The sequence below is a fragment of the Oceanicola sp. S124 genome, assembly GCF_000220565.1.
Classification (GTDB): Bacteria; Pseudomonadota; Alphaproteobacteria; order Rhodobacterales; family Rhodobacteraceae; genus Pseudooceanicola.
In genome coordinates, this window is the sequence record NZ_AFPM01000159.1 from 1 (window position 1) to 57,671 (window position 57,671).

General features: G+C 67.4%; 50 protein-coding genes (1 of these 50 running past the window's edge). 24 read left to right on the plus strand and 26 right to left on the minus strand.

Annotated elements, in window-relative coordinates:
• From OS124_RS0110885 to choX, 4 genes are all read right to left on the minus strand, one after another.
• A partial coding sequence (locus tag OS124_RS0110885; RefSeq protein ID WP_010139627.1) for a type I polyketide synthase occupies positions 1-5,667 on the minus strand: 5,667 nt, incomplete at its 3' end.
• Between the two features lie 372 nt (positions 5,668-6,039).
• Entirely contained in the window at positions 6,040-7,098 is a 1,059-nt protein-coding gene (gene choV / locus OS124_RS0110890) for a choline ABC transporter ATP-binding protein (RefSeq protein WP_010139629.1), read from the minus strand.
• Positions 7,095-7,931 carry a choline ABC transporter permease subunit gene (gene choW, locus OS124_RS0110895; RefSeq protein ID WP_010139631.1) on the minus strand — a complete coding sequence of 279 codons (837 nt, stop codon included), beginning with the start codon at positions 7,929-7,931 and terminating at the stop codon, positions 7,095-7,097. Before choW ends, choV begins: the two co-directional genes overlap by 4 nt.
• A 75-nt stretch (positions 7,932-8,006) precedes the next feature.
• Positions 8,007-8,930, minus strand: a complete 924-nt coding sequence (gene choX / locus OS124_RS0110900; protein ID WP_010139632.1) for a choline ABC transporter substrate-binding protein — start codon at positions 8,928-8,930, stop codon at positions 8,007-8,009.
• A 106-nt stretch (positions 8,931-9,036) separates the two neighbouring features.
• Between choX and betI the strand changes: the two genes are divergently transcribed.
• The 16 genes from betI (at position 9,037) to OS124_RS0110980 (ending at position 29,493) form a co-directional block, all read left to right on the plus strand.
• Positions 9,037-9,627, plus strand: a complete 591-nt coding sequence (gene betI / locus OS124_RS0110905; RefSeq protein ID WP_010139633.1) for a transcriptional regulator BetI — start codon at positions 9,037-9,039, stop codon at positions 9,625-9,627.
• Positions 9,620-11,161, plus strand: coding sequence for a choline-sulfatase (gene betC / locus OS124_RS0110910; RefSeq protein ID WP_010139635.1), 1,542 nt, complete (start codon positions 9,620-9,622; stop codon positions 11,159-11,161). The genes betI and betC overlap by 8 nt, the downstream gene beginning before the upstream one ends.
• 2 nt (positions 11,162-11,163) lie before the next feature.
• Entirely contained in the window at positions 11,164-12,618 is a 1,455-nt protein-coding gene (gene betB / locus OS124_RS0110915) for a betaine-aldehyde dehydrogenase (RefSeq protein ID WP_010139636.1), read from the plus strand.
• Between the two features lie 10 nt (positions 12,619-12,628).
• Positions 12,629-14,290 (plus strand): choline dehydrogenase, encoded by a 1,662-nt coding sequence (betA, locus tag OS124_RS0110920; protein ID WP_010139637.1) that lies wholly within the window; start codon positions 12,629-12,631, stop codon positions 14,288-14,290.
• Between the two features lie 265 nt (positions 14,291-14,555).
• A complete protein-coding gene (locus OS124_RS0110925; RefSeq protein ID WP_010139638.1) occupies positions 14,556-15,074 on the plus strand; it encodes an NUDIX hydrolase in 519 nt (172 codons plus the stop codon).
• Between the two features lie 92 nt (positions 15,075-15,166).
• Complete coding sequence (locus OS124_RS0110930; RefSeq protein WP_010139639.1) at positions 15,167-15,604, plus strand: DUF1178 family protein; 438 nt, start codon at positions 15,167-15,169, stop codon at positions 15,602-15,604.
• A 175-nt stretch (positions 15,605-15,779) separates the two neighbouring features.
• The gene (locus OS124_RS0110935; RefSeq protein WP_010139640.1) at positions 15,780-16,424 is read left to right on the plus strand and encodes an SDR family oxidoreductase; all 645 of its coding nucleotides are present in this window, start codon (positions 15,780-15,782) and stop codon (positions 16,422-16,424) included.
• Between the two features lie 104 nt (positions 16,425-16,528).
• Complete coding sequence (locus tag OS124_RS0110940; RefSeq protein WP_010139641.1) at positions 16,529-17,764, plus strand: aspartate kinase; 1,236 nt, start codon at positions 16,529-16,531, stop codon at positions 17,762-17,764.
• Positions 17,765-18,933: 1,169 nt separating this feature from the next.
• Positions 18,934-21,177: a phosphoenolpyruvate--protein phosphotransferase gene (ptsP, locus tag OS124_RS0110945; RefSeq protein ID WP_010139642.1), complete on the plus strand. Its 2,244-nt coding sequence runs from the start codon at positions 18,934-18,936 to the stop codon at positions 21,175-21,177.
• 3 nt (positions 21,178-21,180) lie between these two features.
• The gene (locus tag OS124_RS0110950) at positions 21,181-22,605 is read left to right on the plus strand and encodes an FAD-binding oxidoreductase (RefSeq protein WP_010139643.1); all 1,425 of its coding nucleotides are present in this window, start codon (positions 21,181-21,183) and stop codon (positions 22,603-22,605) included.
• 73 nt (positions 22,606-22,678) lie between these two features.
• Complete coding sequence (locus OS124_RS0110955; protein WP_010139644.1) at positions 22,679-23,626, plus strand: LysR family transcriptional regulator; 948 nt, start codon at positions 22,679-22,681, stop codon at positions 23,624-23,626.
• 120 nt (positions 23,627-23,746) lie between these two features.
• Positions 23,747-25,264, plus strand: coding sequence for an arabinosylfuranosidase ArfA (arfA, locus tag OS124_RS0110960; protein WP_010139646.1), 1,518 nt, complete (start codon positions 23,747-23,749; stop codon positions 25,262-25,264).
• Positions 25,265-25,315: 51 nt separating this feature from the next.
• A complete protein-coding gene (locus OS124_RS0110965) occupies positions 25,316-26,404 on the plus strand; it encodes an ABC transporter ATP-binding protein (protein WP_029375353.1) in 1,089 nt (362 codons plus the stop codon).
• A gap of 29 nt (positions 26,405-26,433) precedes the next feature.
• The gene (locus OS124_RS0110970) at positions 26,434-27,714 is read left to right on the plus strand and encodes an extracellular solute-binding protein (RefSeq protein WP_010139648.1); all 1,281 of its coding nucleotides are present in this window, start codon (positions 26,434-26,436) and stop codon (positions 27,712-27,714) included.
• A gap of 70 nt (positions 27,715-27,784) precedes the next feature.
• Entirely contained in the window at positions 27,785-28,669 is an 885-nt protein-coding gene (locus OS124_RS0110975) for a carbohydrate ABC transporter permease (RefSeq protein ID WP_010139649.1), read from the plus strand.
• Positions 28,666-29,493, plus strand: a complete 828-nt coding sequence (locus tag OS124_RS0110980; RefSeq protein ID WP_010139651.1) for a carbohydrate ABC transporter permease — start codon at positions 28,666-28,668, stop codon at positions 29,491-29,493. Before OS124_RS0110975 ends, OS124_RS0110980 begins: the two co-directional genes overlap by 4 nt.
• Before the next feature lie 42 nt (positions 29,494-29,535).
• Here the strand turns inward: OS124_RS0110980 and OS124_RS0110985 are convergent, their stop codons facing one another.
• Genes OS124_RS0110985 through OS124_RS24390 form a run of 8 tightly spaced genes read right to left on the minus strand, consistent with a single transcriptional unit; the run spans position 29,536 to position 38,249 of the window.
• Positions 29,536-30,261, minus strand: a complete 726-nt coding sequence (locus OS124_RS0110985) for an SDR family NAD(P)-dependent oxidoreductase (RefSeq protein ID WP_010139653.1) — start codon at positions 30,259-30,261, stop codon at positions 29,536-29,538.
• On the minus strand, positions 30,258-31,937 hold the full coding sequence (locus OS124_RS0110990; RefSeq protein WP_010139654.1) for an SMP-30/gluconolactonase/LRE family protein: 1,680 nt from the start codon (positions 31,935-31,937) through the stop codon (positions 30,258-30,260). Before OS124_RS0110990 ends, OS124_RS0110985 begins: the two co-directional genes overlap by 4 nt.
• A 12-nt stretch (positions 31,938-31,949) precedes the next feature.
• Complete coding sequence (locus OS124_RS0110995; RefSeq protein ID WP_010139656.1) at positions 31,950-33,080, minus strand: ABC transporter ATP-binding protein; 1,131 nt, start codon at positions 33,078-33,080, stop codon at positions 31,950-31,952.
• 13 nt (positions 33,081-33,093) lie between these two features.
• Positions 33,094-33,927, minus strand: a complete 834-nt coding sequence (locus tag OS124_RS0111000) for a carbohydrate ABC transporter permease (protein WP_010139657.1) — start codon at positions 33,925-33,927, stop codon at positions 33,094-33,096.
• A gap of 9 nt (positions 33,928-33,936) precedes the next feature.
• Positions 33,937-34,830, minus strand: coding sequence for a carbohydrate ABC transporter permease (locus OS124_RS0111005; protein ID WP_010139658.1), 894 nt, complete (start codon positions 34,828-34,830; stop codon positions 33,937-33,939).
• Between the two features lie 60 nt (positions 34,831-34,890).
• Positions 34,891-36,156, minus strand: coding sequence for an ABC transporter substrate-binding protein (locus OS124_RS0111010; protein WP_010139659.1), 1,266 nt, complete (start codon positions 36,154-36,156; stop codon positions 34,891-34,893).
• A 28-nt stretch (positions 36,157-36,184) separates the two neighbouring features.
• Positions 36,185-37,354, minus strand: a complete 1,170-nt coding sequence (locus tag OS124_RS0111015) for a mandelate racemase/muconate lactonizing enzyme family protein (protein WP_010139660.1) — start codon at positions 37,352-37,354, stop codon at positions 36,185-36,187.
• Positions 37,347-38,249: a dihydrodipicolinate synthase family protein gene (locus OS124_RS24390; protein WP_010139662.1), complete on the minus strand. Its 903-nt coding sequence runs from the start codon at positions 38,247-38,249 to the stop codon at positions 37,347-37,349. Before OS124_RS24390 ends, OS124_RS0111015 begins: the two co-directional genes overlap by 8 nt.
• 107 nt (positions 38,250-38,356) lie before the next feature.
• Between OS124_RS24390 and OS124_RS24395 the strand changes: the two genes are divergently transcribed.
• From OS124_RS24395 to OS124_RS0111045, 4 genes are read left to right on the plus strand one after another with little or no spacing between them, the layout of a single operon-like run.
• Positions 38,357-39,265 carry a 2-dehydro-3-deoxygalactonokinase gene (locus OS124_RS24395; protein ID WP_010139664.1) on the plus strand — a complete coding sequence of 303 codons (909 nt, stop codon included), beginning with the start codon at positions 38,357-38,359 and terminating at the stop codon, positions 39,263-39,265.
• Entirely contained in the window at positions 39,262-39,618 is a 357-nt protein-coding gene (locus OS124_RS24400; RefSeq protein ID WP_010139665.1) for a VOC family protein, read from the plus strand. The genes OS124_RS24395 and OS124_RS24400 overlap by 4 nt, the downstream gene beginning before the upstream one ends.
• The gene (locus OS124_RS0111040) at positions 39,615-40,475 is read left to right on the plus strand and encodes a DMT family transporter (protein ID WP_010139666.1); all 861 of its coding nucleotides are present in this window, start codon (positions 39,615-39,617) and stop codon (positions 40,473-40,475) included. The genes OS124_RS24400 and OS124_RS0111040 overlap by 4 nt, the downstream gene beginning before the upstream one ends.
• Entirely contained in the window at positions 40,476-41,114 is a 639-nt protein-coding gene (locus OS124_RS0111045; RefSeq protein ID WP_010139667.1) for a 2-dehydro-3-deoxy-6-phosphogalactonate aldolase, read from the plus strand.
• Between the two features lie 205 nt (positions 41,115-41,319).
• On the opposite strand, the gene OS124_RS0111050 is transcribed toward OS124_RS0111045, so the two are convergent.
• Entirely contained in the window at positions 41,320-41,862 is a 543-nt protein-coding gene (locus tag OS124_RS0111050) for an adenine phosphoribosyltransferase (RefSeq protein WP_443189683.1), read from the minus strand.
• A 167-nt stretch (positions 41,863-42,029) separates the two neighbouring features.
• Positions 42,030-42,929, minus strand: a complete 900-nt coding sequence (locus OS124_RS0111055) for an S-methyl-5'-thioadenosine phosphorylase (protein WP_010139671.1) — start codon at positions 42,927-42,929, stop codon at positions 42,030-42,032.
• Between the two features lie 180 nt (positions 42,930-43,109).
• On the opposite strand from OS124_RS0111055, the gene OS124_RS0111060 reads away from it, so the two are divergent.
• Positions 43,110-44,744 carry a SulP family inorganic anion transporter gene (locus OS124_RS0111060; protein ID WP_010139673.1) on the plus strand — a complete coding sequence of 545 codons (1,635 nt, stop codon included), beginning with the start codon at positions 43,110-43,112 and terminating at the stop codon, positions 44,742-44,744.
• 391 nt (positions 44,745-45,135) lie between these two features.
• On the plus strand, positions 45,136-46,050 hold the full coding sequence (locus tag OS124_RS0111065; RefSeq protein ID WP_010139675.1) for an aminoglycoside phosphotransferase family protein: 915 nt from the start codon (positions 45,136-45,138) through the stop codon (positions 46,048-46,050).
• Positions 46,051-46,117: 67 nt separating this feature from the next.
• Here OS124_RS0111065 and OS124_RS0111070 read toward each other — a convergent pair whose 3' ends face one another.
• Positions 46,118-46,762, minus strand: coding sequence for a CatB-related O-acetyltransferase (locus OS124_RS0111070; protein WP_010139677.1), 645 nt, complete (start codon positions 46,760-46,762; stop codon positions 46,118-46,120).
• A 140-nt stretch (positions 46,763-46,902) separates the two neighbouring features.
• Positions 46,903-47,508 (minus strand): flavin reductase family protein, encoded by a 606-nt coding sequence (locus OS124_RS0111075; protein WP_010139678.1) that lies wholly within the window; start codon positions 47,506-47,508, stop codon positions 46,903-46,905.
• An 86-nt stretch (positions 47,509-47,594) separates the two neighbouring features.
• On the opposite strand from OS124_RS0111075, the gene OS124_RS0111080 reads away from it, so the two are divergent.
• A complete protein-coding gene (locus OS124_RS0111080; RefSeq protein ID WP_010139679.1) occupies positions 47,595-48,080 on the plus strand; it encodes a GNAT family N-acetyltransferase in 486 nt (161 codons plus the stop codon).
• A 279-nt stretch (positions 48,081-48,359) separates the two neighbouring features.
• A complete protein-coding gene (locus tag OS124_RS0111085) occupies positions 48,360-49,151 on the plus strand; it encodes an EcsC family protein (protein WP_010139680.1) in 792 nt (263 codons plus the stop codon).
• Here the strand turns inward: OS124_RS0111085 and OS124_RS0111090 are convergent.
• The 10 genes from OS124_RS0111090 to cyoE form a co-directional block, all read right to left on the minus strand.
• Positions 49,123-49,881 carry a maleate cis-trans isomerase family protein gene (locus tag OS124_RS0111090; RefSeq protein WP_010139681.1) on the minus strand — a complete coding sequence of 253 codons (759 nt, stop codon included), beginning with the start codon at positions 49,879-49,881 and terminating at the stop codon, positions 49,123-49,125. The two genes, OS124_RS0111085 and OS124_RS0111090, sit on opposite strands and share 29 nt — an antisense overlap.
• A 137-nt stretch (positions 49,882-50,018) precedes the next feature.
• Positions 50,019-50,843 carry an MBL fold metallo-hydrolase gene (locus OS124_RS0111095; RefSeq protein WP_010139682.1) on the minus strand — a complete coding sequence of 275 codons (825 nt, stop codon included), beginning with the start codon at positions 50,841-50,843 and terminating at the stop codon, positions 50,019-50,021.
• A gap of 379 nt (positions 50,844-51,222) precedes the next feature.
• Positions 51,223-51,807 carry a GNAT family N-acetyltransferase gene (locus tag OS124_RS0111100; protein WP_010139683.1) on the minus strand — a complete coding sequence of 195 codons (585 nt, stop codon included), beginning with the start codon at positions 51,805-51,807 and terminating at the stop codon, positions 51,223-51,225.
• Positions 51,807-53,069 carry a M16 family metallopeptidase gene (locus OS124_RS0111105; protein WP_010139684.1) on the minus strand — a complete coding sequence of 421 codons (1,263 nt, stop codon included), beginning with the start codon at positions 53,067-53,069 and terminating at the stop codon, positions 51,807-51,809. Before OS124_RS0111105 ends, OS124_RS0111100 begins: the two co-directional genes overlap by 1 nt.
• The gene (gene thrC / locus OS124_RS0111110; RefSeq protein WP_010139686.1) at positions 53,066-54,454 is read right to left on the minus strand and encodes a threonine synthase; all 1,389 of its coding nucleotides are present in this window, start codon (positions 54,452-54,454) and stop codon (positions 53,066-53,068) included. Before thrC ends, OS124_RS0111105 begins: the two co-directional genes overlap by 4 nt.
• Positions 54,451-55,137, minus strand: a complete 687-nt coding sequence (locus tag OS124_RS0111115; protein ID WP_010139687.1) for an SURF1 family protein — start codon at positions 55,135-55,137, stop codon at positions 54,451-54,453. The genes thrC and OS124_RS0111115 overlap by 4 nt, the downstream gene beginning before the upstream one ends.
• Positions 55,138-55,292: 155 nt before the next feature.
• A complete protein-coding gene (locus OS124_RS0111120; protein ID WP_010139688.1) occupies positions 55,293-56,093 on the minus strand; it encodes a cytochrome c oxidase subunit 3 in 801 nt (266 codons plus the stop codon).
• 25 nt (positions 56,094-56,118) lie between these two features.
• On the minus strand, positions 56,119-56,709 hold the full coding sequence (locus OS124_RS0111125) for a cytochrome c oxidase assembly protein (RefSeq protein WP_010139689.1): 591 nt from the start codon (positions 56,707-56,709) through the stop codon (positions 56,119-56,121).
• A 3-nt stretch (positions 56,710-56,712) separates the two neighbouring features.
• Positions 56,713-56,901, minus strand: coding sequence for a hypothetical protein (locus OS124_RS0111130; protein WP_010139690.1), 189 nt, complete (start codon positions 56,899-56,901; stop codon positions 56,713-56,715).
• 1 nt (position 56,902) lies between these two features.
• Positions 56,903-57,671 carry the 3' portion of a heme o synthase gene (gene cyoE, locus OS124_RS0111135; protein ID WP_010139691.1) on the minus strand. It continues 170 nt past the right edge of the window, so 769 of the gene's 939 nt are visible here — the last part of the coding sequence; its start codon lies off the right edge, out of view; the stop codon is at positions 56,903-56,905.

The window sequence follows — 57,671 nt, forward strand, 5'->3', positions numbered from 1 at the left end:
TCGGGCGTCAGCTGGTTCAGGAAGCCGTCCTGACTCACCGCCGCGCCATGGACCACGCCGCGCGAGCGGGTGGGTGGCGTCGGCGGTGGCGGCGCCGACATAGGCCTCCATCTCGGCTTCCGAGGTGACGTCCAGCGCCAGCGCCTCGACGAGCGTGCCGCGCGCCTGCATCGCCTTCACGCGGTCCATGTCCTCTTTCAGGAAGGCGCCCCCGCGCGAGGTCAGCACCAGCTTGCCCGCGCCGGCGCGGCTCATCCAGTCGGCGATGGTCAGGCCAAAGCCCTTGGTGCCGCCGGTGATCAGGTAGGAGGCATCCGCCGACAGCGCCACCGGGCGCGAGATGTCGCGGCGGATCTTGAATGAAGGCTCTTCCAGCGAGACCACGACCTTGCCCACGTGCCGCGCCTGCGACATGTAGCGGACCGCATCACCGATCCGGCTGATCGGGAAGGAGGTCACCGGCAGCGGCTTCAGGCGGCGCTCGGCGAACATCTCGACCACTTCCTGCATCAGCTCGGCCAGCAGCTCGGGGCGTTCCTGGCCCATGGCCGCAAGGTCGAGGCAGGAGAACGAGACGTTCTTGCGCAGGGCCTTCATGCCGATGGCACTGTCGGCGTAGACATCGACCTTGCCGATCTCCAGATAGCGGCCATAGGGCGCGACGATATCCAGACCCTTGGTGATGTATTCCCCGGGCAACGAGTTCAGCAGCACGTCTACGCCGCGCCCTTCGGTGATCCGCTCGACATCGTCGGCGAACTTCAGGCTGCGGCTGTCCATGATGTGCTTTGCACCCAGCTCGGCCAGAAGCTCTCGTTTGGCGGGGCTGCCTGCGGTGGCGAAGATCTCGGTCCCCACGTCGTGGCAAAGCTGGATGCCGGCCATGCCGACACCGCCGGTGGCGACGTGGATGAAGACCTTCTCGCCCTTGCGCATCCGGCCGACGCGGTTCAGCGCGTAATGGGCCGTGGCGAAGGCCGAGGGGATCGTGGCCGCCTCTTCCAGACTGATATGCTCGGGCAGCACGGTCAGGGCGCGGGGGTCCACGTCCATGAAGCGCTGCAGGCAGCGGCGGCCCATGCCCATCACCCGGTCGCCGGGTTTCAGGCCGGTGACGTTCTTGCCGACCGCATGGACCACGGCGCCGAATTCCAGGCCGAGGTGCTGCCAGGCGGGATCGGGCTCTGCCTCTTCCGGCAGCAGGCCGGTCACGGCCATGACATCGCGGAAGTTCATGCCGACGGCAGAGACGCGCACGCGCACCGCGTCGTCAGACAGCGCGTCCAGCGGCAGCGCCCACAGGCCCAGGTCGTCGATGACCCCGGCCGAGCGCATGGTGGCGTGGAAGTTGACCGTCTCGTCGCTGGCGGGGACATCGACCAGCTTCGGCTCGAAGTCCGCCCTGTCACGGGCGAAGAGACGGGCGCCGTAGGTCTTGCCCTCGCGGATCACCGTCTCGGTCTCGGGCGTGTCCGAGAGCAGGCGCAGGGCCAGCTGCGCGGCGTCCGAGCCATCGTGGTCGAACATCCGTACGTGGTATTCCGGCGTCTCGGTGGCCAGCACCCGGCCAAGCGCCGAAACGGGCGTCTGGGTCAGCCCGGCGGGGCCGGTCAGGCCGGTCACCGGATCGGGATAGGCGCCCGAGGTCAGCACCGCGATGCGCGGCAGGGCCACCTCGTTCGTGCGGTGGAAGTCCATCAGGTCGCCCAGGGTGATCAGGTCCATCACGTTGCGCTCGATCGAGGCATAGAGATCGGCGGGCGCGGCCTCGGGCGAGGCATCGGCGGCGCCGAGCGCGGCGGCGAAGAGGATGCCCTTCACCTGCGCCTGCTCAAGCGCCTCGCCGAACTGGTCCTCGACCGCCTGCACCAGCTCGTCGCCCAGCTTCTCCCGGGTCAGCACGGCGGGGGTGGCGCCAAGGGCCTGCATCTCGGCAACCAGCGGAGCCACGTCCGCCCCAGTGTCGGCCAGCACCAGCCAGGTGCCGAGGGCCGCTTCGACCAGCGCCGGTTCATCGCGGATCTCGGAGAGGCCCTGTTCGACGAAGTTCGGGGTCACCTCGTCGCTGTCCTCGGCAGCAGCCTTGGTCGGCACCGCCTGGGTCATCAGCCCCTCGGCCTGGAACAACACCTTGCCGTCCAGGTCAGTGACGGTGAAATGCGCCTCGATCTCGCCCGTGACGGGGTTCTCGGCGCGATGCGCATGGGCGATGATCTCTTCCGGCAGACGACCGTAGAAGCGCATGCGGCGGGCGCCGACCGGCAGGTAGGCCAGGTCACCGGCCTTGCGCGGCGTGCGGATCGTGGCGGCCGAGATGCGCGGGTCGCACATCTGCAGGCAGCCATCCAGCAGCGCCGGGTGGATGTAGAAGATATCGGTCTGGCCCCGGATCGCGGCAGGCGCCTTGATGCGGGCGACGGCCTCGTTCTCGCCCACCCAGATCTGTTCGATCACCTGGAAGGCGGGGCCGTAGTTCACGAAGCCCATGCTGCTGTCCACGTCATAGACATGGGCCGCATCGACCTCTTCCAGCGCCGTGGAGGCCGGATCGAAGGGCCGGTCCGCAGGCGCCGGCACATCGTTGATCCGCAGCTTGCCCTCCGAGCGCAGCACCCAGTCATCCCTGCTGTCGCGCGGCCGCGAGAACAGCTTGCCGCGCTTGCGGTCCGGCGACCAGGCGACCGAGATCAGCATGTCCTGATCTTCCTCGATGAACAGCGCCTCGTGGATGATCGTGTCCGACAGCTCCAGCGGCTTGTCGCCATAGATCTCGACGCCGAGGGCCACCATGGTTTCCAGGTAACCGGCGCCGGGGAACAGCGTTTCCGATTGCAGGCGGTGATCCTTCAGGAAGGGCCAGGCCTTGGTGTTCAGTTCCATCCACCAGGCATTGCCCGCATCGGCTGACTTGCGGCCCAGGAAGGGATGGCGGCGCGGGCCATAGAGCTGCAGGCGGCTTTCCTCGCTGTCCTGCCACAGGCTTTCCTGCATCCAGTGGTTGCGCGGCAGGGCCGCGGGGGCCTCGGCACCGCCGGTCAGGGTGTCCCAGTCCAGCGCATAGCCCGACACGAAGAGCTGTGCGGCCGTGCGGGCAAAGATGTCGAAATCGGCCTCCTTGCGCGACAGCGACTGGAAGACATCGACCTTGGCCCCCGCTTCCAGCGCGGTCGACCTGGTCGGCCCCATCAGGGTCGAATGCGGCCCCAGCTCGACGAAGGTCGTGGCGCCCAGGCTCAGGGCGGTCTCGATCCCCTGCTGGAACATCACCGGACGGCGCAGGTTCAGCCAGGCATATTCCAGGTCGAACTTCGTTTCCGGCTTGCCGGTCACGGTCGAGATGAAGGGGATATGCGGCACCCGCCAGGACACCTCTTTCACCTCGCGGCGGAACCACTCTTCGCCCGCTTCCAGCTGGTAGGAGTGCCAGGCGGTATCGACCTTCAGGATGCGGATGAAGGTATCGGGCTGGCTCTCCTGGAAGTCTTCCACGAAGGCATGCAGCGTGTCGTAATCGCCCGAGATCGTGGTCGATCCCGGCCCGTTGACGGCAGCGATGTTGATCTTCGGCGGCAGCAGCGGCTCGATATCCTCGGGGGCGAGGCCGACGGCGGCCATGGCACCCTTCTGGCCCAGCTGGTCGCGCACCACGCCGCGCTTGCTGAGGAAGCTGGCCGCGCCCTCAAGCGTCAGACCACCCGCGATGTAAGAGGCCGCGCTTTCCCCGATCGAGTGGCCCACCACCATGTCGGGCTTGATGCCGAAGCTTTCCCAGAGGGCGCCGAGGCCCGCCTGGATGGCAAAGAGCGCAGGCTGCGTCACGGCGGTATCGTCGATGCGCGAATTGGCCTCGTCGGCCAGCAGCTCGTCCACCAGAGACCAGCCGGCGACCTTCCTGAAATGCGCGTCATAGGCTTCGACCGCGTCGCGGAAGACGGGCGAATGCTCCATGAACTGGCGACCCATGGCCCACCACTGGCTGCCCTGCCCGGCAAAGACGAAGCACAGCGAGGTCTCGGTGCGGGCCTGGCCGGTGACGATGCTCCTGGCGTCTGCCAGCGCCTCTTCGTCGTTCTCGACCAGCAGCTCGAGCGCCTGCAGCAGCTCGTCGCAGGTGCGGGCCAGAAGCATGGTGCGGTACGTCAGATGGGCGCGGTCCTTGCCAAGCGCCGCCGACAGCTCGGCCAGCGAGAGCTGCGACAGGGCGCTGTTCTCGTCCTTCAGCAGGGCCAGCAGATCGGCGGCATTGGCCAGGATCGCCTCCTGGCTGGGGGCGGAGAGCGGGAAGAAATAGGGGAAGTCCTGGTCCCCCCTGGGCCGCGCGGCCAGGACGGGCACGGCGGCCTGTTCCGGCACCGACGAGATCAGCGCCGAGGCATTGGTACCGCCGAAGCCAAAGGAATTGACCACCGCGTAGCGCAATCCGCCGGCCTCGGGGAAGCTCTGCGCCTCGGTCGGGACCTTCAGGTTCAGCGCATCGAAGGGGATGTTGGGGTTCGGCTTGTCGAAATTGACGTTCGGCGGCACGATCCCGTTGCGCACGGCAAGCACGGCCTTGATCAGGCCCGAGATCCCGGCAGCGGCCTCGGCATGGCCGACGTTGGCCTTGCCCGAGCCGATCCAGACCGGACGTTCGGCGTTGTGCTGGCCGATCACCGTGCCGATGGCGCCCGCCTCGATGGGGTCGCCGACGGGGGTGCCGGTGCCATGGGCCTCGACGTAGCCGATGCTGTCCTTGGCGACGCCGGACTGGGTGAAGAGGTCTTCAAGCATGGCGATCTGGCTGTCCTGCGCCGGCGCCGTGATGGTCGAGGTATAGCCGTCCTGGTTGCAGGCCGAGGCATGGATCAGGGCGTGGATGCGGTCTCCGTCTTCCAGCGCCTTGTGGTAGGGCTTGATCACCACGACACCCGCCGCCTCGCCACGCACGAAGCCGTTGGCGCGGTTGTCGAAGGTCGAGATCTGCCCGGTCGAGGACAGCATCCCCGCGCGCGAGAAGGCGATGAAGGACGAGGGATGCGCCAGCACGTTGACGCCGGCAACCACCGCCACGTCACAGGCGCCCGAGGCCAGGTTCTGCACGGCCTGGTTCAGCGCCACCAGCGAGGACGAACAGGCGGTGTCGACCGCGTAGGATGGCCCCTTCAGGTTCAGCCGGTGCGAGATCCGGTTGGCATTGATGCAGAGCGCATAGCCGGTGCCGGCGAAATTCTCGGGGTTGGTCGGGCGCAACTCCTGGATGGTGCGGTAATCGGACTGGGAAATCCCGACGAAGACCCCCGTCTTGCCCTTTGCGTAGTCCGACGCCGGGCGCTGCGTATCCTGCAGCGCCTCGTAGGTACATTGCAGAAGCAGGCGCTGCTGCGGATCCATTGCCGCCGCCTCGCGCGGGGAAATCCCGAAGAACTTGGCATCGAAGCCGCGAATATCGTCGAGGAACCCGGCCCACTTGGTCGTCGCGGTGGCGATCCCGTCCGGGTTCTCGTTGTAGAAATTGTCTACATTCCAGCGATCTTCCGGGACTTCGCGAATGCCGCTCTTTCGATCCAGCAGGAACTGCCAGTAGTCATCCGGTGTCTCGTTTCCGCCGGGAAGACGACAAGCCATGCCGACAATGGCCAGGGCATTGGAAAAGTGATTTTTTTCAGCGGCCGGGACAGAGCGCTTCATGGATAGTCCTCTTGGGATGCAAAAAAACAGTACAAAACACTGAAACAGTCACTGTTGTGAGCTTTCGAACAAACGGTTCTGAATAGTCAATAGAATGAGGGGTTTTCCACAGGCCCGCGGAAGGATCCGATGGCAGGTGTGGCGTCCGGTATGCAAGTTTCAACCTATGGTTGCTCATCTCGACGCAGCTTTCGACGGCCGCGGCCTTGCCGGGACCGCGACGCGCCCCAAGTGGTTTCAGTTGGCCGAGTCTCACCCAGCAGGCCCGCAGGTCAGCCCCCCGCCCACAAGCGCGCTGCCTACAAGCCCGAGAAAACGAAAACGGCCCGGCGGAACGCATCCGTCGGGCCGCTTCGAGCAAGTTCTCCCGGATCAGCCCTCCGAGGACGGCGCCTTGGCATGCAGGGCCGAGATGATGTCCTGGTTGGTGATAGAACCCAGGGCCTCGCCGGCCTCGTTGCGGACCCCGACCACCTCGGCGCTGCCGTTCAGAACGCGGATCACGTCGCCCACGGGCGTCTCGGGCGAGACATGGGTGTCGGCGGCCCCTGCGGCCTTCGGTGACATGACATCGGCGGCCAGCAACACGTTCAGCGGGTTCATGTGGGTGACGAAATCATCCACGTAGTCATTCGCCGGCCTGGCGATGATCTCTTGCGGAGAGCCGCATTGCACGATGCGCCCGCCTTCCATGATGGCGATCCGGTTGCCCAGCTTGAAGGCCTCGTCGAGGTCGTGGCTGACGAAGATGATGGTGCGCTTCAGCTTCTGCTGCAGCTCCAGCAACTCGTCCTGCAAACGGGTGCGGATCAGCGGGTCAAGCGCGCTGAAGGGCTCGTCCATCAGCAGGATCGGCGCTTCGGTGGCAAAGGCACGGGCCAGGCCGACACGCTGCTGCATGCCGCCCGACAGCTCACCCACCTTGTTCTGGGCCCAGTCGGTCAGGCCGACGAGGTCCAGCTGGGCGCGTGCCCTCTCGTCGCGCTCCTTGCGCGACAGGCCCGACAGCTCGAGCCCCAGCGCCACGTTGTCCAGCACGTTGCGCCAGGGCAGCAGGCCGAACTGCTGAAAGACCATGGCCACGCTCTCGCGGCGCAGCTTCAGCAGGTCGTCCTTGCTGCAGTTGGTCGGAGAGCAGCTCCAGCCGCCCGCATGCACCCGGACTTCGCCCCGGGCGACGGGGTTCAGCCCGTTGACCGCCCGCAGCAGGGTCGACTTGCCCGAGCCGGAGAGGCCCATCAGCACCAGGATTTCGCCCTGCTGCACGGTGAGAGAGCAATCGTGGACGCCCAGCACCTGCCCGGTGGCCTTCTGGATCTCGGAACGGTCGCGCCCCTCGTCCATCATCGGCAGGGCCTTGCCGGGGTGGTCGCCGAAGACGATCGAGACTTTGTCGAACTCGACGGCGGCGCGGTTCTGTTCCTCGCTCATTTGCGGCCTCCGATGCGAAGCATGCGATCAAGGATGATGGCGACAACGACGATGACGAAGCCGCTTTCGAAGCCCAGCGAGGTGTTGACCTGGTTCAGCGCCCGCACCACCGGCACGCCAAGACCGTCCGCACCGACCAGCGCAGCGACGACGACCATGGACAGCGACAGCATGATGGTCTGGTTCAGGCCGGCCATGATCTGCGGCAGGGCATAGGGCAGCTCGACCTTGGTCAGGGTCTGCCACTTGGTGCCACCGAAGGCCTGGCTGGCTTCCAGCAGCGGCTTCGGCGTCGAGGAGACCCCGAGGTAGGTCAGCCGGATCGGCGCCGGCACGACGAAGATCACCGTGGCGATCAGGCCCGGCACCATGCCGATGCCGAAGAAGACGATGGCCGGGATCAGGTAGACGAAGGTCGGCAGGGTCTGCATCAGGTCCAGCACGGGTTGCAGGAAGGCATAGACCCCCGGCCGATGCGCGGCCCAGATGCCTATCGGCACCCCGATGGCCATGCAGACGATACAGGAAGAGATGACCAGCGTCAGGCTTTCGGTGGTCTCTTCCCAGTAGTCCTGGTTGAGGATGAAGAGAAAGCCGAGCGCCACGAAGAGGCAGGTCTTCCAGCTGCGTTGCAGCACCCAGGTCAGCAGGACGAAGGCGGCGATGACCACCAGCTCGGGCGGTTCCTGAAGCAACCAGAGAAGCCCGTCGATCAGGTTCTCGGCGCCATTGGCGAGAACATCGACGACGCCCTCGAAATTGTCCCTCAGCCAGTCGAAGAAATCACTGGCCCAGTCCCCTACGGGGATCTTGTTGTCTGTCAGCCACTCCAAGGCGGACCTCCTTTACGGATAGTGGGGGCCTTACGAAAAGGCCCGGTCGCGGGGACCGGGCCTTCCGTATCTGGATCAGAGGCCGAAGGCGTCCTTGACCGCGGCGGCACCGTCGGCGCCGTCGACCGTGGTCACGCCATCCAGCCAGGACAGCACCACGTCGCCGTTGGCCTTCATCCACGCCATGGTGGCGTCATCGGCGTCCTCGCCATCGTCGAGGATCTTGCCCATGATCTCGTTTTCCATCGGCAGGGTGAACTTGAGGTTGCCGAGGAAGGTGCCCAGGTTCGGGCACTCTTCGGCAAAGCCCTTGCGGGTCACCGTGTGCACGGTGCCTTCGCCGCCGAAGAAGTCCTCGCCGCCGGGCAGGTACTTCAGCTCGAAATTGGCGTTCATCGGGTGGGGCTCCCAGCCCAGGAAGACGATGTCCTCTTCCTTGTCGACGGCGCGGCGCACCATCGACAACATGCCCTGCTCGGAGCTTTCGACAACCTCGAAGCCCTCGAGGCCGTGGGTGTTCTCTTCGGTCAGCGAGACCAGGTAGGCGTTGCCCTCGTTGCCCGGCTCGATGCCGTAGATCTTCTCGTCCAGCTCGTCGGCGAACTTGGCGATGTCGGCGTAGGACTGCAGGCCCTTCTCGTAGGTGTAGGCGGGCACGGCGAGGGTGTACTTGGTGCCCTCCAGGTTGGTGGCCACGGTCTCGATCTCGCCGGACTCGAGATAGGGGCTGATGGCGCCATTCTGCGCCGGCATCCAGTTGCCCAGGAAGACATCCACGTCATCGCTTTCCAGCGACTTGAAGGTCACCGGCACCGACAGCACCTTCACGTCGACGTCGTAGCCGAGGGCTTCCAGCACCTGCTTGGTGGCCGAGGTCGTAGTGGTGATGTCGGTCCAGCCGACATCCGAGAAGCTGACCTCGCCACAGTCGGCCAGGGCAACGCCGGTCGAGAGGGCAAGTGCCGAAGCAGCGGTCATCATCATGTTGAAACGGGTCATGTCGTTTCCTTCCGTTGGACTTGGGGTTGCGCTTTTCTTGATTGATGAGTTAATCAAAAAGCAACTAGTTCGAAAAGTAAAGCACCCAGACGCGAGGGCAAGCGAGATGCCGAAGATCGGGATGGAACCGGTGCGAAAACAGGCGCTCATCGAGGCCTGCATAGCCGAGATCGGCCATGCGGGCACCCTCGACGTGACCGTGAGCCAGATCGCGAAACGGGCTGGCATGTCCTCTGCGCTGGCACATCACTACTTCGGATCAAAGGAACAGATCTTTCTCGCGACCATGCGTCACGTGATGCGAATATACGGCGAGACGGTGCTGAGGGGTCTGAAAAATGCGCGCACGCCGCTTGAGCGGATAAGGGTCATCACCGACTCCTCTTTCGATTCCAACCAGTTCGAGCGCGAGATCGTCGCCGCATGGCTGAATTTCTATGTCCGCGCCCTGCACTCTGCCGAGACCCGCAGGCTGCTGAACGTCTATGCGCGCAGGCTGCAGACAAATCTTTTGCATGACCTAAGGAAAATCTTCCCCGAGGCGACCGCGATCGAGGTCGCCCAGGGAATCGCCGCCCTCATCGACGGCTTCTACATCCGCTCAGCCCTGCAGGATCAGGTGCCCGGGCGGGTGACGATCAAGGCGATCATCGCCGACTACCTGACCCTCTGGCTCGAAAGGAAAGCCCGTGACTGATGGCGCGGCAACCCCCGGCGCGAAACGCCCCAATATCCTGATTCTCATGGTCGACCAGCTGAACGGGACGCTGTTCCCGGACGGACCCGCCGACTGGCTGCATGCGCCCAACCTGAAGGCGCTGGCCGAGCGCTCGACCCGGTTTGCCAACAGCTATACCGGCTCGCCGCTCTGCGCGCCCGGTCGCGCCGCCTACATGTCGGGCCAGCTGCCGCGCCGCACCAGGGTCTATGACAATGCCGCCGAGTTCGGCAGCGACATTCCGACCTATGCCCACCACCTGCGCCGCGCCGGCTACCAGACCTACCTGTCGGGCAAGATGCATTTCGTCGGCCCCGACCAGCTGCACGGCTTCGAGAAGCGCCTGACCACCGACATCTACCCCGCCGATTTCGGCTGGACCCCGGACTACCGCAAACCGGGAGAGCGGATCGACTGGTGGTATCACAACATGGGCTCGGTCACGGGCGCCGGTGTCGCCGAGATCAGCAACCAGATGGAATACGACGACGAGGTCGCCTTCCAGGCCACCGCCAAGGTGCGCCATCTGGGCCGCCGCCTGGATGACCGCCCCTGGATGATGACCGTCTCCTTCACCCATCCCCACGACCCCTACGTGGCGCGCAAGAAATACTGGGATCTCTACGAGGATTGCGAGCACCTGCTGCCCGACACTCCCGCCCTGCCCTACGACGCGCTGGACAATCACTCCAAGCGGATCTTCGACGCCAACGACTGGCGCAGTTTCGACATCACCGAAGAGGACATCCGCCGGTCGCGGCAGGCCTACTTCGCCAATATCTCCTACCTCGACGACAAGATCGGCGAGATCCTGGAAGCGCTCGAGAACACCCGTCAGGCCGAGGACACCATCGTGCTCTTCGTCTCGGATCATGGCGACATGCTGGGCGAGAAGGGGCTGTGGTTCAAGATGACCTTCTTCGAAGGCGCCTCGCGCGTGCCTTTGATGATCGCCGCGCCGCAGATGGCGCCGGGGCTGGTCAAGACGCCGGTTTCCACCATCGACGTGACCCCGACGCTGGCCGATCTGGCCGGCATCGACCTGTCCGAGATCATGCCCTGGACCGATGGCGAAAGCCTTGTCCCGCTCGGTCAGGGCGGGCAGCGCGAGACGCCGGTACGGATGGAATACGCCGCCGAGGCCTCTTCTGCGCCCCTCGTCGGGCTGCGCATGGGCGACTGGAAATACATCCGCTGCGAGCTGGATCCGCCGCAGCTTTTCAACCTCGCGGAGGATCCGGCAGAGCTGGTGAACCGCGCCGGTGACCCTGCTTTGCAAACCGTCGAACAGCAGTTTGCAAAGATGTTCGAGGGCTACTGGGATCTGGCCGCCTATGACGCCGAGGTGCGCGAAAGCCAGGCCCGCCGCCTGATCGTCTACGAGGCCCTGCGCAACGGCGACTATTTCCCCTGGGACTTCGAGCCGCTGCAGAAGGCCTCGGAACGCTACATGCGCAACCACATGGACCTGAACGTGCTGGAGGAAAACCAGCGTTACCCCCGCGGAGAATGACCATGAAGAACGTCCAGCCCAAGGGCAGCCATTTCATCGACGGCTCTTACGTCGAAGACACCGCGGGCCGCGAGATCCCCTGCGTCTACGCCGCCACCGGCGAGACCGTCGCCACGCTGCATGCCGCCACCCCCGCCGTGGTCGAACAGGCCCTGGCCTCGGCCGCACGTGCGCAGAAGGAATGGGCCGCCCTGCCCCCGGTCGCCCGTGGCCGCGTGCTGTCGCGTGTCGCCGCCATCCTGCGCGAGCGCAACGAAGAGCTTTCAGAGCTTGAGAGCATCGACACCGGCAAGCCGATCCAGGAAACCCTGGTGGCCGATGCCGCCTCGGGCGCAGAGGCGCTGGAATACTACGGCGGCCTCACAGCCACCCTCACCGGCGAGACCGTCCCCCTGGGCGGCGATTTCGTCTACACGATCCGCGAACCGCTTGGCGTCTGCCTGGGCATCGGCGCCTGGAACTACCCCACGCAGATCGCCTGCTGGAAGGCCGCGCCCGCGCTGGCCTGCGGCAATGCCATGGTCTTCAAGCCCTCCGAGGTCACCCCTCTCTGCGCCCTGAAGCTGGCCGAGATCTTCATCGAGGCCGGCGCGCCGGCGGGCCTGTTCAACGTGGTCAACGGCTATGGCGATGCGGCCGCCTCGATGGTGACGGATGCGCGCGTGGCCAAGGTCTCTCTCACCGGGTCGGTGCCGACGGGGCAGAAGGTCTATGCCGCCGCCGCCGAAGGCATGCGCCACGTCACGATGGAGCTGGGCGGCAAATCCCCCCTGATCATCTTCGAGGACGCGGATATCGAAAACGCCGTCTCGGCGGCGATCAACGGCAATTTCTATTCCACCGGGCAGATCTGCTCGAACGGCACCCGAGTCTTCGTGCACGAGGCCATCGTGGATGAATTCACCGAACGCCTGCTGGAACGCACCCGCAAGGCCATCATCGGTGACCCGCTGGACCCCGAGACCCAGATCGGCCCGATGATCACCGACGTGCAGCGCCGGAAGGTGCTGGAATACATCGAGATCGGCAAGGCCGAGGGCGCCGAGCTGCTGCTTGGCGGCCATGCCCCCGAGGGCGCGGGCTTCTACATCGAGCCCACGATCTTCGGCAATGTCACCGACGAGATGCGCATCGCGCGTGAAGAGATCTTCGGCCCGGTGCTGTCGATCCTGACCTTCGGCAGCGAAGAGGAAGTCGTGGCCCGCGCCAATGACACCGAGTTCGGCCTGGCCGCCGGGCTGTTCACCAAGGACTTCACCCGCGCGCATCGCGTCGTGGCGCAGCTTCAGGCCGGCACCTGCTGGATCAACGAATACAACCTGACCCCGGTCGAGGCCCCCTTCGGCGGCGTCAAGATGTCGGGCGTGGGCCGCGAGAACGCGCGCGCCGCGATCGAGCACTACAGCCAGGTCAAGTCCGTCTACGTCGCCATGGGTGACGTGGCCTCGGCCTTCTGAGGACACGCTGATGGAAGCGGATTACGTCATCATAGGATCGGGCTCGGCGGGGGCGGTCATGGCCGCGCGCCTCTCCGAGGACGGCAAGCACAGGGTGCTGGTGCTGGAGTTCGGCGGCACCGACGCCGGGCCCTTCATCCAGATGCCCGCCGCGCTGTCCTACCCGATGAACATGAAGCGCTACGACTGGGGCTTCATGTCGGAGCCCGAACCGGGCCTGGGCGGACGGCAGCTGGTGACGCCGCGCGGCAAGGTCGTGGGCGGCTCGTCTTCGATCAACGGCATGGTCTACGTGCGCGGCCATGCGCGCGACTTCGACCACTGGGACGAACAGGGCGCGACCGGCTGGTCCTATGCCGACGTGCTGCCCTACTTCAAGCGCGCCGAGAACTGGCACGACGGTGGCCATGGCGGCGACCCGGACTGGCGCGGCACCGACGGCCCGCTGCATGTCAGCCGGGGCCCGCGCGAAAACCCTCTCTTCCATGCCTTTGTCGAGGCCGGCCGGCAGGCCGGCTTCGAGCTGACCGAGGACTACAACGGCGAGAAACAGGAAGGCTTCGGCCCGATGGAGCAGACGGTCTGGAAGGGCCGCCGCTGGTCCACGGCAAATGCCTACCTCAAGCCCGCGCTGAAGCGTGACAATCTGCGGATGATCCGCTGTTTCGCCCGCCGCGTGGTGATCGAGAACGGCCGCGCAACGGGTGTCGAGATCGAACGCGGCGGCAGGATCGAGGTGGTGAAGGCCCGGCGCGAGGTGGTCATCGCCGCCTCCTCGATCAACTCTCCGAAGATCCTGATGCTTTCGGGCGTGGGCCCGGCGGCACATCTGAAGGAACACGGGATCGAGGTCGTGGCCGACCGCCCCGGCGTCGGCCAGAACCTGCAGGACCACCTCGAGCTCTACATCCAGCAGGCCAGCACCCAGCCGATCACTCTCTACAAGCACTGGAACCTCTGGGGCAAGGCCATCGCCGGGGCGCAATGGTTGCTGACCAAGAAGGGCCTCGGCGCCTCTAACCAGTTCGAAAGCGCCGCCTTCCTGCGCTCGAAACCCGGCGTCGACTATCCCGACATCCAGTACCACTTCCTGCCCATTGCCGTGCGCTACGACGGCCAGGCGGCGGCAGAGGGCCATGGCTTCCAGGCCCATATCGGGCCGATGCGCTCGGAGAGCCGGGGCGCGGTGACCTTGAAGTCGGCCGACCCGCGCGACGCGCCGCGGATCTTCTTCAACTACATGTCCGCCGCAAGCGACTGGGAGGACTTCCGCCACTGCATCCGCCTGACCCGGGAGATCTTCGACCAGGCGGCCTTCGATCCCTATCGCGGCAAGGAGATCCTGCCCGGCAGCCACATGCAGAGCGACGAGGAGCTGGACCAGCACATCCGCGAGCATGCCGAAAGCGCCTACCATCCCTGCGGCACCGCCCGCATGGGCCGCGCCGACGATCCCGGGGCGGTGGTCGATCCCGAATGCCGGGTGATCGGAGTCGAGGGGCTGCGCCTCGCCGACAGCTCGATCTTCCCACGCATCACCAACGGCAACCTCAATGCGCCCTCGATCATGGTCGGCGAGAAGGCCAGCGACCATATCCTGGGCCGCACGCCGCTGCCGAAGGACAATGCCCGTCCCTGGATCAACCCGCGCTGGCAGGTCAGCGACCGCTGAGGGCTCAACCGCCCCGTCCCGGGGCATCTGCGGGCGCATCCCGGGGCGCAGGCGGTGAAAAGACAGGCTGACGGCGCCCCGAAGCGCCGCCTCCGACCATTTACCTGTGTACAGCCCGCCCTATCTTCATAGAGACTTCACACAAGTCCGATAAGCAGAATGTCCCGCCCGGCGTCCGGCCCCGTGCCGATGCCCACGTCGATACAGGGGCACGCAACCAGCACAACGGCAGCCGCCGTAGACCAGGCAGAGACAGGCAGGCCCCTTGACGACGCAGGACCAGATCCAGTTCCGTCTTCCCGGCGCCCCGGCGCCGGCAGCCCCCCTGTTGCAGGCCGCCGGCGCGAGCGATCCTGCGGGTCAGGTTCTGCAGACGCAATATGCCGCACTTTGCTACCGCATGATCAAGGACAAGCCGCAGATCCTGCTGATCACCTCGCGCGGGACCAAGCGCTGGATCCTGCCCAAGGGCTGGCCGATGAAGCACCGCAGCCCCGGGCAGGCCGCCCTGCGCGAAGCCTACGAGGAAGCCGGCGTGATCGGCCGCGTTTCCGAGACGCCGCTCGGCCTCGTGCCCTACCGCAAGCAGCTCGCTTCGGGCGAGGAACTGTCGTGCATCGGCATCATCTACCCGGTGCGCGTGGCGCTGCTGAAGGCGGAATACCCCGAGGCGGGCGAACGCAAGCGCAAGTGGTTCTCGCGCAAGAAGGCCGCCCGCCAGGTGCTCGAACCCGAACTGGCGCGCCTGCTCGCCGGTTTCGACCCCGCCGCACTGAAGCTCTGAGCCCCGCCCGAGCACGCCCCGGTGGCAGGGGCAAGCTTGCATCCGCCGCGACAGGGCTTATCTCTACGGGATCACTCAATCTTAGTGACGCGATGATCCATTTCGACCTCAAATGTGCTCGGGGCCACGGCTTCGACAGCTGGTTCCAGTCTTCTGCCGCCTTCGACAGCCTGCGGTTGGCGGGGCATGTCGCCTGCCCGACCTGCGGCAGCACCGAGGTCGAGAAGGCGCTGATGGCGCCGCGCGTGCGCCCCTCGCGCACTGCGGCCCCGGTGCCCGCAGCCGAAAGCACCCTGCGCGCGCCGCGCAACGAGGCCGAAGCCGCTCTGGCCGAGCTGCGCCGCAAGGTGGAAGAGAACGCCACCTATGTCGGCGGCAACTTCGCCCGTGAGGCACGCGCCATCCATGAAGGCGCCAAGCCCGGCCGCCCGATCTACGGCGAGGCCAAACCCGAAGAGGCACGCGCCCTGCTGGAAGAAGGCGTCCCGGTGCTGCCCCTGCCCTTCACCCCCGGCCGCAAGGCGAACTGACCGCCGGGCCGCTTCCGGCGGCAGTATTTCAGGCCTCGGACTGGAGCCGGGCCCCTTTCCCATATCCGAGGGCTGAAACGACTCCGGCGGAAGCACTGGAGGTGCCGGGGGCAGCCGTCGCGCTTGCCCCCTGCCCGGCCCTTGGCTAAGCCTGCCGCAACAGAGGAGACATCGCATGCATATCGTGATCACCGGGGCCAGCCGGGGTATCGGCGCAGAGTTGAAACGGCAATTCGAGGCGCAGGGCGCGCAGGTCACCGGCACCTCGACGGCAGGCGGAAACGGTCTGCAAACCCTCGACGTGACGGACCCGGCGCAGCTTGCCGCCTTCGCGGCGTCCACCGCGAGCCCCGTCGACCTGCTGATCTGCAATGCGGGCCTCTACCTCGACAAGGGCCAGGCACTGGAGACCGGTTTCGGGGCCGACACCTGGGCGCGGCAGATGCAGGTCAACGTGGCCGGACCCTTCCTGACCGTGCAGGCGCTGCTGCCGCAGTTGCGCGCGGCCAGCGGCGCGAAGATCGCCGTGATCGCCTCGGCCATGGGCAGCCAGCAGCGCGCCCCGGGCGGCTCCTACATCTATCGCGCCTCGAAGGCCGCGGCGGTGAACCTGGCGCGCAACCTCGCCACCGACCTGGCCGCCGAGGGCATTGCCGTGGGTGCCTATCACCCTGGCTGGGTGAAGACCGACATGGGCGGAGAAGGCGCCGACATCGACGTGCAGACCTCGGCCAGCGGGCTGATCTCGCGGATGGAAAACCTCTCGGTCACGACCACCGGCTGCTTCGAGAGTTACGACGGCACCGTGGTGCCCTTCTGAGGTCAGCAACAGCAGGGGTTTGACGCGTCGATCCGCCTTGCGCCCTGCGCAATCCATGCGTAAACCACGCGGACAATTCTCCAAGGACGGGGTCAAGGACCGGCATGCCTGTTCTCGTAATGAAATTCGGCGGGACTTCCGTCGCCAATCTCGACCGCATCCGCCGCGCCGCCAAGAGGGTCGGCGTGGAGGTGGCCAAGGGCTATGATGTGATCGTCATCGTCTCGGCCATGTCCGGCAAGACCAACGAACTGGTCGGCTGGGTCGGCGAGACCTCTCCCATGTACGACGCGCGCGAATACGACGCCGTCGTCTCGTCGGGTGAAAACGTCACCGCCGGCCTGATGGCCCTGACCCTGCAGGAGATGGATATCCCCGCGCGGTCCTGGCAGGGCTGGCAGGTGCCGCTGAAGACCAACTCGGCCCATGGCCAGGCGCGGATCGAGGAGATCCCGCCCGAGAACATCATGACCAAGTTCGCCGAAGGCATGAAGGTGGCCGTGGTCGCCGGCTTCCAGGGCATCAGCCCCGAGGGCCGCATCACCACCCTGGGACGCGGTGGCAGCGACACCACCGCCGTGGCCTTCGCCGCCGCCTTCGACGCCGAGCGCTGCGACATCTACACCGACGTGGACGGGGTCTATACCACCGATCCCCGGATCTGCCCCAAGGCGCGCAAGCTGGAAAAGATCGCCTTCGAGGAGATGCTGGAGCTGGCCTCGCTGGGCGCCAAGGTCCTGCAGACCCGTTCGGTCGAACTGGCCATGCGCTACAATGTGAAGCTGCGCGTTCTGTCGAGCTTCGAGGAACAATCCGACACAGCCGGCACCCTGATCTGTGCCGAGGAGGACATCATGGAATCCAACGTCGTCAACGGGATCGCCGCCTCGCGCGAAGAGGCGAAGATGACCCTGGTCACCATCGTCGACAAGCCTGGCGTGGCCGCCTCGATCTTCGGGCCGCTGTCGGAAGCCGGCGTCAACGTCGACATGATCATCCAGAACGTCTCGGAAGAGGGCGTGACGGACATGACCTTCTCCTGCCCGATCGACCAGGTGAAGCGCGCCGAGAAGGCGCTGAACGATGCCCGGACCGCCGGCACCATCGGCTTCGACGAGCTGACCGTGGACACCGAGGTCTGCAAGGTCTCGGCGGTCGGCATCGGCATGCGCTCGCAGTCGGGCGTGGCTGCCAAGATGTTCAAGGTGCTCTCGGACGAGGGTATCAACATCAAGGTCATCGCCACCTCCGAGATCAAGATCTCGGTGCTGATCGAACGCAAGTACATGGAGCTGGCCGTGCAGGCCCTGCATGACGCCTTCGAGCTGGAAAAGGCCTGAAGCGAAGGACTCGGGAGGCAACCTCCCCGGACTGACCGACAGTGAGTGCGAGAGGGCGAACCAGCGGGTTCGCCCTTTTCCTTTGGCCTGCCGCCTCCCCCGGATCGAAGCGGGAGCCCCGGTTACCTGGCCCTGATCCCGCCGAAAGCAGGTGCGCTCACCGGGTCGGCCTGACGGCCGATGCCTTCGGCGGGAGTATTTTCAGCCTGGTGATGCGGCGGGATGCTGCCCGGAAAGCCCCCCTGCTTGCCCAGTGCGAGCGTGCCACGCCCTTCACGGAGAACGAGGCCGCCTCGAAGTGCGCTTCAAGCATCATCACCAGGCCGCAAGTACTCCGGGGGTGAATTGCGCCCGCGAGGGCTCAGGAGGCGGCAGAGCCCCCTCCCTGCGCCCTCAACTGCACGCTTCGATCAGGTGGGAATGCTTTAGCGGCCCGCCGCCCCTCGAGTCAGGGCATGGCAGACATGGGTCTGTCTAGCTTCTTCCACGTGCCTCCCCAGAGTGGCGTTCAGAGCGCCGCTGCCCGCCGCTACACCCCCTGACGCCAGCCGACGAGTGTCTCGGAGTGCCGAATTGCACCCTGGCAAGGTTGATCCAGCGCCGGTTCGCAATGCCGATCTTCCAGAAGGCGCCCAGAAGCAGGGCGCCGACCACGGCCGCGCCGCAGACCGGCCGGCAGAGCAGCCGCGGCGCTTTCCCCCTGGTGTTCCCTCCCTCACCTGCGACCCGCGGATCGCCGCGAGACCGAAGAGGCCGGGAGAGCGATGCCGGAAGCTCTCCAGCGAGGCGCGTGATCTCTTCGGGCGGCAGAACTGCACAGGGGTGTCGCGACCGTCGTCAGTGTGCCAGCGCCTGAGGCAGCCGCTTTCGGCCACGTGGATGTGACGGCTGCCGTCCCCCGCAGCGACAGCGTCTCGCGGCGTCGCAGCAGGTGCGGACCTGCCAGCCCGGCCCGCCTGGCGCGGGTGCCATCGGACCGCTTCACGCTCTGTTCCTCGGGTGGCAGAGATGCTCTCGGATCAGGCAGCACGGGGGCGCAGAGCCGGCACCGGACTGCCCCTTCGGCAGTCCGCCGCCCCCTGTCCAAAGGTGCGACCCTAAAAGGTGTTTTGCTTCTCCGCCCACTGTGATCTATTCGCCCCGACCCCAGGGAAGGGACCTTTCAGGGCATGGCCGAAGAATTTCAGACCGACAGCCGCAGGATGCTTGGCCGTCTGCGCGAGGTCATGGCCGAAGACGGCCATGGACAGGCGCGACTTGACCGGATCACCCGGCTGATCGCCGACTCGATGTCGACCGACGTGTGCTCGGTCTACCTGTTCCGCGACCCCGAGACGCTGGAACTCTGCGCCACCGAGGGCCTGAAGCCCGAGGCGGTGCACCAGACCCGGATGCGCCTTGGCGAAGGCCTTGTCGGTCGCGTCGCCCGCACCGGCAAGATCGTCAACACTGCCGACGCCCCGAAGGAACAGGGTTTCCGCTACATGCCGGAAACCGGCGAGGAGATCTACTCGGCCTTCTCCGGGGTGCCCATCCAGCGCCTGGGCGAGACCCTGGGCGTGCTGGTCGTGCAGTCCAAGGCCGCACGCAAGTACAACGACGAGGAAATCTACGCGCTGGAAGTGGTCGCCATGGTGCTGGCCGAGATGGCCGAGCTGGGCGCCTTCGTCGGCGACGAGGCCGCCCTGTCGGCGCGCCACACCAAGCCGCGCCTGTTCCGCGGCACCTCCGGACAGGAGGGCAGCGCCGAGGGCCATGTCTGGCTGCACGAGCCGCGTGTGGTCATCACCAACCCCATCGCCGACGATCCGGTGCGCGAAAGCCAGCGCCTGAACGAGGCGGTGGAGCAGCTGCGCGTCTCGGTCGACCAGATGCTGGCCGGTGCCGCCAGTGGCGATGCCGAGCAGCTGCAGGTGCTGGAAGCCTACCGGATGTTCGCCAATTCCAAGGGCTGGATGCGGCGCATGGAAGCGGACATCCAGCGCGGCCTCTCTGCCGAGGCGGCGGTCGAGAAGGAACAGACCCAGGCGCGGCTGCGGCTGTCGCAGGCCTCGGACCAGTACCTGCGCGAACGTCTGCACGATCTCGACGACCTCTCCAACCGGCTGCTGCGGATCCTCACCGGGCAGGGCAAGGAAACCGGCGCCGAGATGCCCGCCGACCCGATCCTGGTGGCGCGCAACATCGGCCCGGCTGAACTGCTGGACTATGGCCGCGCGCTGCGGGGCATCGTGCTGGAACAGGGCTCTGTCGGGTCCCATGCCGCCGTGGTCGCCCGCGCGCTGGCGATCCCGCTGGTGATCCATGCCCCCGAGGTGACCAACGAGGCGCTGAACGGCGATCACATCATGGTCGATGGCGATCAGGGCGTGGTGCACCTGCGCCCCGAGGATACCGTCGTCACCGCCTTCCGCGACAAGATCGCCATGCAGGCCAAGGCGCAGGAACGCTACGCCTCGATCCGCGACACCGAGACGGTGACCCAATGCGGCACCCGCATCTCGCTGACCATGAACGCCGGGCTGATGGCCGACCTGCCCAGCCTGGAAAGCTCGGGCGCCGAGGGCGTTGGCCTGTTCCGCACCGAGTTGCAGTTCCTAATCCGCAACAAGATGCCGACCCGCTCGGAGCTGTCGGCGATCTACTCGCGGGTGCTGGACAGCGCGGGCGGCAAGCGGGTGGTGTTCCGCACCCTCGACATCGGCTCGGACAAGGTGCTGAGCTACATGAAGCCGGCGGATGAGCCGAACCCGGCCCTCGGCTGGCGGGCGATCCGGGTTGGCCTCGACAAGCCCGGCGTCATGCGGATGCAGCTTCAGGCGCTGCTGCGCGCCGCCAACGGGCGCCCGCTGACGGTGATGTTCCCCTTCGTGGCGCAATACGACGAGTACCGCGCCGCCCGGGCCGAGATGGACAAGGCGCTTGAGCGCGAGCGCATCCTCGGCCATGCCCTGCCCGAGAGCCTGGAAATCGGCGCCATGCTGGAAACCCCCAGTCTTGCCTTCGCGCCCAAGCGCTTCTTCGAAGAGGTGCAGTTCCTGTCGATCGGCGGCAACGACCTGAAGCAGTTCTTCTTCGCCGCCGACCGCGAGAACGAGCGGGTGCGGCGGCGCTACGACACGCTGAACGTCTCGTTCCTGACCTTCCTGCAACGCATCGTCGAACGCTGCGAAGAGACCGGCACGCCCTTGTCCTTCTGCGGCGAGGATGCGGGCCGTCCGCTGGAAGCCGTCTGCCTTGCCGCCATGGGCCTGCGCGCCCTCTCGATGCGGCCCGCCTCGATCGGGCCGGTGAAGTCGCTGCTGCTGCGCGTCGATCTGGGCGCGGTGCGGCAGGTGATCGAGGACGCGGCCGAGAACGGCGAGCAGAGCGTGCGCCGCGCCGTGCTGGACCACCTGCGCAACATGAGCTGAAGAATGACCGACCTGACCTCTGTCGATGCCGCGCTGACCGACCGTCTGCGTGGCCTCCTGCCCGCCGCCGCCTTCCGCGACGATACCGAGCCCTATGGCCGCGAGCTGCGCGGCAGCTATCGCGGACAGGTCGGGCTGGTGGTGGCGCCGGGCAGCACCGAAGAGGTCGCCCGGGTTCTGGCCATGGCGAACGAGGCCCGCGTGCCGGTGGTGCCCTACGGCGGGGGCACCGGTCTGGTCGCCGGGCAGGTGATGCCCGAGGGGCCCGCCCCGCTGGTGCTCTCACTGGAACGGATGACCCGCATCCGACAGATCCTGCCCGAGGAAAACGTGATCACCGTCGATGCCGGCGTGCCGGTCGAGGCGATCCAGCAGGCGGCGGCCGCGCAGGACCGGCTGTTCCCGCTCAGCTTCGGGGCGCAGGGCACGGCGCGGATCGGTGGCAGCCTCTCGACCAATGCGGGCGGCGCCAACGTGCTGCGCTACGGCACCACGCGAGAGCTGTGCCTTGGGCTGGAGGTCGCCTTGCCGGATGGCCGGGTGATGAACACGCTGACGCGCCTGCGCAAGGACAACACCGGCTATGACCTGCGCGACCTGATGATCGGCGCCGAGGGCACTCTCGGCGTGATCACCGGCGCGGCGATGAAGCTGTTCCCCCGCCCGACCCGGCGCGCCACGGCTCTGCTGGTCACCCCCTCGCCCGCCGCCGCGCTGCGCCTCTTGTCGCTGGCACGCCGCCACGCGGGCGAACAGATCACCGCCTTCGAGCTGATCTCGGGCGTGGGGCTGACGTTCATCGAGGCCACCCTGCCCGACATCCGCCGCCCCTTCGATCCGGCCCCCGACTGGATGGTGCTGATCGAGATCGGCCTCTTCGGCAGCACCGATGCAGCCGCGATGATGGAAGACATCTTCGCCGCCGCCTTCGAGGACGCGCTGGTCAGCGATGGCATCATCGCCCAGTCCGAGGCGCAGGCGGATGGCCTCTGGCAGCTGCGCGAGGCGATCCCCGAAGCCAACCGCGCCATCGGGGCGATCTCCTCGCATGATATCTCGCTGCCGCTCTCGGCCCTGCCCGAGTTCATCGACGAGGGGCGCGCGAAGCTGGCCGGGATGGGGCCCTATCGCCTCAATTGCTTCGGCCACCTCGGCGACGGCAACCTGCATTACAACGTCTTCCCGCCCGAGGGCGAGGCGCGGGCCGATCACCTCTCGGCCAAGGCGCCGGTGATGGCGATGATCCACGACCTCGTGGCGCAATACGGCGGCAGCTTCTCGGCGGAACACGGCGTCGGGCGCCTGAAGGTCGCCGATCTGGAACGCTACGGCGACCCGGTGAAGCTGGAGCTGATGCGCGGCATCAAGCGGTTGTTCGACCCCATGGGCATCATGAACCCCGGCGCGGTGTTGCGCGCCGAAGACTGACGGCAATCCCCCGGGGGCTTGCCAGCCGCCGCCCTGCGGGCGAGTCTGCGCCCAGCACTGTCAGGAGCCGCCCGTGACCCTCTACCTTCGTTCCCTGCGACCGGTGCAGCTGCGCCTGCTGGCCGCCATCGCGCAGCAGGGCAAGCTGCGGCTGGCCGCCGATCTTTGCGGCATGTCCACCCCCGCCGCCTCGCGCATGCTGGCGGATATCGAGGAAAACACCGGTCTCGAGATCTTCGAGCGCACCCCCAAAGGTATGGTGGCGACCCCCATGGGGCAGGTGCTGGTCGCCCATGCCCGCAAGCTGGCCCATGACATCGACCGCATGGCGCAGGACCTGTCCGAGCATGTCGAGGGCACCGGCGGCTCGGTCCGGGTCGGGGCGGTGACGGGCGCGGCGCTGGCCGTGGTGATCCCCGCGGTGCTCGAGCTGAAGGAGGGTGCGCCGGGGGTCGATGTCTCGCTCGATGTCTCGTCCTCGGCACTGCTGATGCGCGGGCTGGAACGCGGAGAGTACGACTTCACCCTGTCCCGCGTCGGACCGCACGACTATTCCCGCGATCTCGACATCCGACCGGCCCATGACGAGGAGGTGCTGCTGATGGTGCGCGCCGGCCATCCGCTGGCCAGCGCCGGGCAGCTCTCGCTCGCCGATCTGCGCGACCAGCTCTGGACGGTGCAGGACCGCGGCGCGCCGATCCGCCACGCGCTGGAAATCGCCTTCCATGAAGAGGGCACCGATATGCCGGCGAACCTGATCAAGACCGCCTCGGTGGTGGCCATCATGTCGCTGCTGCGCCAGTCAGACGTCATCGCCGTGATCACCCAGGAGGTCGCGGACCTGCTGTTCTCGCCGCCCTACGAGGCAAACCTGGTGCTGCTGGACACGATCCGGCCCATTGCCATCGAGCCCTATCACATTCTCTGCCCCCGCGACCGGGTGATGCCCGCCGCCGCCAACCGGCTGCTCAGCCTCGTGCAACGCCGTCTGGGCAAGGGCGTGGCGAGCCCGCTGGACTGATCTTCCCCGCTACCTGTTACCATTTCTGTCAACGCGATAGCCTGAGAAGTAAATTGCCCGTTAACCTTTGCGCCCCCTAGGGTCCCTTCAAGTTGACGACTCAAGGACCTGGGAGGGAACATGAAGGGCCGCGCCTCAATCCATAGGGATTTCACCGTCGCGCAGATCGACGACCGGCTGTACTCGGCCTTCATCGAGCACATGGGCCGGGCGATCTACACCGGCATCTACGAGCCGGATCACCCGACCGCAAATGCCCATGGCTTCCGCGAGGACGTGCTGGATCTGGTGCGGGCGCTGAAGATCCCCGCCATCCGCTATCCCGGCGGCAACTTCGTCTCGGCCTACAAGTGGGAAGACGGCATCGGCCCGCAGGCCGACCGGCCCGTGCGGCTGGACCTCGCCTGGCGCTCGAAAGAGACCAACCAGGTCGGCATCAACGAATTCGCCCAATGGGCGAAGGACGCCGATATCGAGATGATGCTGGCCGTCAACCTGGGCACCCGGGGCATCGAGGAGGCGCGTAACTTCGTCGAATACTGCAACCACCCCGGCGGCACCCATTGGAGCGACCTGCGCCGCAGCCACGGCGTTGCCGACCCCTACGGCGTGAAGATGTGGTGCCTGGGCAACGAGATGGACGGCCCCTGGCAGATCGGTCACATGGAGGCCAAGGAATACGGTCGCCTGGCGGACGAGACCTCGAAGGCGGTCAAGGCCTTCGGTGGCGGCATCGAAACGGTGGTCTGCGGGTCCTCCAACGACGAGATGCCGACCTATCCCGACTGGGAACGCCAGGTGCTGGAAGAGTGCTACGAGAACGTCGACTACATCTCGCTGCACAAGTACTTCGGCAACTCCAGCCGCAACAGCCTGAACTACTTCGCCAAGATCGAGGAGACGGGCCGCTACATCCAGTCCATCGCCGGGGTCATCGACTACGTGAAGGCCAAGAAGCGGGCCAAGAACGACATCTACATCTGCTTCGACGAGTGGAACGTCTGGTATCACAACCGCGAGCAGGACAGCAAGAACTGGCACTCCTGGGACTGGCCCGAGGCGCCTGCCCTGCTGGAAGAGGATTACAACCTCGAGGATGCGATCTTCGTCGGCGGGTTGCTGAACGAGTTCATCCGCCGCTCGGACCGGGTGAAGATCGCCTGTATCGCGCAGCTGGTGAACGTGATCGCGCCGATCCGCACCACCAGGGGCGGCAGCGCCTGGGCGACCTCGATCTACTACCCCTACCAGTTCGCCAGCCTGCATGGCCGCGGCACGGCGCTGAATGTCGCCATCGACGGGCCACGCTACGACGCCGATGCGGCGCAGGACGTGAACTACCTCGACGTGGCTGCCGTTCTGGCGCCCGACGGGGCCTCGATCACGCTGTTTGCCATCAACCGCAGCCCCGAAGAGGCGATGGAGGTCGACCTGTCCCTGCATGGCTTCGCGGATCTGAAGATCATCGACCACCAGGTCATGGGCGGCAACGCCGCAGACGCGCGCACCGCCAACACCCAGGCCGAGCCCTTCCGCATCGTGCCGCGCGCCGGGGACAAGCTGGGCGTGGTCGATGGCGGGCTGAAGGGAGAGCTGCCGCCGTTCTCCTACTCGATGATCCGGCTCTCGGTCGGATGAGCCGCGGGAGGCAATGATCTGAAGGACATGAACAAGGGGGGAGACACCGCCATGGAGGCAACGACAGGCGTTCATCTGCGCGGAGTCCGCAAGAGCTTCGGGCCGCTGGAGGTGATCCGGGGGTTGGACATGGACATCGAGCGCGGAGAGTTCGCGGTCTTCGTCGGCCCGTCGGGTTGCGGCAAGTCCACGCTGCTGCGCATGGTCGCCGGGCTCGAGGATACCACCGATGGCCAGATCCTGATCGGCGACCGCGATGTCACCGACGAGGATCCGGCCGATCGCGGCGTGGCCATGGTGTTCCAGTCCTATGCGCTTTATCCGCATCTGTCGGTCTTCGAGAACATGGCCTTCAGCCTGCGCCTTGCGCGCCGCCCCAAGGCCGAGGTGCGCGAGAAGGTGGAGAAGGCCGCGGCGATCCTGCAGCTGACCGATCATCTCGACAAGAAGCCGGCGCAGCTGTCGGGCGGCCAGCGCCAGCGGGTCGCCATCGGCCGCGCCATCGTGCGCGCGCCCGAGGTCTTCCTGTTCGACGAGCCGCTGTCGAACCTCGACGCCGAGCTGCGCGTGCAGATGCGGCTGGAACTGGCCCGGCTGCACAAGGCGCTTGGCGCGACGATGATCTATGTCACCCACGACCAGGTCGAGGCGATGACGCTGGCCGACAAGATCTTCGTGCTGCAAGGTGGTTACGTGCAGCAATCCGGCGCGCCGCTCGATCTTTATGACGATCCGGTCAACCGCTTCGTGGCGGGGTTCATCGGCTCTCCGGCGATGAACTTCCTGTCCGCCACCGTGACCGCACAGCGCACCGACGGGATCACCGCCCGGCTCGGCGGCCAGCCCGACCTCAGCTTCGACATCGCCCTGACCGCCCCGCCCGCCGAGGGCAGCAAGGTCAGCCTCGGCATCCGCCCCGAGCACCTCTCGCTGAGCGAGGGCGCGGGCCTGCGCGTCGCCGTGGATGTCGCCGAGGAACTGGGCGGCCTGTCCTATCAGCACGGCACGCTGGAGGGCGGCGAGCCGGTGATCTTCCAGCAGTCCGGCGTCCGGCACGACATGAACGGCACCACCCAAGTGGTGACGCCCGACCCCGCGCGCATCTTCGTCTTCGACGAGGCGGGCGCGCGCATTCGCTAGCATGGTTTTTCACGAGGAGGAGAGAAGACATGAAGATGAAGACATTGACGAGACTGGCCGCGGCAACAGCCCTGTCCATGGGGCTTGCCGCCCCGGCCATGGCGCAGGTCGAGGTCGAATGGTGGGATTTCCTGGCAGGCGGTGACGGCGTGCGGATGAAGGCGTTGATCGAGGAGTTCAACGCCGAGCATCCCGACATCAAGATCAGCGGCACCACGCTGGAATGGGGCCTGCCCTTCTACACCAAGGTGCGTACCTCGGTCGCCGTCGGCCAGGGCCCCGACATCATGACCTATCACCTGTCGCGCCTGCCGCTGGCGCTGGAAGAGGGCGTGCTGTCGCCGATCACCGCGGCAGACCTGGAGACGGCAGGTCTCAGCACCGATGACTTCTTCCCGGCCGCGGTCACTGCCGCCTCGACCGACGACGGCCAGCTGATGGCCGTGCCCTTCGACATCCACGCCATCGTCGCCTACTACAACCGCACCGCGCTGGAAGGCACCGAATGGCTGGACGCCGACGGCAACCTGACCGGCATCAACTCGGTCGAGGACATGACCGCGCTGCTGACCTGGGCCAAGGAGCAGGGCTTCAGCGATCCGCTCTCCTTCCAGTCCGAGGGCGGCGGCGGCACCTGGCGGGTCTTCTACACCCTGCTGCGCCAGCAGGACGGCGAGATGCTGACCGACGGCGAGGTCCTGGCCGGCGACAACCTGGACAAGGCCGCCAAGGCGATCCAGATCATGGCCGACTGGCGCGCCGAGGGGCTGATCCCCGAGCAGGCCGCCTACGAGGCGTCGGTGGCGCTGTTCTCGGGCGGCAAGTCGGTGCTGCACATCAATGGCGTCTGGGAGGTTCCGACCTTCAAGGACTCCGCCGCCGACGGGTCTCTCGGGTTCGACTGGTTCGCCAACGAGGTGCCGCAGATGCTGGATCAGCCCGCCACCTGGGCCGACAGCCACGCCTTCGCCATTCCGGCCAATCCCGACATGTCCGACGAGACCCGCGCGGCGGTGCTGACGGTCATCGGCTGGATGGAAGAGCACTCGATGGCCTGGGCCGATGCGGGCCATATCCCCGCCTATGTGCCCACCGTTGACAGCGAGGCCTATGCCGAGCTGCAGCCCAATGCCACATACGCCTCGCTGGCCAAGAACGCGGCCTTCGATCCGCGCTCGAAGATCGCCGGCGTGGCCTCGCCCGTCTATGACGCGGTGGACAATCTGATCGCCCCTGCTGTTCATGGTTTCCTCAGCCCGGAAGACGCTGCGGCGCAGATGAAGGACCAGCTGCAATCGCTGCTGGACTGACCAAGACCGCCAGAGGGCCGCCACGCGCGGCCCTCGGGCACCTGAAGACCCAAGCGGAGGGGAGGCCGCCATGTTGACACCCAAGCGCAGGCGACGCGAACGCCGGGCGGCGTTCCTGATGATCGCGCCCTTCCTGTTCATCTTCACCGCCTTCTTCCTCTACCCCACCTACAGCGTGATCGCGCTGAGCTTCACCGACGCGCCGCTGATCGGGGACGGAAACTGGGTGGGCCTGGCCAATTACACCAAGCTTCTCGGCGACCGGCTGTTCCACACCTCGCTTTGGAACAACTTCTACTTCGTGCTGCTGACGGTGATCCCGACCACGGTGATCGCCCTGCTGATCGCCCTGGCGGTGAGCAAGCTGAAAGGCCGCATGCAGGCACTTGTCCTGACGCTGTTCTTCCTGCCCTACGTGCTGCCGGTCTCGGTGGTGACGATGATCTGGGCCTGGATGCTGGATTTCCAGTTCGGCATCCTGCAACCGCTGATCGCCGCCGTCACCGGCAAGCCGGTTCCCGTCTTCAAGAACCCCTACTGGGTGATGCCGATGATCGCCGTGGTCACGGTCTGGTGGACCAACGGCTTCAACGTGCTGCTGATGATCGCCGGGCTGCGCAACATCCCCGCCGATCTCTACGAGGCCGCCGCCCTGGACGGCGCCACCGCCTGGCAGCGCTTCTGGCGCGTCACCTGGCCGCTGCTCTGGCCGGTCACGGCGCTGGTGCTGACCCTGCAGCTGATCCTGCAGCTGAAGCTCTTCGACCAGGTCTACCTGCTGTCCAACGGCGGCCCCTTCAACCGTTCCTACGTGGTGCTGATGCAGATGTACCGGGAAGCCTTCCAGCTGAACCACGGCGGCTATGCCTCGGCCATCGCCATGGTGCTGTTCCTGTTCATCGTGGTGCTCTCGGTGCTGCAATTCCAGCTGCTGCGTCTCGGAGGCCGCAAATGACCCTGAAGCAGGCCCGCACCCTCGCCTTCACCGGCCTCGTGCTGATCGCCGCGGCGATCTGGACCTTCCCGCTCTACTGGGCCCTGACCACCTCTCTGCGCAGCGAGAACCGCATCGTCTCGGATGGCTCGGGCTGGCTGCTGGACGAGCTGAACTTCGGCGCCTTCCGCGAGATCCTGGGCAATTCCAAGCTGCCGATGTGGTACATGAACTCGGTCGGCACCTCGCTGATCATCACCGTGATCGTACTGGTGACGGGGATGATGTGCGCCTACGCCCTGTCGCAGCTGCGCTTCCCGGGCCGCCGGTTGCTGTACCTGGTCGTCGTGGGCAGCTTCATGGTGCCGGTGCCCGCGCTCTACGTGGCGCAGTTCGTGCTGATGAACGACCTCGGGCTGGTCAACACCTGGTGGGGGATCATCCTGCCCCAGCTCGTCGTGCCGGTGGTGATCATCGTCTACAAGCAGTTCTTCGACGCCATCCCTAAAGAGATGCGCGAGGCCGTGGTGCTGGACGGCGGCGGAGAGTTCACCCTGCTGTTCAAGCTCTACCTGCCCCTCAACTGGGGCATCACGGCAGCCCTGGCGATCATCACCTTCATCTCGGCCTGGAACAACTTCTTCTGGCCCTTCCTCGTGGTGACGAGCGAGGACATGATGACGATCCCCGTCGGCATCACCCAGGTCAACGACGCCTTCGGGGTGGCCTATGCGCGGATGATGGCGCTGGCCCTGCTGGCAGCGGCACCGGTGATCATCGGCTACCTGGTGTTCCAGAAACGGGTGACCGAGGCGGTGATGATCTCGGCAGGGGTCAAGGGCTGAGCAACGCCAGGCGTGCGCCCCGTTGCGGGCGCGCGCCCTGCGTCAGACCACGCCGCCGTCGACGACGATCACCTGCCCGGTCAGCATCCGCGCCGCCTCCGAGCTGAGCCAGAGCGCGCAATCGGCGATATCGGCGGGGCGGATCATGTCCTTCAGGCACTGGATCTCATGGGTCTGGGCGACCCAGTCGGGGGCCATGCCCGCCTCGACCCGTTCGGTCATCACCCGGCCCGGAGCGATGGCATTGGCGCGGATGCCGCGCGCGCCGAGGTCGCGGGCCAGCCCCTTGGTCATGCCAATGATCCCTGCCTTGGCGGTGTGATAGGCGGTCAGGTTGGGTGCCAGCTTCATCCAGGCGGTCGAGGACAGGCTGACCACCGCGCCGCCCCCCGCCCCGGCCATCGAGGGCGCCACCAGCCCCGCCAGCATCACCGCATGATCGAGGTTCAGCGCCATCATCTGCCGCCAGACCTCGGGCGTCAGATCGTCAAAGGGAATGCGGCGGTCGACACCGGCATTGTTGACCAGCGCGCGCACCGGGCCATGGGCTGCCACGGCGCCTTCGATCAGGGCCGGCAGGCGGTCCAGCTCGGTCAGGTCGATGCGATGATTGTCGATCCCCTCGCCCCCCGGCGCCGCATCGCGGTCCAGCCCGGTGACGATGGCGCCCTGCGCCGCGAAGGCCCGCGCGGTGGCAAGGCCGATGCCCGCCGCCGCGCCGGTGACGACCACGTGGCGACCGCGGAACTCGGGGTAGGTCGGGCTCATAGCGCCACCTCGGTGGTGGGCTGGCCGGGCACCTCCATGTCGATGGCGAAGATGCCGCCCGACAGCGGCGCCTCTTCCAGCACCGCCGCAGGCAGGCGGATCGAGGCGGTGGTGATATAGAGCGTCTTCAGATCCGGCCCGCCGAAGCAGCAGGAGGTCGGACGCGGCACCGGCATGTCGATCTCGCGCAGCAGGGTGCCGTCGGGGCGGTAGCCCGCCACCCGCCAGCCGTCCCAGAGGGCGATCCAGACCGTGCCCTCGGCATCGACGGTCATGCCGTCGGGCTTGCCGTCCTTCGGGTCGAACTGCAGGAACACCCGCCGGTTGCTGATCTTGCCCGCCTCGATGTCGAAGTCATAGGCAAAGACCGTGCCCAGGCCCGAGTCGTTGAAATAGAAGGTCTTGTCGTCGGCGCTCCAGCCGAGGCCGTTCGAGACCTGGAACCCGCCATCCACGGCCCGCGCCGCGCCGAGGGTGTCGAAACAGTAGAGCGATCCCGAGGGCATCGAGGCATCAAGGCTCATGCTGCCCGCCCAGATCCGGCCCCGCCGGTCGGTCTTGGCATCGTTGAAGCGGTTCGACGGCAGATGCGCCTCGGGGTCGTAGACCGGCGAGAGGCGGCCCGTTTCCGGGTCCAGCAGCTCGATCCCGTTCTGGGTAACGGCCAGCAGCGAGCCGTCCGTCGCGGGCAGCACCCCCGAGACCAGGCGGCTGGCCGGGCGCATGATGTCGCCCCCCTGCCCCTGCGCCGGGTCATAGCGGTGCGTTGCGGGGGCCGCGATGTCGACCCAGAGCAGGCGGTCGTGGCGGGCGTCCCAGACCGGGCCCTCGCCGACGATGGCGCCGGCGGGCAGGACGCATTCCAGCGCCTCCTCGATGTGGCTGTTGCGGCGGGGGTTGGGAGAGATGCTCACGCTGGCGGTTCCGATATTGCCCATGACGCGGCGGGCGGCCTCCATGAGGTCGCGTCCGACGATATGGCGCTGTTCGTGGCTGAGGGCGCTTTCATGGGCGGTCAGCGCGATGGCGCCCCGCCCCATGCCCGGCGGCCCGTGGACCTCGACCGAGATCACGATCAGCCCGGGGATCGAACGGCTTTCGGCAATCGAATAGCCCCGGGCCCGGCTGATGGCGATCTCGGACAGGATGCGATGCTGTTCCTCGGCGTCGTAGCGGGTCAGCAGGCCCTGCATCTCGTGCGGGGGCATGGCGGCCATGATCGCCCGGCCAGAGCTGCTGTCGGGCATCGGCAGCGTGCGCCCGACCTCGATGCTGACCGCCAGCGGGTTCGAGGGGCGGCGCACATCGACATAGATGATCTGCTGCCCCTCCATCACCGTCAGCGAAACGGTCTGGTTGAGCTGCGCCGCCAGCCGCGTCAGCTCATGCTCGGCGGCCGAGCGCAGGTCGAAACTGGAGAGCGAGCTGCGCCCCAGTTCGATCATCCGGTTGCCCAGCGAATAGGCCTTGGCGCGGGTGTCATGCTTGACGTAGCCGAATTCGACCAGCGCCCCCAGCAGGCGATAGAGCGTCGCCTTGGGCAGCTTGGTGCGCTCCAGCAGGAAGCCCGAGCCGACGGGCTCGCCCGCCTCGGCGATCAGCTCGACCAGCTGGATGCCCTTCACCAGGGTCCCGGCGCCGGGGTAACGCTTTGCGATATTGTCAAAATCCGGCAAGACCGCCCCCGTTCAAAGCGCCACGTGGCTATCGGGATCGAATACATGAACTTTGCCCTCGGGCAAAGCGACATGCACGGTTTCCCCGTCGCGGTAGCGGCGGTCGTCGATCACCCGGGCCAGCATGGTCTGAGCGTCGCGCTCGGCATCGTCGCTGCCTTCGATGCCCGTGTCGCCCTCAAGCGCCTGGCCCTTGGGGGTGGGGAAATGCAGGATCTTCTCGGTCCCGAGGCTTTCCACCAGCGACAGGGCCACGGGCGCGCCGGGCATGGTGGTGTCGCCGACCACCATGTGCTCGGGGCGGATGCCGAAGATCGCGTGAGTGCCCGACAGCTTTTCCGGCGCGACGTTCAGCGTCACCTTCTGGTCACCGAAGCGGGTCACGGCGCGGCCGTTCTCGACCTCGACCGGGCCGCGGAAGAAGTTCATCCCCGGAGAGCCGATGAAGCCCGCCACGAAGAGGTTGGCCGGGGTCTCGAACAGGTCCTCGGGGGTGCCGATCTGCTGGATCACCCCGCCGCGCATGACGACGATCTTGGTGGCCATGGTCAGCGCCTCGACCTGGTCGTGGGTGACGTAGATCGTGGTCACGCCGAGACGCTTCTGCAGCTTGACGATCTCTGACCGCGTCTGCACCCGCAGCTTGGCGTCCAGGTTCGACAGCGGCTCGTCCATCAGGAAGGCCGAGGGCTCGCGCACGATGGCCCGGCCCAGGGCGACCCGCTGGCGCTGCCCGCCCGACAGGGCGCGGGGCCGGCGGTCGAGATAGTCGGTCAGCTCGAGCATCGCGGCGGCCTCTTCGACCTTGGCGTTGATCTCCGCCTTGTCCATGTTGCGCATCTTCAGCCCGAAGCCGATGTTGGCGCGCACGGTCATGTGCGGGTAAAGCGCGTAGTTCTGGAACACCATGGCGATGTCGCGCTTGCCGGGGCCCAGGTCGGTGACATCGCGGCCGCCGATCTCGATGGTCCCGCCCGAGGTGGCCTCGAGCCCGGCCAGCATCTTCAGCGCCGTGGACTTGCCGCAGCCCGAGGGCCCGACGAAGACGCAGAAGTCGCCGTCCTCGACCGAGAGGTCGAAATTGCGGATGGCCTGGAAGGGGCCGTAGGATTTCTGCACGTTGTTGAAACGGATATTTGCCACGTTGAAGGCCCTTCTATTTCTCGGCGCCGGCCGAGAGGCCGCCCACGAGATAGCGTTCAAGGAAGAGATAGACCCCGATGATCGGGAGCGCGGCCATCAGCGAGGCCGCCATGATGGTGTTCCAGTCGGTGACGAATTCGCCCTTCAGCGTGGCGATGCCGACGTTCAGCGTCCACTTGCTTTCCGAGGTCGTCAGGAAGGTGCGGGCATAGAGGAAATCCGACCAGCTGATGACAAAGGCGTAGAGCGAGGTCGCTGCCAGCCCCGGTGCCGCCACCGGCAGCACCACCCGCACCAGCGCCGCCAGCGGCGAGCAGCCGTCGACCAGGGCGGCCTGCTCCAGCTCGGCGGGGATGGTGTCGAAATAGCCTTTCAGCATCCAGGTGGCGAAGGGCACGATCAGCGTAGACTGGGCGATGACCACCGACCACAGCGAGCCGACCAGCCCCAGCGACTTGAAGATGGCAAAGAGCGGGATCACCAGCAGGGTCGCGGGCAGCATCTTGGAGGTCAGGATGAACAGCCCCAGCCCCTGCCCGCCGCGCAGCCGGTGGCGCGACAGGGCGTAGGCGGCCAGCACGCCGATGGTCAGCGACAGGATCATCGTCGCCACCGCGATCAGCACGGTGTTCCACATCCACAGCCCGAAGGGCTGCGCCGCCAGCAGGTCGGAAAAGACGTTCCACTGCGGATCCTCGGGCCAGAACTTGGGCGGGTAGCTGCGCAGCTGCGTGCGCGGCGACAGCGCCGTCAGCACCATCCAGTAGATCGGGAACAGCAGCAGCCCGCAGACCACGATGACCGTGCCGTAAAGGCCGAAGCTTCCCAGGAATGAGCGTTTCTGCATCGGGGTCTCCTAGTGTGCCGAGCTGGCGAAACGGCCGACCAGCGCGCGGCTGATCACGGCACAGATGATCATGGTGACGACACCGACCGCAGCCCCCTGCCCCATCTTGAAGAACGAGAAGCTCTGCTCGAAGGTCAGGATCGACAGGGTAGTGGTGCCCCCGATGGGCCCGCCCTGGGTCAGCACGTAGATGATGGCGAAGTCGCGGAAGACCCAGAGGGTCGTCATCACGGCGGTGACGCCGATCACGGGTGCCAGGTTCGGCAGGGTGACGTAGATGAAGCGTTTCCAGACATTGGCACCGTCGACGCGGGCGGCCTGGTACTGCTCTTCCGGGATGGATTGCAGCCCGGCCAGCAGCATGATCGACATCAGCGGATAGCCCTTCCAGATCATCACCAGGCAGACGGCGAAGAAGGCGGCGGTGGCGTTGGAGGCGAACTGGATCGGCTCGGAGATCAGGTGCGCGCGCAGCAGCAGCCAGTTGATCACCCCGAAGGAGCTGTCCAGCATCCAGGCCCAGATCACCGTGGCCACGACCTCGGGCACGGCCCAGGGCAGCGCCACGAACAGCCGCGCCAGGCTGCGGCCGCGAAAGCGCTGGTTGACCAGCAGCGCCGTGGCCAGCCCGATGACCAGGGAGATGCCGCCGACGGTCAGCACCATCTTCGCCGTCACCCAGACCGCGTTCCAGAACTCGCCCGAGTTGAACAGCCAGTCGTAGTTCTTGAGGGTCCAGGCCTCGCGGTCCGCGCCGACGCGGGCAATGCGCACGTCCTGCAGCGAGATATCGACCGAAAGCAGGATCGGGTAGATGATGATGAGCGCCATGAGAAGCACGGCCGGGGCCAGCAGCAGGTAGCCGAATTTCGACCTGTGCCGTGGCGACGAGAAATCAATCACTGTGGTCCTCCCGTTGATCGGCGGCCGGGGGCAAGGCCCGGCCGCCGGAGTCCTTCAGGCTCAGTCCGCGATACGCTCGACGGCGGCCTGCATGTTGGCCGCAGCCTCTTCCGGGCTGAGGTCGTTGATCAGCATCCGCTGGGTTTCGCGGAAGACAAGCTTCGTGACTTCGTTGAACTCAAGCTCCAGCCCCTTGGGCAGGCGGTCGACACCCGCAGCGGCGGCTGCGTCATTGGCCTTTGCGAAGAGCTCGAAGTAGGGATCCGCCGCGATCTCGGCCGAGTAGTCGAGGCCGGGCATCGGCGCCGGGGACGAGCCGAGCGTGGCGAAGCGCTGCTGCATTTCCTGCGAGGCGGCGGTCTTGATGAAGTCCCAGACCAGCTCTTTCTTCTCGTCCGAGATGTCCGAGGGCATACCGATCACGTTCGAGGTGCCGCCGACCGGCGGATCGAAGGGGCTTTCGGACAGCTTCAGGTTCTCGCGGATCCCCTCTTCGGCGCCCTTCATCACGTTGTAGATCCAGGGACCATCCAGACGCATGGCGATGCGGCCCTCGACCAGCAGCTGACGCATGTCGCCAGCCTCGGCATCCTTGGGGGTCAGGCCCTCGGTATAGAGCTGCTTGAAGCGGCGCAGGCCCTCGATCACGCCGGGGCTGTCGAAGGCCGGCTTGCCGTCCTCGGTCCAGTTGCCGCCCGCGTCGAGGACGAAGTGCAGCATGTCGTGCATCATGTTCGAGCCGCCGGTGCTGGCCACGCCGACGCCGTACTGGTCGGTCTGACCGTCCCCGTCGGTGTCCTTGGTGGCCGCACGCGCAGCCGCAAGGAAGCTGTCCCAGTCGGTCGGCACCGCGTCGATCCCGGCATCGGCCAGCAGCTTCTCGTTATAGGCTAGGATATAGGCCGTGTAGAGCAGCATGATGCAGTTGGTATTGCCATTCCATTCGCAGGTGCCCTGCCCGGCCCAGCCGTCGAGGTTCAGCCCGTCACGCTCGATCCAGGGGTCGAGGTTTTCCATCCAGCCTTCCTGGGCGAAGCTCTGGTATTCGAAGGCGGCGAGGTGGACGATATCCGGCGGGGTGCCCCCGGCGAACATGGTGAACATCGTGTCGGCATACTCCCCGCGCGAGACCTTGGTCATCTCGATCTCGGTGCCGGGGTGCTCTTCCTCGAACTTGGCGATGACTTCGTTCCACCAGTCGCCGTAACCCGGCTCCCCCTTCATCCAGCTGACGAAGGTCAGGGTCTCGGCCGAGGCCGGCAGCGCGGTAAGGGCGGTGGTCAGGGCCAGCGCCGCAGCGGTGGCCGTCTTCTTCAGATGTTTCATAGGTCCTCCTCCTAACATCCTTGGTCAATCAAAGCGGGGTCAAGTGATCGAAGGCCGCCCGGTTGGGCCGCACACCGATCCCCGGCGTGTCGTCGATATGGAAATGGCCGTCCTTGCAGGGGGCGGCCCCGTCCAGCAGCTCGGCATTGCGGGTGTAGATCGAATGCTGGAACTCGTGGCACCCGGCGCCCATGGCGAGGGCGGCGCGCAGGCTGGCGCTGGCGAAGATGCCGAGGCCGATGGTAGCATGGGGGATGATCTGGGCCCCCGCGCCCTGCGCCATGCGGGCAATGCGGGTGAACTGGGTGATCCCGGTGTGCCCCATCTCGGGCTGGACGATGGAACAGGCGCGGGCCTCGAGGCGGGGCCGGTAATCCCAGTCGGTGCGCCACTCCTCGCCAAGGGCCAGCGGCATGGAAATGCCCGCCGCCACCCGCGCCTGTGTCGCCACGTCCTCTGGCGCCACGGGGGCTTCGAGGAACCAGGGCGCATCGGCTTCCAGCGCGGCGCCGAGGGCCACGGCTTCGTCGGCGGTATAGGCCCAGTGCATGTCCACGGCGATGCGGTGATCGGCCCCGAGCGCGGCGCGCAGGGCGGCAACCTCACCCGGGACATCCCCGGCCTCGGTGTGGCTGATCGGGATCTTCACCGCATCGAAACCACGCGCCTTCCAGGCCTCGGCCATCTCGATCCGGCCCCTGCGGTCCGGCGCCGGCAGGCCCGAGACATAGCCCGCAAGCTGCCCCGCCCCGGCACGGCCAAGCGCGCCCTGCAGGCTCTGTCCGCCCGCCTGGGCAAAGAGATCCCACAGCGCGATATCCAGCGCCGCAAGGGCGTCGGCCAGGTAGCCGCCCCAGTAGCCGCGATTGCGTTGCAGCGCATAGAGCGCGTCCCAGGCCTGATCCGGGCGCATCGGCGCCAGCTGCATCAGGTAAGGCGCGAACAGGTCATGGATCAGCGCCGCCACGGCGCCCGGCGCGATCAGCCCGTAGGTTTCGCCCCAGCCCTCGCGGCCCGAGGCATCGCGCAGCCGCACCACCAGCGAACGGTCGATCAGCGGATAGACTGTGCCGTTGAAGCCGCGCACGATGTAGCGGTCGCCGATCATCACCTCTCCGGTGCCCGGCGCGCCGAGATAGGCGGTGTCGCGGGGCCGTTCGAAGAGAAAGACCTCGACGGAGGTGATCTTCTCATGCATCTGCCATCTCCAGGTTGGCCATCGCGACGCGGTAGTAGTCGAGCACCAGCGCCTTCAGCGGGGCATCCATCTCGGGCAGGGTCTCGCGCACGATGTCGGTGGCGACAAGGCCGCGGCTCTGCAGGATCAGCTTGGTCAGCCGCATCCGGTAGGGGGCCTGCACCAGCAGCAGCGGCAGCGTATCGCGGTAGAGCCGCAGCGCGCGGTCGCGGTCTCCGGCCTTGTAGGCCGCCATCAGCGCCACGTGAAGTTCAAGCAGCTCGATGGCCGGCATGGTGGCGATGGCGCCGCGCTCAAGCTCCTCGAAGAGGTAGCGCGCCCCGCCGCCGCCGATCACGCCATCCAGATGCGCCGAGCCGCCCGCGACCAGCTCGCTGACCTTGGGGCCCGAGGGCACGCCCTCTTCCTTGACGTAGCGGATCGCCGGCACGGCCTCGGCCAGTTCCAGCATCTGCGCCGCCGAAAGGTCGGCGCCGCGCGGGGCAAAGAGGTTCTGCAGCACGATGAAACCGCCGTCCAGTGCCTCGGCGATTCGGGTGAACCAGGCGATGTGATCCTGGCCCATGGCCGGGATCGCCATGGCCATGGCACCGTCGACGCCCAGCCCGGCAACGGTGCGGGCGATCTCCACCATCTCGGCGGGATCGGCAGCATTGACACCGGCCAGCACCGGCAGGCGCTTCGCCGCCACCTCGACCACCCGGGTCAGGGCCGCCGCGCGCTCTTCTTGGCTGAGATGCACGTCCTCGGAGGCGACGCCGGGATAGACCAGCGCGGCCGCACCCGCATCCACCGCGAAATCGACCAGAGCGGCCAGCGCCTGCATGTCCACGGACCCGTCCGCCGCATAGGGGGTGGGGATGATCGGCAGGACGCCTTCCAGACTGCTTTTCATCTAATTCCCTTTATTTGAGACTGTCTTTTCATATTTGAAACCATCACATTCAGCGCCTATGCTGTCAACGAATTTCGGAAAACCCTTCGAAGGATGGAGAAAAACCTATGCAATTCATTGCCGTAGACTGGGGCAGCAGCCGCTTCCGCGCCTGGCGAATCGAGGCGGACGGGCAAATCAGAGACACGCGAGAAAGCGCTCAGGGTCTCAAATCCGTGACCGACGGGGGGTTCGAAGCCGTGCTGACGGGGGCCTGCGGCAGTTGGCTGGAAGACAGCCCCGAGAGCCCGGTGCTGATGTCGGGCATGATCGGCGCCCGTGGCGGCTGGATCGAGGCCCCCTATTGCCCCTGCCCCGCCGACATGCAGGCCGTCGGCGCGGCGGCGGTGAAGTTGACCGTCGCCGGTCGTCCCGCCGCGATCCTGCCCGGGGCCACCTGCACCGACACCCTTGGCCATGCGGATGTGATGCGCGGGGAAGAGGTGCAGATCTTCGGCGCCGCCGCGACCCTCGGCCTCCGCGATGCGGTGATCTGCATTCCCGGCACACATGCCAAGTGGGCCGCGCTTGAGGGCGGACGGCTGACCGGCTTCCAGACCCATGTCACCGGAGAGCTCTTCGCCCTGCTGCGCGGCCAGAGCCTTGTCGGCGCCCTGGCCGAGGGCGATGCGGAGGATCCGCAGGCCTTCCTGGCGGGCGTCGATCACGGCCGCGCCACCCCGGCGGCCCATGCGGTCTTCGCCGCCCGCGCCGACACGCTGAACGGACGACTGGCGCCGACCTCGGCCTCGGCCTTCCTGTCGGGCGTGCTGATCGGCAACGAGTTGGCGGCGCGGCCGCAGACCGGCGGCGAGGTGCTGCTGCTGGCCACAGGCATCCTGGCAGAGCGCTACGGGCTGGCGCTGGATCACCTCGGCGTCGCCACCCGGCTGGTCGAGGCCAAGGCCGCCACCCGCGCCGGTCAGATCATGGCCGCCCGCAGCCTCTGGCCCGAACGGCTGCCCGCGCGACCATGAGCCTGCTTCCGGACGCTGCGCTGGACCACGTCGCCCAGCCCTGCCCCGACCTCGCGGCGGGGCGGGCCTTCTACGCGCGGCTCGGCTTCACGCCGGGCTTCGCCAAGCCGGGCCTGCATCAGATGGAGCTGGGCGCCTGCAAGATCGAGCTGATCGAAGGCGCGGTCCCGCCGCAAGCTGCGCCGGTGCCCGCCCATGTCGCCCTGCGGGTGCCCGATGCGCAGGCGGCCTATGCCAGGCTTGAGACTGCGGGCCTGCGGCCAGACGCCCCGCCCCGGCGCGGCGCCTCGGGCGTGCTGTTCTTCTTCCTGCGCGATCCCGCAGGCAACTGGATCGAGATCGTCTCGCCATGACCTTCCGCAGTTCCGCCACCGGCGACATCGGCCCGGCTCTGCTGGCGCTGTTCTGCGGCGTCGCCTCCAGCGCCTGCCTCAAGGGAATGAGCCTGCCTGCCGGGCCCGCGATCACCCTAAGGGCGCTGATCGCGCTGACGCTGCTCTCGACCCTGGTCGTCTGGCGCTGGCGGCGTGGTGCGGGTGGTCCCCTCTCGCCCTCGGGCGCGCTGCGGGCCGGGCTGGACGGGCTGGCGGGGCTGACTTTCGCCCTGGCGGTCTTCGAACTGCCCCTCGGCCTGCTGGCGGCGATCCATGCCACGGTGCCGCTGGTCAGCGTGGCCCTGGCAGCGCTGATCCTGCGAGAACCGCTCGGCCCCCGGGTGCTGGTCGCCCTCGGGCTGGGGTTGGTCGGTATCCTGATCATCTCGGCCCCGGGGCTGGAGGCCTCGCCACGCGGGCTGGTGCTGGCCCTGGTCTCGGTCTTTGCCTATGCGGCGCGGGACCTCGTGACCCGGCGCCTGCGCCCCGGCACCGACATGGTGAAATCCGTCACCCTCTCGACCCTGCTGATCCTGCTGGGTGCGCTTCTGACGGCAAGCGGCGGGCTGATGCGCCCCTCGCCCCCCGACCTTGGCCTGCTGTTGCTGGCGGTGGCGGGGTTCCTCGGGGCCAACACCCTGATCATCACCGCCTTCCGCCGCGCCCCCGTCGCCCGCATCGCGCCGCTGCGCTATTCCAGCATCCTGTGGTCGCTGCTCTTCGACGCGCTGCTCTGGGCGCATGTCCCCGACCGCGCCACCTGGGCCGGCATCGCCCTGGTGGTCGGCGCCGGCGCAGTGCTGCTGGCCCCCCTTCCCCGCAAAAGGACCCCCTGAATGACCCTTTCCGACTGGTTGTCCCGCAATCCCCTGATCGCCATCCTGCGCGGCCTCACCCCCGACGAGGCCCTGCCCGTCGCCGAGGTGCTCGCCGAGACGGGCTTTCGCTGCCTGGAGGTGCCGCTGAACTCGCCCCGCGCGCTGGAGAGCATCACCCGGATCGCCCGCGAATGGGGCGACGGGATGCTGATCGGCGCGGGCACCGTGCTGCGCCCGGAAGAGGCGCGGGCCTGCGTCGCGGCGGGCGGGCGGATCGTCGTTTCGCCCAACACCGACGCTTCGGTGATCGCGGCGGGCGTGGCGGCGGGGGCCATCTGCCTGCCCGGCGCGGCCACCCCGACCGAAGCCTTCGCGGCCCTCGCCGCAGGTGCCCACGGCCTGAAGCTGTTCCCGGCCGAGGCCGCCTCTCCGGCCGTGCTGAAGGCCTGGCGGGCGGTGCTGCCGGCCGGCACCCCGGTGATCCCGGTCGGCGGGATCGATGCAGAGACCATGCCCCCCTGGCGCGCCGCCGGGGCAGCCGGCTTCGGCATCGGCGGATCGCTCTACGCGCCCGGCCGGGGGCTGGACGAGGTGCGCCGGCGCGCCGAGGCCCTGCAGGCGGGGCTGGCACTGACCTCGGGAAGCGGATCGGCCTGAGGCCACAGGAGGCCCCGGCGCCCGATGGGTCGCATGACCGCACCATCGCAGCCGGATCGCCAGCCTTGCCAAAAGGTATTGGCGCCCTGCCGGGGGGGATGGCAGGGCGCCGACGGTCCCTGAGGATCCGTGCAAGCAGGTCCGGGTCCCGACCCGGTTCCTACAGCGCTAGGCCCAATTCCTTGAGAAAGTGTTTAGATCGCCCTCAGAGCCCGTCGAATTCGCAGAGGGTCACGACCTCCATGCCCAGCCCCTCGAGCCGGCGCCGCCCGCCCAGCTCGGGCAGGTCGACCACGAAGGCACAGGAGGCAATCTCTCCGCCCAGCCTCTCGATCAGCTTGATGCCCGCCTCGGCGGTGCCGCCGGTGGCCAGCAGGTCGTCGACCAGCAGCACGGTCTCGCCCGGGGCGATGGCATCCTCGTGGATCTCGACCTCGGCCTGGCCATATTCCAGCGTGTAGCTTTCGCCGATCGTGGCACCGGGCAGCTTGCCCTTCTTGCGCACGGGAACGAAGCCGAGGCCCAGCTGGTGCGCGATGGCGCCCCCGAGGATGAAGCCGCGCGCCTCCAGCCCGACGACCTTGTCGATGCGGCGACCGGCATAGGGGTGCAGCATCTGGTCCACCGCCAGTCGCAGCCCGCGCGGATCGGCAAAGAGCGTGGTGACATCGCGGAACAGGATTCCCTCGTGGGGGAAGTCCGGGATGGTGCGGATGTAGTCCTTGACGGTCTTCATCGGGCTCTCCATGGCAAGCGCGGCGGCGTTGCAATCGTGATGCAGCAGCCTGCCTTGTGGCGCAAGCCTGCAGCCGGCCCTGTCGCCATGACCCGAGGCGGGGTGTGACCCTTGTGCCGAGGCGCGGTGGCCGGCCCGGGGCGTAGGGTGGGTGGCAACCCACCGTCCGGCGGCACCGCCTAGCCCAGCACCCGCCCCGCCACGGTCGAGAGCTTGGCCACCAGCGCCGGGTCGCGGTGCTCGGGCGCGGTCAGCAGGGCATGATCCAGCGCGTGATCGCAGCCGGTGCCGCAGCCACCGCGCGCTGCCCCGGCGAGTGCTGCTGCGAGGGCCGCCACGGTGGCGCGGGCATTGGCCCCGTTGGCCGCCAGCACCCGGCGGATCGCGGTCACGTCGACCTCGCCGTGGTCGGGATGCCAGCTGTCATAGTCGGTGACCATGGCCAGCGAGGCATAGTGCAGCTCGGCCTCGCGGGCCAGCTTGGCTTCGGGCATGTTGGTCATGCCGATCACGTCGGTGCCCCAGTGATCGCGATACATGCGGCTCTCGGCCAGGGTCGAGAACTGAGGCCCCTCCATCGCCAGGTAGGTGCCGCCCTCGTGGACCATCACGCCCGCGCTCCGCGCCGCCCCAGCCGCCAGCGCAGCAAGGTCCGCGCAGACCGGGTGGGCCAGAGAGACATGGGCAACGCAGCCCGAGGTGAAGAAACTCTTGCCACCGCGGATGGTGCGGTCGATGAACTGGTCGACCAGCACGAAGTCCCCCGGCGCCATCGCCTCGCGGAACGACCCGCAGGCCGAGACCGACAGGACGTGGCTGACGCCAAGCTGCTTCAGCGCGTCGATATTCGCCCGGTACGGCACTTCGGAGGGCGACAGGACATGGCCGCGCCCGTGCCGGGGCAGGAAGGCCAGCTCCAGCCCCGCCAGCCGGCCGGTCAGGATCTCGTCCGACGGATCGCCCCAGGGGGTTTCAAGCCGCAGCCATTGCGCGCCCTCCAGCCCGTCCACCCCGTAGACCCCCGAGCCCCCGATCACGCCCAGTTTCACCCCGGGGTTCCCCCCTGCCATGTCGGCCATGCCTACCTCCTGTCCGATCTGCCATGCCGTCGGGCCCGAGGATGCCTCCGCCCCCCCCGCCACCGCAAGGCCGCCCGGCCCGCGCGGCCACACAGCCTGTCTTTTCAGGCCCGGAAGCTTGTCGCATCGGGGCAAACCCGCTATCGCAGGCGGCAAAGCCCATCCCGTACAGGACAAGACATGCGCAAAGCCATCCTGTCGGCCTTTGCTGGCCGCATCACCCTGCCAGACCTCCGCCTCGCGCCGACCACCAGCGACGCGCTTTCCCCGGACCGGCTGCGGATCGAGATCCTCTCGGGTCTGACTGTCGCCCTGGCGCTGGTGCCCGAGGCGGTGGCCTTCGCCTTCGTCGCAAATGTCCACCCGCTGGTCGGCCTCTACGCGGCCTTCATCATCGGCCTGGTCACTGCCGTCCTGGGCGGCCGGCCCGGCATGATCTCGGGCGCCACCGGGGCGATTGCGGTGGTCATCGTCAGCCTCGTCGCGACCCACGGGGTGGAGTATCTCTTTGCCGCCGTGGTGCTGATGGGTCTGATCCAGGTCTTCGTCGGCGTGATGAGGTGGGGCAAGTTCATCCGGCTGGTGCCGCACCCGGTGATGCTGGGCTTCGTCAACGGTCTGGCCATCGTGATCTTCCTCGCGCAGCTGACCCAGTTCAAGGTTCCGGGCACCGCCGAGGCCGGGGGTCATGGCGCCACGGGGGGCGAATGGCTTGCCGGCGGGCCCCTGGTGCTGATGCTGGGCCTTGTCGCGCTGACCATGGCGGTGATCCACTTCATTCCGCGCGTGACCAAGCTGATCCCGGCGCCGCTGGCCGGCATCCTGATCACCGCGCTGATCGTCATCGGCCTTGGCCTGGACGTGCCGCGCGTCGGCGACATGGCCAGCATCGAGGGCACCCTGCCGCCCTTCCACATCCCCATGGTGCCGCTGACCTGGGAGACCTTCCAGATCATCCTGCCCTATGCGATCATCATGGCCGCCGTCGGCCTGATCGAAAGCCTGCTGACCCTGAACCTTGTCGGCGAGATGACCGGCCAGAAGGGCGGCGCCAGCCAAGAGTGCGTGGCCCAGGGCACGGCCAATATCATCACCGGCTTCTTCGGCGGCATGGGGGGCTGCGCGATGATCGGCCAGTCGATGATCAACGTGAAATCCGGTGGCCGGACCCGCATCGCCGGCATCGTCGCCGCGCTGCTGCTGCTCTGCTTCATCCTCTTCGCCTCGCCGCTGATCGAACAGATCCCGCTGGCGGCGCTGGTCGGGGTGATGTTCATGGTGGTGATCGGCACCTTCGCCTGGAACAGCTTCAAGATCCTGACCAAGGTGCCGCTGACCGATGCCGTGGTGATCGTGCTGGTGACCGTGATCACCGTGATGACCGACCTCGCCACCGCCGTGGTCGCCGGGGTCATCGTCTCGGCCCTGGCCTATGCCTGGAACAACGCCCGCCGGATCCATGCCACCACCCATGAGACCCCCGAGGGCGCCAAGGTCTACAAGATCAACGGTCCGCTGTTCTTCGGCTCGACCGACGGCTTCACCGAGCTGTTCCGCCCCGAGACCGATCCGGCACTGGTGATCGTCGACTTCGAGGGCTCGCGCGTGGTCGACCAGTCCGCCCTGCAGGCCATTGAAACCGTCGCCGCCAAGTACGAGGCCGAGGGCAAGACCCTCCAGCTGCGCCACCTCAGCCGCGATTGCCATCGCCTGCTGAAGAAGGCCGGGCACCTGATGGTCGACAGCTCGGACGACCCCGACTACGAGCTGGCGGTGGATTACAACGTCCGCACGGGCATTCTGGGCGGGCACTGATAGCCATTGCAGAGACGACAAGGGGCCGGGGCGGGAGATCGCACCGGCCCTTTTCACATCGTGACTGCCGGCGGGATGTGACGAAGGAGGGCGTTCTGCCCCTCCCGCCGCTGATTGGCGGCAAACGGAAAGGAAACGGGGGCCCTGCCCAGCCACCGCCGGGTACATACGGAAAGGTAGTGGGGGGCTCTGCCCCTTCCGTCGCCGGATGGCGACATATTGAAAAAGGGGCGGGGGGCTCTGCCCCCCCGCGCGTGCCGCGCTCCCCCCGGAGTATTTTCAGCCTGGTGATGGGACTTGCGCGCCACACCCGGCGGCAAGGTTGAGACCCGGCCGTCATGCCCAGGGGCGCTGTCACCTGCCTGTGACATGCTGACGGCAGGAGGGTCCCATGACGTTCATCGCAGACAAGGACGGGCGGATCGACCTGCCCGTCGACTTCGTGGCCGCGCTGCTGGCCGAGCAGTTCCCTGAGTGGCGGGACGAGAGCCTGCGACCGCTCCTTCCGGGCGGCTGGACCAACCGTGCCTTCCGGCTGGGCGAGACCAAGCTGCTGCGCTTTCCGACCGCACACCGCTACGGCGCATTGCCCGAGAGGGAACGGCGCTGGCTGCCGTTGCTGGCGCCGCAGCTGTCGCTGGCCATTCCCCGGGTCGTGGCACTTGGCACCCGGGGGCGTGGCTACCTGTGGTCGTGGCTGATCACCGAGTGGATCGAGGGCCAGCCCGTCTCGTGCCACACCGTACCCGATGCCGAGGCGCTGGCCCGGGACCTTGCCCGTTTCCTGCGTCAATTGCAGGCCATTGCGCCCCCCTCTGGCGTGCCACTGCCCCTGCCCGGCCCGGTGACCTTCCACCGTGGCGGCGACCTGGCGGTCTATGACGCCGAGACCCGGGCAGCCCTTGCCGCGCTCTCGGGACGGATCGACACCGGTGCGGGGGCCGCGCTCTGGGATCGCGCGCTCGCCGAGCGCTGGCAGGGGCGGCCGGTCTTCACCCATGGCGACCTGACGCCCGAGAACATGCTGGCCCGGGACGGGCGGCTGGTGGCTGTGATCGACTGGGGCAACCTGGCCTATGGCGACCCTGCCTGTGACCTGGTGATGACCTGGAGCCATTTCGACGGCACCGCCCGGGAGGTCTTCCGGGAGGCCCTGGACCAGCCCCCCGGAACCTGGGCGCGGGCCCGGGGCTGGGCCTTCTGGAAGGCCGCCAAGGTGCTTGCCGGACAGGATGGCAACCAGCGCGGCGCCGGGCAGGCGCTGGCGCTGATCGAGACCCTGCTGGCCGAGGACCGGAACCTTTAGGATCCGGCCCCCGATGCGCTGGCCCCAGACGCATCGCCCCCGACGCATCGCCCCAGAAAACGCCGGCCTAGGGCGCGAAGGCCTCCAGCGCGGTCACGTCGCCATGCTCCAGCGCGGCACGGGCAGCGACGATCCTGTCCTCGGGCCAGTGCCACCAGGCGAGGGTGAGCAGCCGGGCAATCGCCTCGGGCGCGAAACGAAGCCTGACCACCCGGGCGGGGTTGCCGGCGACCACGGCATAATCCGGCACCTCGCCGCGCACCACGGCGCCGGCACCGATGATTGCCCCATGGCCGATGCGCGCTCCCGGCAGCACCATGGCGCCGTGGCCCAGCCAGACATCATGGCCGACCACCGTATCGCGGCGGTCGGGCTGATACTCCTCGCTCGCGGTGCCATCGAAGACCGGGAAGGGATAGGTCGAGACCCCGGCCATGAGGTGATTGGCCGAGGAAGTGATGAAGTGCACCCCATGGGCGATCTGGCAGAAGCGGCCGATCCGCAGATGCTCTTTCGAGAAGGGGAAGAGATAGGGCGCGAGGCGACTGGCCCAATCCTCGGGAGGGTCGAAATCCGACGCATAAGTGTAATCCCCCACCTCGAAGTTCGGATGGGCGATCAGCGGTTTCAGCAGGACGGTGCCGGTGATCGGCGTGCCGTCGGGCATGGACAGGGGAAAGGCGCCGTCGGGCGCGGGAAGGGCGTGAGGCATGGAACCTCCTTCAAAACACGTGAGGATTTCAGGGTTTCAAAGGTGCTGGTCCATCGCTCCCTCCATTGGTTGCCGGCGCAGGCTAGCATGGTTCACGCCCTGGCGAAAGGCGCCCCGGGCCAGGCCGCCACGACGGCGCGTCAGCGCTGGCCCGGGCGGGACAGTGCAAAGACCTCGCGCACCGCCGCGTAGTCCCGGTACCCGAGCCGCGAGAGGCTCTGGGCGCGGGTCACGTCGAACTGGCCGTCGGTCAGGAAGCTGTCGTCGATATGCACGCCGGTGACCTCGCCGAGTACCATGGTGTTGTGCTGCCCCTTCAGCGCGATGATCTCGGTCACCCGGCATTCCAGCGCCGCCGGGCTGGCGGCCACGCGAGGGCAGTCGATGGTGCGGCACTCGGCCTTGTCGATTCCGGCGGCGGCGAATTCATCCTCGCCGGCGGCCAGCGGCGCCGAGCTGGCGTTCATCGCGTCGCGCAGATCGTAGGAGACGAGGTTGCAGCAGAAGACCCCAGTCTCGCGGATCTGGGCCACGCTGTCCTTGGCGCCATCGCGGTCGGGCTTGGCGCCGGTCGAGGCGAACATCACCTGCATCGGGCTGTCGGACACCGCGTTGAAGAAGGAATAGGGCGCCAGGTTGTCGCCCGCCGCACCCCGGGTGGAAATCCAGCCGATCGGGCGCGGCGCGACGATGGCCTTGAAGGGATTGTGTGGCAGCGGGTGGCCGGAGGCGGGCTCGTAAAACATAGCGTTATCCTTCGTCTGCAACGGTTTGCTGCGGACCCTATCCCGTGATAGGCCCGATGCCACCCGAAAATGACGAGATGGCGCCGATGTTCACTCTCACGCCCGAGACCACCGAGGACTGGTGGGAGGTCGAGGCCCTCTATGATCTCTGTTTCGCGCCCGGGCGCACGGCGCTGAGTTCCTACCGGCTGCGCGACGGCGTGGCACCGGTGGCCGAGCTGTGCCTGACCGCGCGGGACCGTGACGGCATCCTTGCGGGTGCGATTCGCTATTGGCCAATCCTGGCGGGCGGGCAGACGGCGCTTCTGCTGGGGCCCGTCGCGGTGCACCCGACGCGCCAGGCCGAGGGCATCGGCGGATTGCTGATCCGCGCCTCGCTGCACCGCGCCCGCGACGAGGGCTGGAGCCGTGTCATGCTGGTCGGGGATGCGCCCTACTACAGCCGCTTCGGCTTCGCGAAACTGTCCGATATCGTCATGCCTCCGCCCACCAACCCCGACCGCGTGCTGGGACTAGAGCTGCGCCCCGGCGCCTGGCAGGGCATCGCCGGTGAGGTCACCCGCGCGCAGTGAGCGGCGTCACCGGGCGGAACGGCCAGGAAGGTTACCGGGGCACTGCCCTCGGTCGCCGGATGGCGACAAATCAAAAGGTCACGGGGGTACTGCGCCCGTCTCCGTTGGAGACACCCCGGAGTATTTCCAGCCCCCGGATAGATGCAAGAGGCGCTTGTATCTATCCGAGGGCCATAAATACTGCGGGGGTGAATGACGCCTGAAAGGCGGCAGAGGGGGCAGCGCCCCCTTCCCCTCGGCCAGCACCGCCCCCATCTCTTGCCCAGACAGGAGGACAGGATGCCCAGCCAAGCCGACACCGAGACCGCTCCGCCGCAGCTGGAGCTGCCTCCCGCCCTGAGCGAGGAGATCGCCGCCCTGGCGCGGCTGCATCGCCGGGCCGGCGGGCCGGGCCTGCAGGTGATGACCCTGCTCGGAACACGCGCCGAAGGACTGCTGGACCGGCTGCCCGAGGGCGTGCGGGGTCGCCTGGACCGGGTCACGGAGGCGGCACTGAACGGCGCGATGAAGGCCGCGCAGGGATCACGGGGGCTGGTGAGGGATCAGCCCGACTGGCTGAACCGGGCGGTGACCGCAGCGCTTGGCGCGGCGGGCGGCTTGGGTGGCCTGCCCTCGGCCATGGCCGAACTGCCGGTAACCACCACGGTCCTGCTGCGTGCCATCCAGGGTGTCGCAGCGGAAGAGGGCTTCGACCCTGCCGAGCCCAATGTCCAGTTCGATTCGATCAAGGTCTTCGCCTCGGCCGGCCCGCTGGCCGAGGATGACGGGGCCGACGCCGCTTTCCTCGCGACCCGGCTGACCCTGACCGGCACCACGATGCAGGCGCTGATCGCGTCGGTGGCACCGCGCCTTGCCGCCGCTCTTGGTCAGAAGCTTGCCGCGCAGACCGTGCCGGTCCTCGGCGCCGCTGCCGGGGCCGCCGTGAATTATGCCTATACCAGCTACTACCAGGACATGGCGCGGGTGCATTTCCGCCTGCGCCGCCTCGCCATCGAGGAAGATCGCCGCCCCGAAGAGCTGATCGAGGCGCTGCGGGCCGAGCTTACGCGCAGGCCCCGGCGGGCGCGCTGACCCGGAACAGTCGCCCGGGCCCTCGCGCGGCAAGCCCCGCCTGCTGCATCATGTGCCAGGCCAGAACCTGGTTCGACGAGAACACGGGCAGGCCCACCTCCTCTTCGACCCGGTCGAGCAGGCCGATCGTCCGCAGGTTCGTGCACGACAGGAACAGCGCATCCACCCGCGCCTTGCGGGCCAGCTCCGCCGCAGCGAAAAGGATCGACCCGGCGTCGATCCGCACCACCATCGCCTCCTGCGGGACCGTGAAACAGCCGGTCACCGGCACCTCGAGCCCTTCGGCCCGCAGCACCTCGCAGAGTTTGTCCGAGACCGGCTGCGCGTAGGGAGACAGGATCCCCAGGCGGCGCACCCCCAGACGGGAACAGGCCTCAAGCAGCGCGCTGAGCGGGTTGCTGACCGCCCGCGTGCGCGCGGCAGAGCGCAGCAGCCCCTCGACCACCCCGACCCCAAGCGCTGCCGAGCCGGAGGTGCAGGCATAGCCCAGAGAGGCGAACTCGACCCCCGTCGGGAACAGGGACACCGCCTGCGAGAGGTGGTTGCGGATCTCTGTCAGATTGAACAGCGTCACCTCGTCCGCTGCCGGCACGCGGGTGACCAGAAGCTCGACATCCGGCGGCAGCAGGTCGCGGAAATCCCGCTCGACCGTCTCGTCGCTCTTGAGAACGACCAGACCGACCTGGGGCAGGCGCTGCTGGTCGAGGTGATAGGGAAAGACCTCGTTCATGAACCGACGATTGCCCGTTCTCTGCCCCCGGTCAACCATTCCGTGTGGATCGGGGCCAGACTGCGGGGCCAGGCTGCGGGAACAGACTGCGGGGCCAGACTGCGGGTCGTCCGAACCGCGCCCGCGGCCACCCTGCCCTAGTCGACCAGCGGCTGCGGGCGCAGCACCATGATGGTCGGACGGTCCGGCAGGCTGCGCAGCGACAGCTCGATCGCGCTGTCCTCGCGCAGTTCCACGTCGAAGGCGCTGCTGACCTCGTTCAGGAACCAGGTCAGGCTGGCCCCCGAGAACCAGTGCATCGGCAGCACCACCGAACTTTTCAGCCGCTCCACCACCCGTACCATCGAGGCCGTGTCCAGGGTCATCCCGCCATCCACCGGCACCATCACCACGTCGAGCCGCCCGATGGCCGCGTATTGCGCATCATTGGGTTCGTGGTGCAGGTGGCCCAGGTGGCCGATGCAGAGCCCGCCGACCTCGAAGATGAAGATGGAATTGCCGTTCGTCTCGACGCCGCCGGCGCCCGACCGGATGTCGGTCGAGATATTGCGCACCAGCATGTCGCCGACCTCGACCATGTGCGAGACCGGCTCCCCGTAGTGCTCGGACCAGCCCCTGAGGACATGGGGGATCTCGGGATCGGGGAAGTTGGTGAAATGGCTGGAATGAGCATGGTTCATCGTCACCACGTCCGGCACATAGTCGGCGCTGCCGATGAAGCCGGGATAGTCGGTGACCGCACCGATGCCGCCGGGCGACTGGATCAGAAAGGCCGAATGGGTCAGGTAGCTGATCCGCACCGTGTACTCCGGCAGCGGATCGCGGAAACTGGCCTTGCGGATGAACTGCGCCCCCGGCGTGGCATCGGCGATGGCGATGCAATGGCTGACCGGCACCTGGGCGCGGGCCGGCAGGCCCTGGACCAAGAGGGCGAAGAGGCAGGCGACAGTCAGGCGCAACATGGGCAGATCCTCCTGCGCGGAGGCTAGCACGGGCGGCCCGTTTTTCCGGGTCACGCCAGCGTGAGACGCGACTGCAGCGCCCCGACTGCCCGCGAAAGCGGCACCGCTGCCCCGCCATCTCCCGGCAAGACCGGCCCCCTGCCGCCGCGACAGGCGCAAATGCACCCACTCGCCCCGGCCGGAACTGGTCACAGCGGGGAACAGGAAGGGTACGGTGCCCATCTCATCACCAGGCTGAAAATACTCGCGGGGGTGAGGCGCAGCCGAGGGGGCGGCAGCCCCCTCCCCCCTTGGTCCGGGCACAGGCCGAGGACCCTTCGCACCACGCCTGACCCCGGCCCCGGAACTTAACCCCTGAACTCAGCCCCCGAACCCGGCCCTATCCGGCCTCGGTCCGTCCGCGCCTGTCCAGCCGAAGGGCGGCGTAAAGGACATGGGTCCGCCAGCGCCCGTTGATCTGCAGGTAGCTCTGCGCCACGCCCTCGTACTTGAAGCCGCAGCTTTCCAGCAGGGCGCGCGACGGGGTGTTCTCGGGCAGGCAGGCAGCCTCGATGCGGCTCAGGTCCATGCGGTGGAAGGCGTGATGCACGACGCCCTCGATGGCCTCGCGCATGTAACCCTGCCGCTTGTGGCGCTCGCCGATCCAGTAGCCCAGCGTCCCCGCCAGCGAGGGCCCGCGGCGGATGTTGTCCAGCGTGATCGCCCCGAGCAGGGCCCCGTCGCCCCGCCGTTCAAGAAACAGCGGCAGCGCGGTCCCGCCCGAGACAGAGCGCTGCGCCCAGTAGACACGGTTGGTGAAGCTGCGCCGGGTCAGGTGGTCGGCGGCCCAGGTCGGCTCCCACGGGGTCAGGAAGGCGCGGCTTTCGTCGCGCAGCTCGGTCCAGGCGCGAAAATCGGCATGGATCGGCGCCCGCAGGATCATCCGCTCCGTGTCGATCGCGACCTTGCGCCGGGACCTCAGCATCAGGCGGCGCGTCTGGCCTGCAGGCCGGCGAAGTCGGGTGCCGCTTCGACCGGGCCATAGAGCGCCAGGGCCATGGGGGCCCGCCGGGCCATCTCCTCGGCATGGACGCGGATGTCCTCCGAGGTCACCGCGTCGATCCGCTGCACCACTTCGTCGAGCCCGGGCACGCGGCCCCAGATCTCGACCATGCGCGCCAGCCGTTCGGCGCGCGACGAGGCGCCTTCGAGGCCCATCAGCAGGCCCGCCTTCATCTGGGCGCGGGCGCGGTCGATCTCGGCCATGGAAAGGCCCTCTCCGGCACGCGACATCTCGTCGAGGATCAGCCGCGACAGGTCGGCCACCTTGTCCGCCGAGGTGCCCGCATAGATCGTCGTCATGCCGCTGTCGGTATAGGCGCCCGCCGAGGCGAAGACGGTATAGCAGAGCCCGCGCTTCTCGCGCAGTTCCTGGAACAGCCGCGAGGACATGCCCCCGCCGAGCGCCGCCGCATAGATCTGCGCCGCATAGGCCCTGGGAGAGCGGTAATCCGGGCTTTCGAAGCCGAAGGTCACATGGGCCTGTTCCAGCGATTTCACCTGGCGGATCTCGCCGCCGACGAAACGGGCGGGCACCAGGTCTGGCTGGCCATGGGCGGCCATGTCGCCGAATAGCGCTTCTGCCTGGCGGACGATCTCGTCGTGATCCACCGCACCGGCCGCCGAAAGGATCATCTGGCCGGGGCCGTAGTGCTCGGCCACGAAGCCCGCCAGATCCTCGCGGGTGAAGGCACGCACCCGGTCCTCGGGGCCAAGGATCGTGCGACCGAGCGGCTGCTCGGGGTAGGCACGTTCCTGCAGCCAGTCGAAGATCACGTCATCGGGGGTGTCCAGCGCCTGGCCGATCTCCGACAGGATGACACCGCGCTCCATCTCGATCTCGGAGGGGTCGAAGACCGAACGGCGCAGGATATCGGCGATCACGTCCAGCGCCAGCGGCACGTCGGGTTGCAGCACGCGGGCGTAATAGGCCGTCACCTCGCGCGAGGTATAGGCGTTGATGTAGCCGCCCACGTCCTCGATCACCTCGGCGATCTGCAACGCGCTGCGGGTCTCGGTGCCCTTGAAGGCCATGTGTTCGAGAAAATGGGCGATGCCGTTCTGCTCGGGGCGTTCGTGGCGCCCGCCCGCCGACACCCAGATGCCGATCGAGGCTGATTGCAGCCCCGGCATATGTTCGGTGACGATACGGAAGCCGTTCGGCAGGGTCGTCAGGTTGACGCTCATGCGGATCTCTTTTCGCGGATCAGGTATTCGATGGCGGCGAGGTCGTCGGCGAGGCGTGTCACGCGCTCGTCACGCTCGAACAGGTCGGCCATGCGCGGCGGCAGGCCGGGGCGGATGTGGCTCGCCTCTTCCACCGCATCGGGGAACTTGGCCGGATGGGCTGTGGCGAGGCTGACCATCGGCACCGCAGGGTCGCGGACCTCGCGCGCCACCTTCACCGCCACGGCGGAATGGGGGCAGAGCAGCTCGGTGGTCAGGGTCTTCATCTCGGCGATGGTGGCCCGGGTCTCGTCCTCGGAGCAGCGGCCCGAGGTGAACAGCTCCTGAAGGTGCGACAGCGCCCCCTGCGGCAGGGTGAAGCCGCCCGCCTTCAGCTCGTCCATCAGCTGCGCCACGGCCGAGCCGTCCCGGTCGAGCGCGTCGAAGATCACCCGCTCGAAGTTCGAGCTGACCTGGATATCCATCGACGGCGAGATCGAGGGCACCACGCCGTCGGGCCGGTATTCGCCAGTGGTCAGGCAGCGGTGCAGGATGTCGTTCTGGTTCGTCGCCACCACCAGCTTGTCGATGGGCAGGCCCATCTTGCGGGCGATGTAGCCGGCGAAGATATCGCCGAAGTTGCCCGTCGGCACGGTGAAAGAGACCCTGCGGTCCGGCGCCCCGAGAGAGACGGCAGAGGTGAAGTAGTAGACCACCTGCGTCAGCACCCGGGCCCAGTTGATCGAGTTCACCCCGGCAAGGCCGACCTCGTCGCGGAACTCGAAGTCGTTGAACATGTCCTTCACGCGGGCCTGGCAGGCGTCGAAGTCGCCGTCCAGCGCGATGGCATGGACATTGCTGTCGGCCGGCGTGGTCATCTGGCGGCGCTGCACCTCGCTGACGCGGCCATGGGGGTAGAGGATGAAGACGTCCACGTTGTCGAGGCCCCGGAAGGCCTCGATCGCCGCGCTGCCGGTATCGCCCGAGGTGGCGCCGACGATGGTCACCCGGCGGCCGTTCTTGGCCAGCGCCGTCTGGAACAGCTGACCGATCAGCTGCATGGCGAAGTCCTTGAAGGCCAGGGTCGGGCCATGGAACAGCTCGAGCAGGAAGTGGTTCGGCTCCAGCTGCACCAGCGGAGCGCGCGCGGCATGGCCGAAGCCCTCGTAGGCGCGGGCAATGCAGCCGCGGAACTCATCCTCGGTGAAGGTGCCGCCCAGGAAGGGCCACATGATGCGGAAGGCGGTGTCCTCGTAGGAGAGGCCGTTCAGGGCGCGGATATCGTCGGCGCTGAGCACCGGGATCTCGGCGGGCACGTAAAGGCCGCCATCCCGGGCCAGCCCGGTCAGCATCGCGTCTTCGAAGCTCAGCTCGGGGGCCTGGCCCCGGGTCGATACGTATTTCACGTGGTCTCGCCTTCTGCCTGTTTGCGAATGCGATAAATCAGATAAGCGGTCATGACCAGCCATACGGCGGCCAGAGAGAGCCATGTGATCGCATATTCCAGGTGATCATTGGGGATTCCGGCGGTGCCGACCGGGGCGGGCAACAGGGCGCCACCGCCCGCAGGGCCATCACGGCGCACGATCAGCAGCGGCTCGGTGCCCAGCTCTGCCGCCAGTGCGGGAAGGTCGCGGGCGTAGAACAGGCCGGTGGACAGGTCGGGCGCCGGGGTGAAGCTGTCTACCTCGTCAGGCCAGACCAGGTTGCCCGAGATCGTCACCTCGCCCTCCGGCGCAGGCGGGATGGCCGCAGCCTGGGGCACGAAACCGCGCTCGACGATCAGGCGGCGGGCGCCGACCTCGAAGGCCTGTTCCAGGCGATAGCCCGCGCCCTGCCCCTCCAGCGCCGACTGGACGCGGACCGGGTTGCCGGTGAACCGGCCGGTGAGCGAGACGGCAAGGTAGCGGTCGGCCTCCGGGTCAGGCTGCGCGGGCAGCGCAACCGGGTCGGCGGCGATGCGCGCCTCGATCCGGGCGAGCACGCCGGTCTTCCACTCCAGCCGCCGGAATTGCCAGTTGGCCAGCGCCAGCAGGATCGCCACCCCGCCCAGGCCGAGCACCAGCGCCCCGATCAGTTTTCCGCGCATCTGCCACCTTTCAATTGCGAAAGGCGCGAGGTCTGCCCCCGCGCCCTTGGTTCGTACCAGCGGTGTGTTGGCACACACCCTACTCTTCCGGGCTGGCCGCGGCACCTGGCGTAGGGGGGGTGCAACCCACCGTCCGCCCGTGCCCGGCCCCGGATTTATTGGCCCCAGATGTAGATCGAGGCGAAGAGGAACAGCCAGACCACGTCGACGAAGTGCCAGTACCAGGCTGCGGCTTCGAAGCCGACATGGTTGTCGGGGGTGAAGTGGCCGGCCTGGGCGCGGATCATGCAGACCAGCAGGAAGATCGTCCCGATGATCACGTGGAACCCGTGGAAGCCCGTCGCCATGAAGAAGGTGGCGCCGTAGATGTTGCCCGAGAAGCCGAAGGCGGCGTGGCTGTATTCATAGGCCTGGAACACGGTGAAGATCGCCCCGAGCACCACGGCCAGCAGCAGGCCGTTGACGATGTCCTTGCGGTTGTTCTCATGCACCAGCGCGTGGTGCGCCCAGGTGCAGGCCGCGCCCGAGCAGAGCAGGATCAGCGTGTTGATCAGCGGCAGGTGCCAGGGGTCGAAGGTCTCGATCCCCGCCGGCGGCCAGACGCCGTCGACCGCCGGGCTTGCCGGCCCCATCGGGTACATCGCGTGCTTGAAGAAGGTCCAGAACCAGGCCGAGAAGAACATCACCTCGGACATGATGAACAGGATGAAGCCGTAGCGCAGGCCGATGCGCACGACGGGGGTGTGATCGCCCGCCTTGTTCTCGGCCACGGTATCCGCCCACCATCCGAACATGGTGTAGATGATCGCCAGGAAGCCCGCCAGGAACAGCCAGGGGCCGCTGTCGTGCATCCATTTCACCGCCCCGAAGAGCATGATGAAGGTGCCGACCGCCGCGATGAACGGGTACACCGACGGTGTCAGGATGTGGTAGTCGTGGTTCTTTGCATGTGCCATCGTTCTCTTCCCCGGCCAGAGGCCCTCAGTTCACGTCCATGTTGGTATCTGCCGCAGGAAGTGCGGCCTGTTCTTCCGCCGCCCGATAGCTCTCGGGCAGGTCGATTTCGTAGAAGGTATAGCCCAACGTGATCGTATGGACATACTTCGCATCGCGATCCTCGACAATCTCGGGATCGACGTAGAAGGTCACCGGCATCTGCACCGTCTCACCCGGCTCGAGCACCTGTTCGGTGAAGCAGAAGCAGTCGATCTTGGTGAAGAAGCCACCCGCCTCGTAGGGGGTGACGTTGTAGCTGGCCTGACCGGCGATCGGATGGTCGGTCGGGTTCGTGGCCTCGTAGAAGGCCAGGCCGGTCTCGCCGATCTTCAGCTCGACCTCGCGCTGCATGGGCTTGAACTGCCAGGGCATGTCGCGGTCGGTGGCGCTGTCGAAGCGGATCTTGATGGTCCGGTCCAGCACGATGTCCGAGGCCACTTCGGACGTCTGGGTCACGCCACCGAAGCCGGTCACCGCACAGAAGTAGTTGTAGGCCGGCACCGCCAGCCAGGCCAGCGCGCCCATGGTGACGATCACCCCGGCGGTCTGCATGACGGTCTTCTGTTTCGGATCCATGGCTCAGCCCTCCCCTGCCGGTGTGGCGGCGGAGGTGCCGGGCAGGTTGTCGGGGAACTGAAGGCTCTGGCTGGTGACCTTGACGAAGGTCAACAGGAAGATCAGCACCACGAAGGCCCCCAGCACCAGCCCGAGTCCCGTGTTCAGGCCCCGGCGCCGCCTGTGCAGCTCATGTTCACGGGTCAGCGGCATCTTACCAGCCTCCCAGTCCGTAGGGCTTCAGCAGCGCTTCGGCGAGGATCGCGGCGAAGTGCAGGAAGGTGTAGATCAGCGACAGCTTGAAGAAGCTGCGCTCGACCCGGTAGTTGTCGGCCTCGGCCATGACCTCGTCGCGGCGCCAGATGCGCAGGGCACCGATCACGAAGAGCGCGTTCAGCACCAGTGCGACGGCCATGTAGATAGGCCCGCCGATCGAGGTCAGCCCGGTGCCGAAGGCCACCGCGGCCAGAAGCACGGTATAGGCCAGGATGTGACGGCGGGTTGCGGGGCGGCCGTGGGTCACGGTCAGCATCGGCACGCCCGCATCGTCGTAGTCGGACCGCATGAACAGTGCCAGGGCCCAGAAATGCGGCGGCGTCCACATGAAGACCAGCAGGAACATAAGCACGGATTCAAGGCTGACACTGCCCGTCGCCACGGCCCAGCCGATCATCGGAGGGAAGGCCCCCGCCGCGCCACCGATAACGATGTTCTGCGGCGTCCAGCGCTTCAGCCACATGGTATAGACCACGGCGTAGAAGAAGATGGTAAAGGCCAGGAACAGACCCGTGAAGACATTGGCCGCAAGGGCCAGCATCACGCAGGAGAAGCCCGACAGCGCCAGGCCAAGCGCCAGCGCCTCGTCGCGACCGACCCGGCCCGAGGGGATCGGGCGGCCACGGGTGCGTTTCATCACCGCGTCGATATCGCTGTCGTACCACATGTTGAGCGCGCCCGAGGCACCGCCGCCGATGGCGATGAAC

Coding starts and splice junctions, on each gene's coding strand:
- OS124_RS0111045 (WP_010139667.1), top strand. CDS start 40,476: ATGACCCTTTCCGACTGGTTGTCCCGCAATCCCCTGATCGCCATCCTG.
- OS124_RS0111050 (WP_443189683.1), bottom strand. CDS start 41,862: ATGGAGAGCCCGATGAAGACCGTCAAGGACTACATCCGCACCATCCCG.
- betA (WP_010139637.1), top strand. CDS start 12,629: ATGGAAGCGGATTACGTCATCATAGGATCGGGCTCGGCGGGGGCGGTC.
- OS124_RS0111075 (WP_010139678.1), bottom strand. CDS start 47,508: ATGTTTTACGAGCCCGCCTCCGGCCACCCGCTGCCACACAATCCCTTC.
- OS124_RS0111015 (WP_010139660.1), bottom strand. CDS start 37,354: ATGCATGAGAAGATCACCTCCGTCGAGGTCTTTCTCTTCGAACGGCCC.
- OS124_RS0111000 (WP_010139657.1), bottom strand. CDS start 33,927: ATGCAGAAACGCTCATTCCTGGGAAGCTTCGGCCTTTACGGCACGGTC.
- betB (WP_010139636.1), top strand. CDS start 11,164: ATGAAGAACGTCCAGCCCAAGGGCAGCCATTTCATCGACGGCTCTTAC.
- OS124_RS0111060 (WP_010139673.1), top strand. CDS start 43,110: ATGCGCAAAGCCATCCTGTCGGCCTTTGCTGGCCGCATCACCCTGCCA.
- choX (WP_010139632.1), bottom strand. CDS start 8,930: ATGACCCGTTTCAACATGATGATGACCGCTGCTTCGGCACTTGCCCTC.
- OS124_RS0111085 (WP_010139680.1), top strand. CDS start 48,360: ATGCCCAGCCAAGCCGACACCGAGACCGCTCCGCCGCAGCTGGAGCTG.
- OS124_RS0110965 (WP_029375353.1), top strand. CDS start 25,316: ATGGAGGCAACGACAGGCGTTCATCTGCGCGGAGTCCGCAAGAGCTTC.
- OS124_RS0111105 (WP_010139684.1), bottom strand. CDS start 53,069: ATGAGCGTCAACCTGACGACCCTGCCGAACGGCTTCCGTATCGTCACC.
- OS124_RS0111055 (WP_010139671.1), bottom strand. CDS start 42,929: ATGGCCGACATGGCAGGGGGGAACCCCGGGGTGAAACTGGGCGTGATC.
- OS124_RS0111100 (WP_010139683.1), bottom strand. CDS start 51,807: ATGCTGAGGTCCCGGCGCAAGGTCGCGATCGACACGGAGCGGATGATC.
- arfA (WP_010139646.1), top strand. CDS start 23,747: ATGAAGGGCCGCGCCTCAATCCATAGGGATTTCACCGTCGCGCAGATC.
- OS124_RS0110985 (WP_010139653.1), bottom strand. CDS start 30,261: ATGAGCCCGACCTACCCCGAGTTCCGCGGTCGCCACGTGGTCGTCACC.
- OS124_RS0110970 (WP_010139648.1), top strand. CDS start 26,434: ATGAAGATGAAGACATTGACGAGACTGGCCGCGGCAACAGCCCTGTCC.
- OS124_RS24390 (WP_010139662.1), bottom strand. CDS start 38,249: ATGAAAAGCAGTCTGGAAGGCGTCCTGCCGATCATCCCCACCCCCTAT.
- OS124_RS0111095 (WP_010139682.1), bottom strand. CDS start 50,843: ATGTTGCGCCTGACTGTCGCCTGCCTCTTCGCCCTCTTGGTCCAGGGC.
- OS124_RS24395 (WP_010139664.1), top strand. CDS start 38,357: ATGCAATTCATTGCCGTAGACTGGGGCAGCAGCCGCTTCCGCGCCTGG.
- OS124_RS0111010 (WP_010139659.1), bottom strand. CDS start 36,156: ATGAAACATCTGAAGAAGACGGCCACCGCTGCGGCGCTGGCCCTGACC.
- OS124_RS0111115 (WP_010139687.1), bottom strand. CDS start 55,137: ATGCGCGGAAAACTGATCGGGGCGCTGGTGCTCGGCCTGGGCGGGGTG.
- OS124_RS0110930 (WP_010139639.1), top strand. CDS start 15,167: ATGATCCATTTCGACCTCAAATGTGCTCGGGGCCACGGCTTCGACAGC.
- OS124_RS0110950 (WP_010139643.1), top strand. CDS start 21,181: ATGACCGACCTGACCTCTGTCGATGCCGCGCTGACCGACCGTCTGCGT.
- OS124_RS0111065 (WP_010139675.1), top strand. CDS start 45,136: ATGACGTTCATCGCAGACAAGGACGGGCGGATCGACCTGCCCGTCGAC.
- OS124_RS0111090 (WP_010139681.1), bottom strand. CDS start 49,881: ATGAACGAGGTCTTTCCCTATCACCTCGACCAGCAGCGCCTGCCCCAG.
- OS124_RS0110940 (WP_010139641.1), top strand. CDS start 16,529: ATGCCTGTTCTCGTAATGAAATTCGGCGGGACTTCCGTCGCCAATCTC.
- OS124_RS0111070 (WP_010139677.1), bottom strand. CDS start 46,762: ATGCCTCACGCCCTTCCCGCGCCCGACGGCGCCTTTCCCCTGTCCATG.
- OS124_RS0110975 (WP_010139649.1), top strand. CDS start 27,785: ATGTTGACACCCAAGCGCAGGCGACGCGAACGCCGGGCGGCGTTCCTG.
- OS124_RS24400 (WP_010139665.1), top strand. CDS start 39,262: ATGAGCCTGCTTCCGGACGCTGCGCTGGACCACGTCGCCCAGCCCTGC.
- betI (WP_010139633.1), top strand. CDS start 9,037: ATGCCGAAGATCGGGATGGAACCGGTGCGAAAACAGGCGCTCATCGAG.
- OS124_RS0111120 (WP_010139688.1), bottom strand. CDS start 56,093: ATGGCACATGCAAAGAACCACGACTACCACATCCTGACACCGTCGGTG.
- OS124_RS0111040 (WP_010139666.1), top strand. CDS start 39,615: ATGACCTTCCGCAGTTCCGCCACCGGCGACATCGGCCCGGCTCTGCTG.
- OS124_RS0111125 (WP_010139689.1), bottom strand. CDS start 56,709: ATGGATCCGAAACAGAAGACCGTCATGCAGACCGCCGGGGTGATCGTC.
- OS124_RS0110935 (WP_010139640.1), top strand. CDS start 15,780: ATGCATATCGTGATCACCGGGGCCAGCCGGGGTATCGGCGCAGAGTTG.
- OS124_RS0110980 (WP_010139651.1), top strand. CDS start 28,666: ATGACCCTGAAGCAGGCCCGCACCCTCGCCTTCACCGGCCTCGTGCTG.
- ptsP (WP_010139642.1), top strand. CDS start 18,934: ATGGCCGAAGAATTTCAGACCGACAGCCGCAGGATGCTTGGCCGTCTG.
- OS124_RS0111130 (WP_010139690.1), bottom strand. CDS start 56,901: ATGCCGCTGACCCGTGAACATGAGCTGCACAGGCGGCGCCGGGGCCTG.
- choV (WP_010139629.1), bottom strand. CDS start 7,098: ATGAGCGAGGAACAGAACCGCGCCGCCGTCGAGTTCGACAAAGTCTCG.
- OS124_RS0111080 (WP_010139679.1), top strand. CDS start 47,595: ATGTTCACTCTCACGCCCGAGACCACCGAGGACTGGTGGGAGGTCGAG.